Source organism: Bacteroides mediterraneensis (assembly GCF_025993685.1).
Lineage (GTDB): Bacteria > Bacteroidota > Bacteroidia > Bacteroidales > Bacteroidaceae > Phocaeicola > Phocaeicola mediterraneensis_A.
In genome coordinates this window covers 1,153,430-1,211,100 of the sequence record NZ_DAJPEN010000001.1, presented here as the reverse complement: position 1 = coordinate 1,211,100, position 57,671 = coordinate 1,153,430, and the positions used below count along the sequence as shown (strand labels likewise).

Here is a 57,671-nt window from a genome sequence, read left to right as displayed (position 1 = left end):
CCGTTGGAATCACCCCAAAAACGCTATTCGATGAGACCTCTATCGGGTCCATGAGATTGAAAAACCGATTTGTCCGTGCATCCGTAGAAGATCCCACTCCAAACGGGCAAGTGACGGAAAAGTTGCTAAACCGCTATGAAGCATTGGCCAAAGGAGGTGTAGGAACAATCCTAACCGGATATACCTTAATAGATAGGAAGGAAAAAAACAAGAATATATTGGCCATGTATGACGATACGTTCATCGAGGGATGTAAAAGACTCACCGATGTCGTACATAACCATGACTGCCACATATTGATGCAGCTGGTCAGTTTAGGCTCTGCCTATTCCTCCCCGGTCGCTTCCGATGGCGAGATTATGGGAGCAAGTGCCGTAAAGAATCTACGGACGGGTATCATCCCAAAAGAAATGACGACAACGGATATTGGCAACACAGTAGCAGCATTTGTAGCGGCTGCCCTACGGGCCAAACAAGCCGGATTTGATGGGGTGGAGATTCATGCCTGTCACGGTTTTCTACTCCATCAATTCGCCACGCCCTACTACAACAGGCGGTCGGACTACTATGGTGGAAACCGTGAAAACCGTTATCGCATCACCCTCGAAGTTTACGAAGCCATCCGCCGTGCCGTCGGCGAGGATTTCTCCGTATGGGCCAAGGTACAGAGTCAGGACAACTTTGACCAGGGAGTCACTCACGAGGATTGTCTCTATATCTGTCGCGAACTGGGAAAAAGAGGAATTGACGCTATCGAAATCAGCGGCAACTTCACTGATTTCAAAATGAACACAGCCTATTTCAAGGAAATTGCTGACAAGGTCGCTACGGAAACAGCCGTACCGGTCATTGTCACGGGTGGAAACCGAATCTATGAAGAGATGGAGAAAATGATCAATGAAACCCAAATAGATTATGTGGGAATGGCTCGTCCTCTAATCCCTCAGCCGGATTTGATTAACAGGTTTGCAGAAAAATACAAGTTTTAAAATCATATTAATCAGCCAAAGAACCAAGACAGTGCGCAAGGTACCTCAGGTGCACTGGCATTCACCTACAGCTTCCACTGCTTGGTTCAAAGAAACGTGGTACATAACCCTCATTCCTTATATAATAAAATGTTTTAGCGCATTGTAAACCCCATTATCGTCGACTGAGGATGTTATGTAATCAGCAGCCTCTTTCAACTCCTGACCAGCATTGGCCATTGCAATACCGATTCCCGCTTTTTGAATGATTGAAACATCATTTCCTCCATCGCCAAACGCCATCGTTTCTTCAGGATTAAATCCTAAATAAGATATGACATTCATTAAACCGTTTCCTTTATTGGCATCGCGTGCCGTGATATCTGCAAAGTCAGGGAACCAGCGGCTGGAAACACTTCCTTTCATGTGTGGCATGATTATTTGTTCTTCCGCTTCAGATATCACGGGGGTCAACTGCAAAATCCGTTGTTGAAGAATTGCCTCAAGCCGGTTGTCTTCTCTCAGGTTCTGCACATTCAACATCTGTCGAAATATTACGTCAGTCCTTTCGTCACTATTATACATTATAAGATCTTTTTCACCCACAATCATGCACGGGAAGCGCATCTTGTCTGAAAAAGCAATCATTGTCTGCACATCTTCTATTGGAATAGGTGTACAAGATATTATATCATTACCCGAAAAGCATAATGCCCCATTTGTTGTTATATACCCATCAATAAAATGCTGAATTTCGTTCAAATTATTTATTAAAGAGAATGGACGACCTGTAGAAATATAAATTCTGATTCCTTTCGATTTTACCTTTGCAATGGCTTTTATTGCAGAATCAGGAATGCGATGGGTATTGAAACTCACCAAGGTTCCATCAATATCGAAAAATATAGCTTTTATCATACCCCAAATAGGTCTTAAATTAATAACATCATATCTGTTAAATACCATAAAACTGTATATGCAATCTTCCTACAAAGATTCAAATAATACGGATTACCGTTACTACCAACCACAATCAAACTTATACCATCTTGATAATTAATGACAGGACAGACTATCAGTGAACTTATCGACTCTATCAGATGAATTTATCTTTTCAACCTGATTTTTTCATGATAAAAATAGTTGACTATAACAGGTTTCCCCTTTAAAGAACGCCCGTATGGTAAATCATTTATGCGATAAGGATAACTTTCCCCCTGAGCAAATGAAAAGATTTCCTGCTCTAAATCCCGCCAGTAATCCTGCTTTTTCTTGTTATATATCTCATCGTACAAGATTTCAAGTCCTGGATGTTTTTCCCGTATATACCCCATGATTTCTTTCTTAAACTGTCCGCGAAGATTCAAATCTTCCAGCCATATCAAATCGGCAAAATCTTTCACCCGGTTAACGATAGCCTTCACATCCGTGATTCCCGGGTAAAGCATACGGTACGTATGCCTGCATTATAAACCTGCTTCATGGCTTCAAGCCTGCGCTCGATGCTCACGGCACGGTCCATATCACATCTGAACTGTTCATCAAGTGTGTTGACCGACCAAGATACTGTCACTTTCGGAAAGCCTTTAAGTAAATCAAGATCACGCAAAACCAAATCTGACTTAGTACAAATCATGATTTCAGCATTCGTTCCTTTTAATTCTTCCAGCAGTTTACGGGTTCTGCAAAACTCTTCTTCATACGGATTGTATCCGTCGGTTACAGAACCGATAACAATCCGCTGTCCGTCATATTTATGCGGATTATCAATAGGTTTCCAGTGCTTTACATCTAGAAACGTACCCCAAGGCTCTGTATGCCCTGTAAAACGTTTCATGAATGAAGCATAGCAGTACTTACAAGCATGAGGACAACCCACATAAGGATTGACTGAGCCCCCCTACTGGCAATGAGGATTTAGTCATGACATTCTGTACATCTATTTCTCTGATTATTTCCTTTTCCATATTTTTTCTATAAATTGTTCTGGTAGTTCTTGAATCATTCGGTCTTCTCCCATGATAGGCAAAAAGTCTTCTTTCATAAATACCGGAATGTGATTTCTTTTCGCCTGTTCTACAATATGAAGCACCCATTCAGGATTGGCATCTACTTTCCCTTTCCTTTTGCCTGTTTCCGTTCCTATAACAATCCATTCGTAACCCTCCAAATCTAACTCACCCACATCCTCAAAGAGAGGTTCAAAAGTGGCATGATAATGTTTAGAGCGAATGTGACCTTTTAATTCCTTCAGCCGTTTCTTCTCGGAAGCCCTAGTCACAGTAACTCCCATCCATACGTTTTCATCGTCAGTTTGAAAGTCGATTCGTTCAGGACGCTTCGTCAAAAAAATATACGCATGTTGTGGATTCATCGCTATACGTTCAAATATTTCTTCTTTCCAGGCTGTTTCCCAATCAGAGAAATCACTCATACCGGTAAGTAGCCAAACGTGTGATTTAGGATTATCCATCAGATGCAATTCACGGTTCATATACTGAGGGACAGAGAAGTCATCAGTCATGTGAAACCGCTTGCAGTTATTTCTTGCATAACAATAGTTGCATCCAATTGTACAACCTATCACAAGATTCATGTTTTTTATAAGGGATTTGATACAGACGCTCATAATATTATTGTTTCTCCATCTTCAGGAATAATCAGGCGACTCATTTCTATTTCGTGATGCATGGCTTCGTTACGTAAAATTGTGCGTGTAGTCTGTCCATGATCAGTAGCTTCCATGTGGACTGCTATTAGTTTGATGTAAGCGGGAAGCTCATCAAGCATGGTCATAACTTCTTGTTCGTCAGGAATAATGGAACCTTCTGTTCGAGAAAATTCAGGGAATATGGCACCTCCACTGTTCACAATGATGTAATCGGGAGAAAATTGCTCAACGGCCTGACGGATACACTCCTCCCACTTACAGTCACTCATTATATAAATTGTAGGAAAATCGTGTGCGGTAAGCATATAGCCGGATACCGGACCCATCATTTTCCCAATCTGCCCGAAGCCATGGTGCCCTTGGATGCGATAAATGGTTAAATTTCCAATTGTTTTGTCTGCTTCGATGCTTTCTACATTTGTAAAGCCATCCTGTAAAATACATTCTTTATCCTGCGGTTGTGTCAGGAACAGGATGTTCTTCGCTAAATGCTGTTTCACTGTCGGGTCGTAATGGTCAATATGATTGTGTGTCAGCAATACCATATCCAAACCGTCCGTAATTTCATTCATCGGCATCGTAAGGTGTACTCTTGGGGTCTTATACACACCGAGGGCCGACTGCAAAGTGCCTTTTTCGGCAAGCATGGGGTCAACAAGTATCTCTTTTCCAGCATAATGAATTCGCAATGTGGCATTACGGATCAATCGAATTGTTACTTTTTCTTCCATCATAATTTGTTGTATTGATTACAGTCGCAAAGTTCAGTAAAACAAACCGGATGCATGATGCCTTAAAAACAGGAATATATGCCATTTTGATAAATAAAAAATAGTATATTTGCTCAAAAACGAAATATATGGATAAAATCGTCAACCCTGAACGTCTGGTCAGCGTCCCTTTTAGCAAGACACGTTGTGGCGTGGATTTTTATATCAACTCAGGTCACAGTAACGATATATGTGGTGTCCTGACAGAAAATCAGGTGTTTAAAACAGACTTTTTTAGCTTTTATTTTTTTCGTAAGGGCAATGGGTATCTGCTACTGAATTTCCGAAAATTTGAATTGCATGCCAATATGATACTACTCCTCTCACCGCATCAGCAGCAGGAATGGCACGTGGATGAGGCAGAACTGGATTACTCTTTTCTTATATTCCGCGAGGATTTTATGCGCACATTCATAGCGGACAAGTTTTTTGTGTATCGCTTGTTGTATTATTATCAGACCGACACTCCTCCCTATCTGTTTGCTTCACCTGAAAACATGGCGGAATATATTCGTCTTTTAGGAATCATAAAGCAGGAGCTTCTACATCCTGTATCTGATACTTATAATCTCATTGTATCTGTACTTTACTACTTATTAGTAATTATCAACCGGGCGTATGCCGCCACTTACCGTTTACCGATTGATATACCTAAAAACAATGTAAGCATTCGGTAAACCACGTTGCAAATTTTGTGAATTAGTTCCGAATCGATGTTATTTGTAGTCGATTCGGAACTAATAGTATCTATTCGGAACAAGTTTGATGGGATTTAGCCCAATTACGTGGTAGAAGTTCTTCCATATTCTTCTCATCCCTTTCATAATATGGGATTTTACTCAGGACATCTTCCATCCAGATTCTGGGGTCTACTTCTGCAGACTTGCAGGTGGCAATCAGTGAGTACACGATGGCAGCCCTGTATGCGGATGCGTCGTTGCCGCAGAACAGATAATTCTTTCTTCCCAAAGCCAAAGGTCTTATGGCATTTTCTATGCGGTTGTCATCAATTTCGATTCTTCCGTCGTTTACGTATCTGGAAAGCCTGGGAAGAAGCGTGTACGTATATTCGATGGCTTTACCCATGCGGCTTTTAGGAAGCACTCTAAGATAAGCATCCTGCAGCCACTTTTCAAATTCAAGTATCAGCGGATAGGCTTCGCTTATACGTTTTTCCTTACGCTCTTCGGCTGCGAGTCCGGCATCATTGGCTTCAGATTCTATCTTGTACAGCTTGCCGATGTAGTGTATTGCCTGTGTGGCCAGGGTCCTGTTCTCTTCCAGGGCATCCACGTACTTCCTTCTGGCATGTGCCCAGCAGCCGACCAGGGTGATTCCTTTCATCTGCTCGAACTGTTCGTAAGCTGCATAGCCGTCACATTGCACAATGCCACGGTAGCATCCCAGCAGTTCACGGGCTACCATCCCCGAACGGCTGCCACGGTCATAATGGAACATGACGTCCCCCGTGATGCCGTCGCGCACGCACCACTCATACCCTTTTTTCGCCTTATGTTTCTCATTGTCCATCACAGGAATGACACTCTCGTCCACTTGTATATACTCACTGGAGAGTATCTTCTGTTTGAGCAGGTTGTACAGCAGCTTGAGTTTCTCCACCGCCATTTCATACCATCCGCACATGGTAGATTCGCTTATGCTGATTCCTGATTCGCGATACTGCTGTATCAGACGGTAGAACGGGAGATGATACATGAACTTGCCGATGATAATGTCCGTCAGGACCGAGGCGCCTGCCATACATTTGCTGACCGGAACAAGAGGTAGCGGGTGAATCAGAATCTGCCTTTCCTCGGGGTATTTCTCCATATCGGATTTACTTATCACTTTGTGACGGACGGTCTTCAGGATATATACTTTTGCCGGAACACGTTCCAGGCGTGAACTCTCTTCCTTTCCGATTTCAATGAATTCATCCTTAAGCCTGCCTTCCTCGTCTGTTGTCCCTTCAGGGTAAAGATCAACAACCTCTACAGGCAGTGAGGAAGTGTCCAGAGACTTGCGGACCGGTTTTTCCTTGACTTTTATAGTTCTGGTGATTTCTTCTTCACTCTTGCGGACTTCCTCCTCCATCCGGGATATTTCCATGGAGGACATTTCCTCCTTTGAGAACAGAAACAGCTGGTTGGGATCAAGCGGAAGACTCTTCTCGCTCATCCGCCCAAAGACTTTTTTCCGGAGCCAGTAAAGGGATTGTTCCAGCGAGGAAACCCTGCTGATAAGCGCCGCTTTATCCTGACGGAGCTTCTCAATTTCTTCCAATAAGGCTTTTTCCTGTTCTTCTGTAAGCATCTGTATCTCATTGTTCTACAATGTAAATATACTAAAATCCAATGACATACAAAAGCGAATAGAGTAAAAATCCGATACTATTTTCGAAGTTTCTGCAGGTCTTCAAGTCTCGTGCGACGGGAGTCGCGGGCTTCCATGATACCCTCCACAATCATGACAAGTTCCCGCCATTCTATATTTGTACAGACCTCATTGTCGTTGGCAGAATCAGGCTTGCCTAAGGTACCGGCTTCCAGAAGTTTGGAATACAGCACCATGCCGCCCGGCTCCCAATGCAGGAGCTTTATGCGGTCACGGGCACGGTTTATGAAGATATATACGTTGCCGTTGCTGGGGTCCTGACCCATGGCGTCGGTAATGATACCGCTGAGAGTATGAAAGCTTTTGCGCATATCAGTCGGGCGGTTATACAACAGATAGCGCATACTGTCATTAAGGCTGAACATGGCTGCAGGCCTGGATGATTGAAAACAGTTCCTTTTCATTTAGCTCACCGCAAATGCGTATGGCAGTACCGGCCGGTGTACGTATTTCTATCTCTTTCAATCCGCTTGGCGGGATCGGTGCGTTTTTCTGTTTACGCCCGCTTGTTCCGGCAAATGAAGGAACAGGAACAAAAGATCCGCTGTGGGGAAGCTCGATAAACTCACCTTGAGCCGATTTACCCGATGATTGCTCGGCGGCATAACGGGATTTGCTGTCATAAAACCGCCATACAGGGATATTGAGCTCCTCTAATCTTGACTTATAAGTCACTTTGTGCTCTTTGCAGTAGTTCATTATCTCTACTACTTCTTCTCGTGTCATCATAACTTTGCTTTTTGGACGTAAAGTTAATGATGGAAGTTGGAGACAAAAATACGTGGTTTACCGAATGCTTACAAAACAATTACGCATTCCAGTTTAAAGACTTGCTGGAAAAGAATATCCGTACGAAGCAGCGGGTACAAGAATATGCAGATATGTTTCGCGTGAGTCGTATTACATTAAACAGTTCCGTGATGAGTCAATTCGGCGTATCTGCCAATCATCTGCTCAAGCAGCGTCTGTTGGAAGAATTGAAGAATGAGTTACTGTTTGCCAACCAAAACGTGAACCAGCTGGCCGAAGAATTTCATTTCTCTGACCCTAGTCATCTGATGCGTTTCTTCAAACGTGAAACAGGAAAGACTTTGACGCAATATTTGCGCGACTACCGGAATGGGATATACGAATGAATGAGATATCTGGGAATCATTTATGAGACAAGAACTCCATATCAGTCCTTTTATCTGTTCCATCGCTATTATTCGTCGAACAAAAAACAACTTCTCGATACAGATGGAATCCTGATTTTCCGTAAGCATCCGATAAAATACACATTGTAAAGCCTTCCACTCTTCCGTTACTTTGCCAATAAAAAAGCCATGAAACGAATAATGAGTAAAGAAGAGTTCCTGTCCGTTTATGAAAGACAACAGGCCAGTGGCCTGACTATAAAAGATTTCTGTGAGAATGAGGCGTATTCATCCTCCTGTTTCCATTATTGGAAGAAGAAATTCGGCCTGGGCCGTACTTACACCAGCCATCCGGACAAGCTTCCCGATGATACGTTCATTCCATTGGATCTGCGTCGCAGGGACAATCTCCCGTCAGGGTCGGGTGGCGACGTAACAATAGAGCTTCCTTCCGGAATCAGGATCCACCTTGACAGCCATGGAAACCCTGAACTGACATTTGGATTGATACACAAATTATGCGGCCATGTTCTGTCTGAATGATACCATGCGCTATTTCCTGTGTCCCGGAAAGACGGACATGCGCAAGGGGATCAATTCTCTGTGCGGAGTGGTTCACGACCGGATGGGACATGACGTCCGTCTGGGCGATGTCTTCATCTTCATAAACAGAAACAGGACCACCATGAAGCTCCTCCATGCTGAAGACGGCGGCATGGTATTGTATGTGAAACGTCTGGAAGAGGGCACGTTCCGGCTGCCGGCCTACGATAGCCGAAGCAGGTCTTATCCGATGGAATGGCGCGACCTGGTCATGATGGTGGAAGGAATCAGTGACAATCCGAACGAGAGGCTGAAAAGGTTGAAAGCCAGTAGAAAGGATGGCTTCTATTGAAAGTTTTTTCATGTATCCGGTTGCGTATCTTCCGAAAAATCAGTATCTTTACATTATATAAAGAGATAGAAACGGATGATTCAGCAGGATACAATGGAACAGATAATCAGGAGTCAGCAGGAGCAGATAGCCGGTCTCCTGGAGGCCAACCGTTCCCTTGTCGAATCCAACGGGAAACTGCTGGAACAGACGGATGCGCTGCAACGGAAGATACAGGAACTGCTCTCACAGATAGCATGGCTGAACCGTCAGCTTTTCGGGCGGAGAAGTGAGAAGCTGGCAGCCCTGGATCCCAACCAGCTTTCCCTGTTCGATCCCGTTCCTGTAACCGGACAGAGTGAAGACATCCGGGAAGAGGACAGCAGCGCAGCGGTTCCTTCAAAAGTAAAGCCCGATGGAAAGAAGAAGGAATCCCGGCGTAACCGCGAACTCCTGGAGGGACTGCCGGTAGTTGAAGTGGTGATTGAACCCGATCGGGTGGATTTGGACCGTTACAGACGGATCGGCGAGGAACGTACCCGTACGCTGGAATTTGAACCGGGCAGGCTGTATGTAAAGGAGACTGTCCGTCCCAAATATGGACTGAAAGACAACCTGAGTCTTCCCAAGGAAGGTGAAAGCGGCGTAATCATTGCTCCGCTTCCACCTTCTCCTGTTTACAAATGTCTGGCCGGTTCCACCATGCTGGCCGAAATGCTCCTGCAGAAATACGAATATCACGTTCCATTCTACAGGCAGGTCAAGGAGTTCCGCCATCTGGGTGTCCGTCTTTCCGAAAGCACATTGAGCGGCTGGTTCAAGCCTGTGTGTGAACTGCTGAGACCACTTTATGACGAGCTGGTCCGGCTGGTTGTCGGCTGCGGATATGTTCAGGCGGACGAGACCACTGTAAGGGTGATCAGCAAGGGAAAGGGGAAGGCCGACAAGGAGTATCTGTGGATGGTCAGGGCGGTCATGGAAAAGCTGGTCATCTTCCATTACGATGACGGCTCCCGTTCGGGACAGACGATAAGGAAACTGCTGAAGGACTTCAAGGGATATCTGCAGAGTGACGGTTACAGTGCCTACAATGTATTTGAAGGTACTGAAGGAGTGTGCCTCATAGCCTGCCTGGCCCATATCAGACGTCATTTTGAGATGGCTCTGGAGGAAAACAGAGGTCTGGCGGAGCATGCCTTGAAAATAATACAGGAGATTTATCGGACAGAGCACTTTGCCGACTCCCGGAAATATACGCCGGAAGAACGGCGTGAACTGCGGAACCGTCAGTCCGCCCCCCTGCTGGATTCCTTTGAAAAGTGGATGGAAAGCACATATATCAAGGTTCCGCCCAAAAGCCGGATGGGACAGGCCATCTCCTATGCGTATCCGTTATGGCCCAGAATGAAGGCCTGTCTCAAAGACGGCAATATAAAGATAGACAATAATCTGGCCGAAAATGCGATACGTCCTCTGACGCTCTCAAGAAAGAACTTCCTCTTTTGTGGGAATCATGGGGCTGCGGAAAATACAGCGGTCATCTGTTCATTGCTTGCCACCTGCAAGTCACAGGAAGTCAATCCAAGAGAATGGCTGAATGATGTCATTGCCAGGCTTCCATATTATCAGAAAAAAGACTCCGGCAAAGATATCCGGGAACTGCTTCCGGATGTCTGGAAGTTGAAGAAGTCCAACGAAAATCCAATTGAAGTCTAATAGAGATACAATATAGAATAGCAAACTCTTCCTGTCAACTTTATATTCGTTGATAAGAAGAGTTTGTTGTTTTATGAATCTACAATGTGTATTTTATCGGATGCTTACGATTTTCCAGCCACTCGATTTTACTCCCACCCCGGAAACGAAAAAAGCCCTGATTCTGTTGTGAATCAGAGCTTTTCCTAATTTTGCTTTGTAAGCTTGCGGTGCGTACGGGACTCGAACCCGTGACCCCATGCGTGACAGGCATGTATTCTAACCAACTGAACTAACGCACCATTAAGTTTTTCTTTCGTTGCTTTCTCTCTCGATTGCGGTTGCAAAGGTAGTACAATTTTTTGAACCTGCAATAGCTTCCTGAAAAAAAATTCCAGGGAAGCCACACAAACCAAATATGAGAATTAGGGAAAAGTCCTCTCCACTGCTCCATCTTGTCAGAAAAAGAAAGCAGACACCAAACTTTTCGTTGCGTTTATTAGGAGATTGATTATAATTCGTTACTTTTGCAAAAACAATTTTTTCCTACAAAAAAATAGTACAGAATGAAAATCGCCATCATAAAATACAATGCCGGCAACCTTTTTTCAGTAGACTGTGCCTTGAAACGTCTGGGTGTGGAACCCATCATCACCCACGACAAGGAAACGCTGCTCAGTGCCGACAAGGTCATCTTTCCGGGAGTGGGCGAAGCGCGCACTACCATGAATTACTTGAAAGGATGCGGACTGGACCTCCTCATCAAGGACCTCAAGCAACCGGTTCTGGGTATCTGCCTGGGCATGCAGCTGCTCTGCCGCCATTCCGAGGAAGGAGACGTCGACTGTCTGGGCATCTTCGACGCGGATGTGAAGAAATTCCAACCAACCCATCCGGAGGACAAAGTGCCCCACATGGGATGGAACACACTTTCGCATCTCCGCAGTCCGCTGTTCCAAGGACTCAAGGAGGAAGAATTCGTGTATTTCGTCCATAGTTTCTATGTGCCGGTCAACGAGTTTACGGCGGCTACTACGGAATATATCACTCCGTTCAGTGCAGCACTGCACAAGGACAACTTCTATGCCACCCAGTTTCATCCGGAAAAGAGTGGAAAGGTGGGCGAATGTATCCTGCGCAACTTCCTGAATCTTTAATGTCTCACTCAATTTGCATCAAAAACATCCTATGATAGAACTTATTCCTGCCATCGATGTCATCGACGGCAAATGCGTACGACTTTCACAAGGAGACTACCAGTCGAAAAAAGTATACAACGAGAATCCGGTGGAAGTGGCCAAAATGTTTGAGGCACACGGCATCCGTCGGCTACACGTGGTAGACCTGGACGGAGCGGCTTCCAAACACATCGTAAATTACAAGGTACTGGAGGCGCTGGCCGGACAGACTTCACTGGTCATCGACTTCGGTGGAGGTATCAAAAGTGATGAAGACTTGCACATTGCTTTCGAGAGCGGGGCACAGATGGTCACCCTGGGCAGCATTGCCGTAAAGGAACCGGATACGTTCGGCCGATGGATGGAGGTTTATGGCAGTGAACGGATTATCCTGGGAGCGGATGCCAAGGACGGAAAAATCGCCGTGAACGGCTGGCTGGAATGTAGCCGGATGGAACTGATGCCGTTCCTCGACGAATACATCCGAAAAGGGGTCACGAAAGTGCTCTGTACGGACATCTCCCGCGACGGCATGCTCAACGGACCGTCCATCCACTTGTACAAGGAAATTATCCAGGCTTATCCCGACCTGCACCTGATTGCCAGCGGAGGTATCAGCGGCATGAAGGACATTGAAGCACTGGAAGAGGCCGGCATCCCGGCGGTGGTATTCGGAAAGGCTTTTTACGAGGGGCGCATCACCCTGCAGGATTTAAAGGCTTTCCTTCCTTAAAACTTATTCAAAAAACAAAACTATGTTAGCAAAGAGAATCATACCTTGTCTGGACATCAAGGACGGACAGACAGTGAAGGGAACCAACTTCGTCAACCTGCGGCAGGCCGGCGACCCGGTAGAACTGGGAAAGGCATACAGCGAACAAGGGGCGGACGAGCTGGTATACCTGGACATTACGGCCAGCCACGAGGGCCGGAAAACATTTACGGAACTGGTGAAACGCATCTCGGCGGAAATCAATATCCCGTTTACGGTGGGAGGCGGCATCCATGAACTGAGCGACGTGGAACGGCTTCTGAACGCCGGAGCGGACAAGGTGTCCATCAACTCCTCTGCCCTCCGCAACCCGCAACTCATTGATGACATTGCTCTCCATTTCGGCTCACAGGTATGCGTGGTGGCCATCGATGCACGCCAGACTCCGCAGGGGTGGAAATGTTACCTCAACGGAGGACGGCTGGAGACCGACCGTTTCCTGATGGAATGGGCGGAAGAGGCCAACCGCCGGGGCGCAGGAGAAATCCTGTTCACGAGCATGGACCACGACGGAGTGAAGGAAGGCTATGCCAATGAGGCACTGGCTGAACTGGCTGAACGACTGACCATCCCGGTCATCGCTTCGGGAGGCGCCGGAAAGAAAGAACACTTCCGCGATGCGTTTACGCTGGGAAAAGCCAACGCCGCACTCGCTGCCAGCGTTTTTCACTTCGGAGAGATACGGATTCCCGAATTAAAAGGTTACCTTTGCAAAGAAGGCGTCACCGTGCGCAGATAAAAACATGTTTAACCACTTATTATATATTAAATAAAGAATTATGGAACTGGATTTCGAGAAAATGAATGGCCTGATTCCGGCCATCATCCAAGATAACTACACACAGAAAGTGTTGATGCTGGGCTTCATGAACAAGGAAGCCTACGAGAAGACCGTGGAAACGGGAAAGGTGACTTTCTTCAGCCGTACGAAAAACCACTTGTGGACCAAAGGTGAACAGAGCGGCAACTTCCTGCACGTGGTATCCATTAAGGCAGACTGCGACAACGACACCTTGCTCATCATGGTACACCCGGACGGCCCTGTCTGTCATACAGGCACCGACACTTGCTGGGGTGAAAAGAACGAGCAGGACATCATGTTCCTGAAGGAACTGCAGGATTTCATTGACCGACGCCGCCAGGAGATGCCGGATAAATCCTACACGACCAGCCTGTTCAATTCGGGCGTCAACAAGATGGCGCAGAAAGTGGGCGAAGAAGCAGTGGAAACGGTCATTGAGGCCTGCAACGGTACCGACGAACGGTTGATTTACGAGGGAGCCGACCTGCTGTACCACCTGATTGTATTGCTCACCTACAAGGGATACCGCATTGAAGACTTGGCCCGTGAACTGAAAGAACGCCACAGCGCGAACTGGAAAAAACATTAATGGAAAGAATGGAAGCACAACCGCTTATCACATATCAGCATGTCAGCATCAGCCTGCAGGGACAGGAAATTCTTTCGGATGTGAACTTCGAACTGAAGAAGGGGGAATTTGTCTACCTTATCGGAAAGGTGGGCAGCGGAAAATCAACTTTCCTGAAGACCCTCTACGGGGAAGTGGAAATCGACAACGGAGAGGCTCAGGTATTGGGATATCCTGTCCGACACATGAAAAGGAAAGACCTCCCTACCCTGCGCCGGAAACTGGGTATCGTGTTTCAGGACTTCCAGCTGCTGACCGACCGTACCGTACACGAGAACCTGAAATTCGTGCTCAAGGCTACGGGATGGAAAAACCGTGTGGAAATAGAAAAACGCATCGAAGAGGTGCTCCGACAGGTGGGCATGGAAAACAAAGGGTACAAAATGCCCAACGAACTTTCCGGAGGTGAACAGCAACGTATTGTCATCGCACGGGCCATCCTGAACCAGCCGGACATCATCCTGGCCGACGAACCGACGGGAAATCTCGATGTGGAAACCGGCCGGCACATCGTGGAACTGTTACAAGACATTTGCCGGCAAGGGTCGGCCATCATCATGACCACGCACAACCTGAACCTGCTGTCGGAATACCCAGGAAAAGTGTATAAATGTGAGCACCATCGCCTGACAGAAACCGCAAATTCATAAAAAAGACAAAGGAGTAAAAGGAATTTTGCCAAAATGAACTTAAAATAGGGTTTTTATTACTACATTTGCTCCCGAAAATAATTAATTATAAAACATTTTAAATTCGAAACGTAAAATGAAAGTTTTAAAGTTTGGAGGTACATCCGTAGGTTCCGCACAAAGAATGAAGGATGTGGCCAAATTAATCAATGACGGCGAACAGAAAATTGTAGTCCTGTCTGCCATGTCGGGTACGACGAACACATTGGTTGAAATTTCGGATTATCTGTACAAGAAAAATCCAGAAGGTGCAAATGAAATCATCAATAGACTGGAATCTAAATACAAACAGCACATTGATGAGTTGTATTCTACCGAAGAATATAAGCAGAAGACACTGGATTTTGTGAAATCGGTTTTTGATTACATTCGTTCCTACACGAAAGACATATTTACACTCTTTGAAGAAAAAGTCATCCTGGCACAGGGAGAAATCATCTCTACAAACATGGTGACAAATTATTTGTGCGAACAGGGCGTGAAGGCGGTACTGATTCCGGCACTGGAATACATGCGCACGGACAAAAACAGTGAACCGGACCTGACATACATCCGCGAGAAACTGAACGCACAGCTGGAAGCCAATCCGGGTTATGAGATTTATATCACGCAGGGATTTATCTGCCGCAACGCATACGGTGAAATCGACAACTTGCAGCGCGGAGGAAGCGACTATACGGCTTCTCTGATTGGGGCAGCCATCAACGCGTCTGAAATCCAGATTTGGACGGACATCGACGGTATGCACGACAATGATCCGCGCGTAGTGGACAAGACGTCTCCTGTCCGTCAGCTACACTTTGAAGAGGCTGCCGAACTGGCTTACTTCGGTGCCAAGATTCTGCATCCAACCTGCATCCAGCCGGCCAAATATGCCAACATTCCGGTACGTCTGCTGAACACCATGGAACCATCGGCTCCGGGTACGCTGATTTCAAACGATACAGAAAAAGGCAAAATCAAGGCAGTAGCTGCCAAAGACAACATCACAGCCATCAAAATCAAATCCAGCCGTATGCTGCTGGCTCACGGTTTCCTGCGCAAGGTGTTCGAAATCTTCGAAAGCTACCAGACGGCCATCGACATGGTTTGTACTTCAGAAGTAGGTGTATCCATGTCTATCGACAACACGAAGCACTTGAATGAGATTGTGAACGACCTGAAGAAATACGGTACTGTCACGGTAGACCATGACATGTGTATCGTTTGCGTAGTGGGCGACCTGGAATGGGAAAACGTAGGATTCGAAGCCAAGGCACTCGATGCCATGCGCGAAATCCCGGTGCGTATGATTTCATTCGGCGGAAGCAACTACAACATCTCTTTCCTGATTCGGGAGGCAGACAAGAAGAGAGCGCTTCAGTCATTGAGCGACGTGCTGTTCAACGGCAACAAGAAGTAAAAAACATTTCTATACAGCGAAAAGCGGAGGATACGGTCAGTAAAAACCGCATCGTCCGCTTTTTTATCCCCTATATCAATCAAAAACAACTAAACTCACATGAAAGCAAATTTTCCAATAACACGTTTCAGGGAACTTGAAACCCCGTTTTATTATTATGACGCGAACCTGCTGCGTGAAACCTTGGACAAAATCAAGGAAGAAGCAGGGAGATATAACAAATTCTGTGTGCATTATGCCGTAAAAGCCAATGCCAATCCCAAAATCCTGCGTATCATCCGCGAAAGCGGACTGGGAGCCGACTGTGTGAGCGGCGGAGAAATTCAGGCAGCCATCCAAGCCGGATTCCCGGCCAGCAAGATTGTCTATGCCGGCGTGGGAAAGACTGACAAGGAAATCAATCTGGGACTGGATTATGACATTTTCTGCTTCAACGTGGAGTCCATTCCGGAACTGGAGGTCATCAATGAACTGGCTGCGGCAAAGAACAAGATTGCCCGCGTAGCATTCCGTATCAATCCGGATGTAGGTGCACATACGCATGCCAACATCACTACCGGTCTGGCAGAAAACAAATTCGGCATCAGCATGCAGGACATGGACCACATCATTGACCTGGCATTGGAGATGAAAAACGTGAAGTTCGTGGGACTACATTTCCACATCGGTTCACAGATTCTCGACATGGGCGATTTCGTGGCACTCTGCAACCGCGTGAACGAACTGCAGGAAAAACTTTATGCCCGCCAGATTATCGTGGAACACATCAACGTGGGAGGCGGACTGGGCATCGACTATGCACATCCTAACCGCCAGCCGATTCCGGACTTCGCCGAGTACTTCGCTACCTATCACAAGCACCTGCGCCTGCGCCCGCAACAGACACTCCATTTTGAGCTGGGACGCTCGGTAGTGGGACAATGCGGAAGCCTCATCACCAAAGTGACTTACGTGAAACAAGGCACAAACAAGCAGTTCGCCATCGTAGACGCGGGTATGACCGACCTGATTCGTCCGGCTTTGTACCAGGCTTACCACAAGATTGAAAACCTGACCTCGGAAGAACCTGTAGAAACCTACGACGTGGTAGGGCCTATCTGTGAATCATCCGACGTGTTCGGCAAGGCCATCGACCTGAACAAGGTACACCGCGGCGACCTCATTGCCCTGCGTTCGGCCGGAGCTTACGGAGAAATCATGGCCTCAGGCTACAACTGCCGTCCGCTTCCGCAAGGCTACACATCGGACGAGCTGGTGTAAGCAGATACTTATTTATTGAATAATTCGAAGGTAAATTTACATCCCACGGAGGTAAATTTACCTTTTTCGTTTCCGATAAACACACCGGCATCGAAAAGGTGGGTGGCGAAACCATATCCAAACTCCAGATAAGGATTCAGATGAGGCATAAACAGAATGCCTGCATAAATCCGTTCTTTCTGAATGAAAGACAACAGACGGGACACCGGATACAGGAGAATAAAGGGAGCCTCAAAGGTCATGTTTCCCCGCAAATAGTGACTGGATGCATTGTACCAACGCCCATCCAGCATCTGGAAAGTACCGCCGATGTCGTCGTTCCAGCCCTGCGGCAGATTCAGATTGGCAAAATGCACGTAATCCACGAAGTACATATCCGACTGGTTTGTAAACATTCCGCCTCCAATATGATAGGCTATCGAACGAACATTTTTCAGGCGGATAACCTGCTCCACCGAACATTCGATACGCTCATACGTGCCTGAGTTTTTCAATAACCTGACTCCTCTTTCATAATCCAGCATAAAAGTCGGATAATATGAACCCACATTGATTTTTCGGTTTCCGTTCATGTAATAATACATCCCCGGCGTCCATTCCAGACGGATACGAGGGGCAAAACTGTTGTAACGGGAACGGACACGGGCTTCTACTTCCGGCGTACTCTTGGTATACCGCCAGTGCATGGCCACCCCTGTACCCAGTTTCAGTCCGTTGCACAGTTCAATGTTGTGCGACACGTCCACATACACATCCTTAAAATAATCCAATTCAAGTCCTTCAAACGAAAACGTACTGTCCGGCATTTCCTTCAGCTGGTCGAGCACCACACTACTGTAAATGCGGTTACCGTTTCCAGCATGCACTTCAATAGAACCCAACCTCCGGGGATTATAGAAATATTCCACGTCTGCCTTGGCATAGAGTTCTTTCTTGGTAAAGTTATAACCAATCTGGGGAGCGATACGCAACAAACGCCCGTCGTGAAACAGTTTGTTGTATTTGAATACCTGACGGTACGAAATCCCGTTACGATGACTGTAACTCACCAGCAACGGATTAATAATCGGAGAACAGTTGATACTTCCCACCCGCGACAGGTCGATGTCGTAACTGCTGATCAAGGCATCCCCTATCTGCCCGAGGAACACCATGTTCTTTTTGAACTTCGTAGGGGGAGGCTTCAAAGTATCTGCCTCCCGCTGACGCCTCCGTTCATCCGCCATCCGGTAAAGCGAATCTTCATACGACGACAAAGGAATCGGACGGATACGGTTGAATGAATCCCGTTCTACCACCAAGCGACTGGTATCACAGGTCAGCGTATAAGAATTAGAGAGGTTATGGTCATCCGTCTTCTTCCCAATCCATTCCTCTCCAGGCTTCCGATACGTTACCGAGGAATAGCGCATCCATCCCGTATATTTCATCTCCAGGTGATTTTTCAGGAACTTAAAATTCAAATCCAGGTTCATCAGAACCGGAAGATATTTGGTATCCTCCTCCTCTCCCATCTGCATGTCCAGATGAAACCGTATCAGGTCGTACCGTCCTTTCAGGCTCATTCTCCGGATGGTCCAGTCGGAGGAGGACAGCCACAACACTCCCTCCACCAGCTGAGTACTCCGATAACGTGGCAGCACCCGAATGCAATACAATTCTCCTTCCAGCCTGGGCTCCACACTCTCCAGCAGATAACGATAATGTACCCGTGCTTTTTCGTTCAAGGGCGACAATAACTTGTTACCCATCAAAGAAGGAGCATAAATATTAAACTTCATGTAGTCTATCACATCGAAAATCTGTCCGCTGTAGCTGGGGAAAGTAGTGGACATGGCTCTTACCTTCCGGTCGATAAGACCTGGAGCCGTATATTGAAGATCACTGATAGACTCATGTACATAATCTTTCACCCCTTTTTCCAAGCGAAACATGGAAGGTACATAGCGGATAATGCGGTTTTGCTTGTGCACAGTGAGATGTCCTTTCAAATATAAATCAGCTTTATAACTCTTCACCTCATGCGAATAGATGGAAGCAGAATGGAACATGCGTTCCAGAACGGAATCAGGCACCAAAGGTTTGAGAGGAAGAGCCGGAGCGTTATCACGCGCCATTCCCCGTTGCGGGACACCAGCCAACAGGCATACAACCCATAGTCCCCACAAAACCCCATATAAGGCTTTTCCTATTCTCATATCCAAGGCAAATATATAATAAAGCCCTGTTTTAAGGGTATTTTTTACAATGAAAAAATAATATTTTCAATTTTTCTTTCTATCTTTGTGCTAAATAACATGGTTTTGGAACATTTATGGTAAAAAAGGAATTAACAGAAGCTGAGATTGCCGAAAGTATACCAGATTTATGGCAACCATTGACCCAGCAACAACGCGAATTGCTCGCTCAAAACTTCACAATTCAAAAATACAAAAAGAACGAAACAATTTACTGTGAAGGAGAGACTCCGGAGAACTTAATGTGCCTGCTGAACGGAAAAGTCAAGATTTATAAAGACGGTGTAGGAGGAAGAAGCCAAATCATTCGCGTTATTAAAAACAAAGAATATTTTGCTTACCGTGCTTATTTTGCGGAAGAAAACTTCGTAACTGCCGCAGCCGCCTTTGAACCTTGTACCATGTGTCTGATTCCCATGCCAATCATCGTCCAGCTGATTATGGAAAATGCGGAACTGGCCATGTTCTTTATCAAACAATTATCGAAGGACTTGGGTATTTCTGATGAAAGAACAGTAAACCTCACACAGAAACACATCCGCGGACGTCTGGCTGAATCTCTGCTTTTCCTGAAAGAGACCTACGGAGTGGAAGAAGACCAGTGTACGCTGAGCATCTATCTTTCGAGAGAAGACTTGGCCAACCTTTCCAACATGACTACTTCCAATGCCATCCGTACGTTATCAAACTTTGCTGCTGAAAAACTGATTATCATCGACGGACGAAAAATAAAGCTTATCGATGAAGAAAAGCTGAAGAAAATAAGCAAAATTGGTTAACCTCATACCGCATGCCGAAAGGCCTTCCCCGCAGTTATATTGATTCCCAAGAATTATCCCATACAGAAGGAAACAATATAACTGCTTTTTTATTCCCCTGATTGCTCAACGGCCCCTCAGACTTTCCATGCTGCTTTTCCTATAAATATTTGCAAAATTCATTTCACCAACGTACTTTTGTGTCAAGATATCAGATTATTCATCTTTACCGACATGGAAAATACCACACACAATACACGGAAAGGAATGGGCTTTCTCGCCCGGATGCGACAGAAACTGACAGAAAGAAAACGCCGGATTATGCGGCTCATTGAACTGAAACGCCTCCAGAGAATCCGCAAAAAGACCGTCCCCGCATACACCTACTGCAAAAATTGCGGCACCAAACTGGAAGGAATGTACTGCCATTGCTGCGGACAATATGCTCTCGACATCTACCAGCCGTTCTGGAAATATTTCAAGCAATACTTTGAAAATGTCTACCAGTTCGACAGCAAAATCTGGCAGACCTTATGGTTCATGTTCACCCGCCCGGGCTTTCTGACCAACGAATTCAATGCCGGGAAAATCAATTCCTACGTGCATCCTTTCCGCCTTTACATGTGCATCTCCGTGGTCTTTTTCACCCTCTTTTTCATGCTGGCCTCCGACAAGGCCAATCAGGCCCTGCAAGCTGTAGACTCTCTGAGCATCAGTGACGAAGTAGTTCAACAGCTCAACTCTGAAGCTGCCCTCCCCGATACCAGCGTCTACTTGTATCAGGGGCCGGAACTCGTTCAGGCTTTGCAGGAAAGAGGGGTCACCCGAACCGACAAACTGTTTCAGGTACAACGCTTGGACGACCGTTTCTCTCTTTCCTATGTACGGATGCCAAAGCTGGTAGCCGACTCTTGTCTCCGTGAAAGCACCCTCCGGGAAAAAGACCTGAAAACCATTCTGAACCTCCAGGAAGTGAAGACCTCACAACTGGACAGTCTGCTGAAAGAAAAAGAAATCAGCTCGGAATCCATGCAAGCTGCCCTCCACTTCCAGACCGACTCCGCCGGAAACGCCCTCACACCCGTGTACGAATGGACTGCGGACAATCCCGATGAGGCAGAACAGCTCCGCCGGGAATCCTTCCTCAACCAGCTCATAGGAGGCTTGTCCAAATGGACGCCCCTCTATATGATGTTCCTTTTGCCGCTGTTCGCCTGGCTTCTGCAAGGTCTGTTCCGCAAATCACGGTATCCCTACATGTGGCATTTCGTACATGCCATTCATCTGAATACCGTGTTCCTGATACTGTTGCCCATCCCGCTGATTCCCCTGCTGACAGAGAAAAACTTTCTGGATGCCTTCAGAGGAGACATGCCCCTCTACACACTGGCTGTTTTCCTCATAGGTATGTTTATCTATACCTACATTTCACTGCACACCGTGTACCACCGTGGCTGGGTCAGAACCTTCTTCAAAACCGTGGGCTTGCTGAGCCTGTTCACGTTCCTGTCCCTCGTCATCGCCGGTATCCTGCTCATCGTGCTGCTTTCCTCACTTTCGGAGGAGATTTAAAAAAGCCTCTCAGCGTATCTCACGCAAGGCCTTGCAAAGCTGGTCGGGGCAGGAAGTGGGCTTTCCCCCGCAACGGATACCTTCCAGGCGGGCAATCACGTCGTCCACTTTCATCCCCTTTACCAGTGAAGAGATACCTTGCAGGTTGCCGTTGCATCCGCCTGTAAAATGTACGTCCTTTACAATTCCGTTTTCCACTTCCACGTCAATCTGGGAACTACAGGTCCCCGTCGTTCTGTAACTGTATTTCATACTATTGTCTTTTTTACGTATAAAAAAGAACGGAGTACCTGATGAAGCACTCCGTCCGTAATGTATGTAATGAGAAAAATTATTCTGCGTCCTCTTCCGGTTTCATGTTCGTGTAAACCGTCTGTACATCGTCGAATTCTTCCAGACGTTCTACCATCTTGTCGATTGTCTCACGCTGTTCCGGAGTCACATCCTTCAGGTCGTTCGGGATGTAAGTGAAATCACCACCGACATCTTCGAAGCCACATTCTTCCAAGTGCTTCTGGATGGCTGCATAGCTCTTCGGGTCACCGTAGATAGTGATGGTACCTTCTTCCGGATCTTCATCATATTCATCTTCTACGTTGTAGTCAATCAGGTCCAGAATCAGTTCTTCCATATCGATACCGTCTTTCTTCTTGAAAGTGAACACACACTTGTGGTCAAACAAGAAAGCCAGTGAACCGGTAGTACCCAAGTTACCGCCAAATTTGTTGAATACGGAACGTACGTCGGCTACCGTACGAGTCGTGTTGTCTGTCAAAGTGTCTACGAATACGGCAATTCCGTGAGGACCGTATCCTTCGTAAGTCATGCTCTTGTAATCGCTCTGGTCTTTACCCATTGCATTCTTGATGGCACGTTCGATGTTGTCCTTCGGCATGTTTTCACGCTTACAAGTAGCGATTACCGAACGCAAAGCCGGGTTGTTCTCCGGTTCCGGACCACCAGCTTTTACTGCAATTGCAATTTGTTTACCCAGACGAGTGAAGGTCTTCGCCATGTGACCCCATCTTTTCAATTTTGTAGCTTTTCTATATTCAAACGCTCTTCCCATTGGATGATATTTTTAAATTTATTTTTAATGAGTTCTCTTTTTATTATGCTGAATGAGCTTCCGGTATTTCCAGTACCCTATTCCGCTAATCAGTAAGCATCCCAAACCGCCCACAATGGCCAATCCATTCTTCCATGGCGCATTGAGAGAAAAATTCCAAAGGACTCTTACAGCCTGAAACGCAAGTACCAAGCCTACGGAGAATGCCGTCAGGCATCTCCGCTTAGCTTTCAGGTCATAATCTGGTTTAATATCGTAACGCATCATTCAGGGCTTTATCTTATCGAAGCACAGCTCCCAACTTGTTCTGCAGGTTGCCAATCAGCTTTTGCATGAACTTGTCAATCTGCTTGTCGTTCAGTGTGGCATTTTCGTCCTGAAGCATGAAGCTTACGGCATAGCTCTTCTTGCCGGCTTCCAGGTTCTTGCCTTCGTACACATCGAACAATTCAACAGACTTCAGCAGCTTCTTGTCGGTTTCGTAAGCAATCTTTTCGATTTCAGCAAACTGTACCTTCTTGTCAATCAGCAAAGCCAAGTCACGTTTTACAGCCGGGAACTTGGAGATTTCCTTGTAGCTTACCACATTGTTCTTGATAGCCTTCATCAGTTCCTTCCAGTTCAGGTCGGCATAATATACTTCATGGTCAATGTCGAACGCCTTCTGAATCTTCTTGCAAACCACACCGAAGGTAGCCAGCAGCTTACCGCCACGAGTGTGTACGGAAATAGCTACCGAGTAAATGTCGTCCGAAAGATTTCCGAATACCAGTCCTCCGAAGTTTACCCCCAGACGACGGAAGATATTCAGCACATAAGCCTTCAGCTCATATACAGACGCATTTTCATCGGCATGTGCCCAAGAGTTGCTTACCCGCTTTCCAGTCAGCCACAAGCCCATGTGCAATTCTTCCGAATAGGCAGCCAGTACCTTTTCCGGATTCTTCTTCTCGGCATGGAAGTGATAACAGTTACCGAACTCGAAGAACTTCAAGTCGGCATTCTTGCGGTTGGCATTGTGCTGGATGCTTTCCAGACCGCCGAAAAGCAGTGTGGCACGCATTACGTTCAAGTCGTTGCTCAACGGATTCATCACACGCACCAAGTTTTCCGGCTTGAACGTTTCCAGTCCGTCATAATAAGCCGCAGCGGTCAGTGAGTTGTTCAGAATCTCATTGAAACCACAACCCACCAGCTGTTCGCCGACCAGGTTCTGCAGTTTCACCGACTTATCTACTTCTCCCTTCACGCTCAAGCTGGACTTCAGCGTAGTGGGGATTTCCACATTATTATATCCATAAATACGAAGAATATCTTCTACCACGTCGCACGGACGCTGTACATCCACCCGATAAGGAGGAACCAGCAACGAAAGACCTTCTGCCGTTTCGTTCACAATCTTCATCTCCAGGCTGGTAACGATGCTCTTCACGGTTTCTACCGGAATCACCTTACCCACCAGTGAGTTGACATAGTCGTAAGAAAGCTCTACCGGGAAATCAGCAATCAGATGCGGATAGTTGTCCTTGATTTCAGAAGCGATTTCTCCTCCAGCCAGTTCCTTCACCAGCAGCGCAGCTTCCTTCAAGGCATAAATCGTAATATTCGGGTCGATGCCACGTTCGAAACGGAAAGAAGAATCCGTACTCAAACCGTGACGACGCGCCGTCTTGCGCACCCAAGTCGGATGGAAATAAGCACTTTCCAGGAACACGTCCGTAGTCGCTTCCGTCGTACCTGAATCCAGTCCGCCAAATACGCCCGCAATACACATCGGCTCTTCCGCGTTGCAAATCATCAGGTCCCTGTCAGACAGCTTGCGTTCCACTTCGTCCAGTGTCACGAACGGAGTTCCTTCAGCACAAGTCTTCACTACAATCTTGCCACCCTTAATCTTATCGGCATCAAAGCAGTGCATCGGCTGACCGTAGGCATGCAGAATGTAGTTGGTAATATCGACGATGTTATTAATCGGACGCACCCCAATCAGACGGAGCTTGTTCTGCAACCATTCCGGACTTTCTTTCACGGTGACGCCCTTGATGGCTACTCCTGCATAACGCGGGCAAGCCTCCGTATTTTCCACTACGATATCGATGTTCATGTCGTGGTTATCCACCTTGAAAGCATCGACCGACGGACGCTTCAATGCAGCCTTATGTCCGTTCTGGATAAGCCATGCATACAAGTCGCGCGCCACACCGTAGTGTGAGCAGGCATCGGCACGGTTCGGGGTGATGTCCACTTCGAGCACATATTCACTCTTGATGTGATAGTAATCCTTGGCAGGTGTACCCGGAACCACATCGTCCGGCAATACGATGATACCTTCGTGGCTTGTGCCCACGCCGATTTCATCTTCGGCACAAATCATACCGTTTGACTCCACACCACGGAGTTTAGACTTCTTGATGGTAAAGCACTGGTCGCCATCGTACAGCTTCGTACCCAGTGTGGCTACAATGACCTTCTGTCCGGCAGCCACGTTCGCCGCGCCGCAGACAATCTGTACAGGCTCTCCCTGCCCCAAGTTGACGGTGGTAATATGCATGTGGTCGGAATTGGGATGCGGTTCGCAAGTCAGCACCTCGCCTACCACAAGGCCTTCCAATCCCCCCTTTATGGTTTGAACTTCTTCCACTCCCCCAGTCTCCAGACCGATGGAAGTCAGTGCGGCTGCCACTTCGTCCGGAGTAAGGTCGAAGTCGACGTATTCTTTCAGCCAGTTATAAGAGATATTCATATCGTATAATTTTTTTATAATATCCTAAGAATGATGCGCAAAGTTATAAAAATTAGATGGAATATTCTAATAAAATCCGCAGATTGCATCAAATTAAGCTGAATGATAAGGTTTTAAAGAGACAAATATTCGACATTCCGCCGTCAAGGAAGCCACATTTTATTTTCATTTCGATTCCGCCCATCCATCCACTATTCTGAAAACTCCTTCATTCTCTATCGCTCGTGCTTACCTTCCTCGGATACTTTCCTAAAATCGGACAATATCCTGCTTTCTACAAAGAAATCCTTGCTCAAAAATCTTTTAATTACAGATTTATTACCGGAAATAGCTGAAAATTGAATGAGTTATATTAATTTTACGCCTAGAATATACAAGAAATGTCCTTATGAAGCATTTTCAAGGACTATTTCATTTATTTATGAAACAAAATCACAATCTGAAAACAATCTCATTATGAAAAAACTACCTCAATTTCTCGCGGCATGCGCACTGCTTTCCCTCCCCATAGGAATGCAGGCACAGCAAGACACTGCCTATTTCGTAAAGCACCTGCCTTTTTCCGGCAATGAAACCATGGAACAGAAAGTATCCATGGCGGCCCGTCTGGTTCCTACGCCTCAGCAGTTGGCCTGGCAACAGATGGAGCTGACGGCCTTCCTGCACTTCGGCATCAACACGTTTACTGACAGGGAATGGGGCGACGGCTCGGAAGATCCGGCACTGTTCAACCCCACCGACCTGGATGCCGAACAATGGGTGAAGACCCTGAAAGAAGCCGGTTTCAAGATGGTATTGCTCACCGCCAAGCACCACGACGGGTTCTGCCTGTGGCCTACCAAGACCACTACTCACTCCGTAGCGTCTTCTCCTTGGAAAAACGGGAAAGGCGATGTGGTCAAGGAACTTCGCGATGCCTGTACCAAATATGACATGAAATTTGGTGTCTACCTGTCACCATGGGACCGGAACGCCAGCTGCTATGGCGATTCTCCTGCCTACAACAAATTCTTCATCGAACAGCTGACCGAACTGCTGACCAACTATGGAGAAGTACACGAAGTATGGTTTGACGGCGCAAACGGAGAAGGTCCCAACGGGAAAAAACAAACCTACGACTGGGATGCCTTCTACAAGACCATCCAGCGCCTGCAACCCAAAGCCGTCATGGCCATCATGGGCGACGACGTACGCTGGGTAGGCAACGAAAAAGGCCTTGGACGCGAAACCGAATGGAGTGCCACGGTTCTGACCCCGGGAATTTACGCCCGCTCGGAAGCAAACAATGCCCGCCTGAAAGTGTACAGTCAGGCCAAAGACCTGGGCAGCCGCGAAATGCTGAAAGATGCCACTGAGCTTTTCTGGTATCCGTCGGAAGTCGACGTATCCATCCGTCCGGGATGGTTCTGGCATGAAGCTGAAAATGACAAGGTAAAAAGTCTGAAGCAACTGTCGGACATCTATTTCCAGTCGGTAGGCTACAACTCTGTCCTCCTGCTGAACATTCCTCCCGACCGTCGGGGACGGATTCATGAAGCCGATGTGGCCCGTCTGAAAGAATTTGCCGCTTACCGCCAAGAAACGTTCAAAGACAACAAAGTGCTCCGTGGAGACCAGCCTTGGGAAGCTCCGCAGGGAGCTGCACGCACCTATGCCGTAAAAAGCCAAAGCCCTATCAACGTGGTGATGCTGCAAGAAGACATCTCCAAAGGACAGAGAGTGGAAGACTTCACCCTCGAAGCTTGGGACAACGGCAGCTGGAAGATTCTGGGAAAAGGAACCACCGTGGGCTACAAACGCATGGTACGCTTTCCTGATACCGTGACCGACTCCTTGAAAGTCACCATCAACCAGAGCCGACTGAACGCGCACATCCAGCAAGTGGCGGCTTACTACGCCCAGCCGCTGGCTGAACAAGGAAGCGCAGCCAACTGGAACAACCTGTCCAGAGACTCCTGGAAGGAGCTGTCGGCTTCCCCGCTGACCATCGACTTGGGAAAGACTGTTACCCTCAAGGCCTTTACCTATGCACCTCTGAACGCAGAAGCCAAACCGACCATGGCCTTCCGCTATAAGTTCTATGTGAGTCAGGATGGGAAGAAATGGAAAGAACTGATCAGCCGCGGAGAGTTCAGCAACATCATGCACAATCCGCTGCCGCAGACCGTGACCCTTCCGCAGGCAGAATCTGCCCGGTTCATCAAACTGGAAGCTACGACTCCCGATGCCACTACCGCCACGGTAGAACTGGAGGAATTCGGGGTGACCGTTGCACAGTAATTCAGAAACAACCCGTATAGATACACCACAGGCGGCCCGCATCAAAGCGAGCCGCCTGTAATATTTTAATTCGGCCTTAAAACGGAACATCCGGCACCGGAGCGCCAAACGGATTATCGGGCATCGGAGGCAAATCAGTGGGTGGAGGCGGAACGAAATCCTGTCCCCCGCCGCTATTCATCTTCGAACGGAGCACCGGAGCCGGCTTTTCCTCACCCGGCATCGGTACAATCATATCGTCGTCCGGATTCTGGAAACGGGCATACTCACCACGGAAGCGCAGCAACACATCGCCTACCGCACCGTTACGATGCTTGGCAATGATGATTTCGGCCATGCCGTGCAAGTCGTTTCCCTTCTCGTCGGTATAAATCTTGTAATATTCCGGACGGTGGATGAAGCACACCATATCGGCATCCTGCTCGATGGCTCCCGACTCACGCAGGTCGCTCAACTGCGGACGCTTCCCGTCAATACCTTCACGGTTCTCCACGCCACGGTTCAACTGGCTCAGGGCCACAATCGGAATATTCAGTTCCTTGGCCAGTCCCTTCAACGAACGCGAGATAGTACTGACCTCTTCCTGACGGCTGCCGAACGACATTCCACTGGCATTCATCAGCTGAAGGTAGTCGATGATTATAATCTTCACCCCGTGCTCACGCACCAGACGGCGCGCCTTGGTTCGCAATTCGAATACAGACAATGACGGCGTATCGTCCACATACAACGGAGCATCATACAGTTCCTTGATTTTATAGTCGAGCTGTCCCCACTCGTAAGGTGCCAGCTGACCGCTCTTGATTTTCTCACCCGGAATCTCACAGACGTTCACAATCAGACGGTTCACCAGCTGCACGTTGCTCATTTCAAGCGAGAACAACGCTACCGGCACCTTGTTGTTCACCGCCATGTTCTTTGCCATGGAAAGCACGAACGCCGTCTTACCCATGGCCGGACGGGCCGCAATGATAATCAGGTCGGAATTCTGCCAGCCCGAAGTCATCTTATCCAACTGATGGAAACCACTCGAAAGTCCGCTCAGACCGTCGGTACGGGCCGCTGCCTTCTGCAACATCTCGTAGGCCTCCTGGATGACCGGATTAATCTGCGTGTAATCCTTCTTCATGTTCTGCTGGGAAATTTCGAAGAGCTTTCCTTCGGCCTCCTGCATCAGGTCGTCCACATCCTGCGTCTCATCGAACGCCTTGGTCTGTATGCTGCTTGTGAAAGAAATCAGTTCACGCGCCAGAAACTTCTGGGCAATGATGCGGGCATGATATTCAATGTGGGCCGACGAAGCCACCTTACCACTCAGCTGCGTGATATAAAACGGTCCGCCCACCTCTTCCAAATCGCCTCGCGAACGCAACTGTTCGGTCACGGTGAGGATATCAATCGGTTTCTGCTGGATGGCCAAGTCAGTAATCGCCGCATAAATCAGCTGGTGCCGGTGTTCGTAGAACGATTCCGGGCGAAGAATCTCGCTCACCAGCGAATACGCATCCTTTTCTATCATCAGTGCACCCAGCACCGCTTCCTCCAGTTCAGGAGCCTGCGGCTGCAAATGCCCATATTCATCCATCGTCTTGGTCTTGGCCGTTTTCGCCACACGTGTATTTCTTCTCGGTTCTGCCATTTGTTTTTTATTTAAGTGGGGCAAAGATACGATTTTTTCCGTGAATCCCGTTTTTCTAAAAACTTTCGTGTATATTTGAGCAACAAAAAACAAACGACACTATGATTACCTTTCCAAATGCCAAAATAAACCTTGGCCTGAATATTACTGAAAAACGCGCCGATGGTTACCACAATCTGGAAACCATTTTTTACCCCATCCACCTGCAAGACGCACTGGAGGTGACGCGAAGAGAAAAAGATGACACTCCTTATACCCTCCACGTAAAAGGAACCGCCCTTGAAGGCGCTCCGGAAGACAACCTGGTGGTGAAAGCCTACGAACTGCTGAAGAAAGACCACGAGATGCCGCCCATCGACATCCACCTGTTCAAGCACATTCCTACAGGTGCGGGACTGGGAGGCGGCTCGTCCGACTGCGCGTTCATGATCAAGCTGCTGAACGAAAAATTCCGCTTGAACCTGAGTCTGGAAGAGATGGAGACCTACGCCGCCCGTCTGGGTGCCGACTGTGCCTTCTTCATCCGCAACCAGCCGGTCTTTGCCACCGGCATCGGCAACATTTTTGAACCCATCCGTCTGTCACTTTCCGGCTACTACCTCGTGCTGGTGAAACCGGACATTTTCGTATCCACCCGCGAAGCCTTTGCCCACATCACTCCCCACAAGCCGGAGGTTTCCTTGAAGGAGATTGTCCGCCAGCCGGTAGAAACGTGGAAAGACAGCATGAAGAATGATTTTGAAGACAGCGTTTTCCTGCAACATCCGGAAATTGCCGCCATCAAGGACGAACTGTACGACCTGGGCGCCGTGTTTGCCAGCATGAGCGGTTCCGGCTCCTCGGTGTACGGCATCTTCCGCCAGCCGGTAGAAAACGTGGACGAGAAATTCGGCGGCTGCTTCTGCCGTCAGAGAGAACTGGACTAAGTGTCCGACTTTCTCCGCATAACCTATACAAATATGCCCGCAGGTTGTCAGACATGCTGAGAACCTGCGGGCATTATCATTCCAAGCCATAGCCTGCTCAGATACCTTCGTGTATCAACAGATAATACACCAGCGCCCAGTCCTGGTCGTTGGCATAGGGGTCATAAAATTGCCCCTTCACTCCATCTATCTTATAAGGATACAGATATGCACACGAAGCCCTTCCATCCTCAAAGAACAGACACAGATTGTTGCGCACAATGTTCTCCGCACGCGCCAGATAAGACTGGTCGCCCGTACAAAGCGCATAGTAATAATAAACCGCTCCCGTAACCGTGCTCCAATAATGCGGGAAGGTATCCCCGAACATTTCCCGCTTGCCAAACCAGTAGTCATCCCAATGACGTATCGCTATTTCGTTCAGATGAAAGCTCGGCTGGAAACCATTGAATGCCTCCACCACCGGCATCTGGCGTTTTACTTCATCCAGATACTTCTGTTCTTTCGTCACCAGGTAAAGCTGTGCCAGGAAATGAACAGCAGGAGCCACGATGCTCTGCTCATAATTTACTTCCGACTTGGGATAATCCAGCCCGTTCTGGATAAACACTTCACCCGTCTTTTCAAAATCCTTCAAAAGCTTCTTGTACTCTTTTTTCATACCCGCCTTTTCCAGTGATTCCAACCCGATGGTCACCGGAATGCCGATGGCATAAAAGCCGTAACCAAACTGACGGTACATGGCCTGTAAGGTCTCATACCCGTAGACCGCAAACTGCCTGTCACCTGTTGCCAGATACATCTGGAAATAAAAATCGGCCACCCACATATAATTATATCCCCGGTTACGGTTCTTCTGGTCCACGCTGGAATACGTCACAAAATCCTTCGTCTGCAACTTTTCACGCAAAAACCGGGCATATTTCAATAACGATTCCTTCAGCTTTTCATCTTTTGTCAGGCGATACTGCTTTGCCAGCAGCACCCCCATGCCCACACGTTCCGCCCCTTCATCACGGTCCACAGGATTACAGTTGGGCGTATCGTTCAGATAAATGCTGTCCCCCTCATTATCGTATACCATATAGGCTCCATACCTCGGGTCGGAAGGATTGTTCATCTGCTGATGCATACGGATAAATTCCACCCGTTTTTCCAATAATTCCCGCTCACTGTTGACCACCAGCAAACTGGCATGGGTCTGCTTTCCACCATTATAAAGGAAATCCAGACGTACCTCCCCAGCCTGAAGCAACGGCACTTCCACCAGATATTTTCCATCCTTTTCTACCACAGGAACAGGCACCCCGTTCATCTTTGCCGCATAGCTTGCCAATGGGAAACCACTCTGCACCTGCATACGGGCTGTTTCCCCTTTCTGATACACATATTTGTCGCACGACACCAACAGACTGCCTTTCTCAAGCAGCTTCCGCTTGAAGTCCTCATTGCCATTATGCGAAAAAAGTGTCCACGCCACAGAACAGCTTCTGCCTGGTCTCAAGAAAGAATCGGGCAAGTTCAAGGCCAGAATTCCCCGATAGTGCGAGTTTCCCTTCCGGTCGCCACGCTCCCAGACTTCATAACTTTTTATGGAACCTTCCGTCACAACCAGTCCCAGATGGGGAGCCGTTCCTCCCATCCGAAGCGCATTGACGTAGGCCGCATTTTCTCCGTCCCACACCTGCACATTGGTGCGACCGTTAATACACTCTTGTGCTCCGGGATAATTATCATTCAACGGTGTATAGATGCCTATGTCGTAAAGAGAGACAGCTTCCTTCCCCCGATTGGTAAAGGTATATTTTTCTGTCAGGTCACCGTCCCTGCACACACGGGTCACCCGCACCTGAATATCCCCTTCACGATAGGTCACTTCCATGCCGTCGGGACTTATCTCCACAGGTTTCTGCCATTCTTCTTTTACGCTTTCATGTCCCTTCACTATCGTGAAATATCCTAATCCCCAGGCCAGGTTTTCCTTCACCCACGGATACTGGGTCCCATCCGTCTTCACAAGCCATTCCATCTGTTGCTCATCTCCCGACAAGGTCAGCTGTTCCACGGCCCCGGTAGCAGCATGAAGGGTCACTTTCACCGGGTAGTCTGCCGCCCAAATGCATCCGGCCATCCCCCATGTACAAAGAAAAATCTTTATTCGTTGGTAAAATTGTATGTTCATAGTATAAAATATTGATGATGCAGGCAAAAGTAATGCAATTCTTCCGTTTCCAACTACCAAGAACTGGTCAAAACCGCTTTATAAGTCAGTCAAATTACCTTTTTTATTTATATGACCTACGAATCCCCTCCTTCACTTCCCCTGTTCGGGAAGCCCAAGGCATATCTAGATATATCCTCAACAGTTCTCAGTACTTCCTTGGAAGTACTTTAGTACTGACCAAGGAGTACTCCAGTACTTTCAGGGGAGTACTCCAGTACTTTCAGGGGAGTACTCCAGTACTTCTTTGGAAGTACTGAAGAAGCCATCTTTCGTTCAGTATCTTCATGTGAGACAGTCCTACACATGGATGAGTACACACCGCAATTCATGCCACGGTCGTACCGATAGTAACAGGAGAGCGAAAGAAAGCCAATGCCGTGTGCCTGTGTGCCGATGATATACTGACACGTGAAAAACTCGTTGCCTACCACGACAATTACGCAAAAGCAATGGAAAAATACGGTTTGCAACGAGGCGTACATACCTCAAAAGCACGGCATACGACAATAGCCCAATAAATGCTTACGGGCAGCAGCACCGAAAACTGTCGGAATTTACGGATTTTGTCAAACGCTACTTTCTATATGTGGAAAAGCTGATGCCGACCATCAAGTTTTTGCGTGATACTCTGAATTTTAGCGATGGGTTAATCAAAAAGCTGTGCATGTTTAAGGATGTCACCATCAAAGGAGAACTCTATACTTCTGAATTCCGACAGCACATTAAGACTGATGGTTCGGTTTGCTCACTTAAAGAAACCCCGGATGGATAATTTGACTTCAAAATAGATGGTGTTTCACATGTAAGATAGTTCAGGCGCAAGAAAGATGAGTTTATGGAAATATTAGGATTGCCGACAGAAAGGCAAAATATAGGTATTAAGTTGTAAATCAAAATAAAGTCCGCAATAGCTGGTGTCTTATCACGGACTTTTTGTACTTTTGCTGTATTATAAAAGCTATATTCATCAATGCACGGAAATTTAAATTGGGAGTCATTTAGTGAACAATATCACCTAAAAAATGATAAATACGTCCAAGATGTTGCTTTGTTACAGAGATTGCAAAAAACTGATTGCTATCCTGTGATATTATATCCTAAATCACTCTGTGAACAACTATCCAAAAAGTTTATAATTGGTTCTATTGGTGTAGGGAAAGATAAATCACATATATTCCTCCATGATTTCTTAAATGCAGTCAAATAAAGAATCATCTTTTTGAATGTGTAGATATAATTAAAGCACCTATCCATATCATCGAATGTGGAGATACATCTAAGCTAAATGAAATCGAAAGCATCATTATACAAATTCAAGAACCTCGCTGGAGCAAAGAAAAATCAAGAATGTTAGCGATAGAAAATTATCGTACACGGTAATATTGATAAGTTGTTATAATTACTGCTGAAATATAATTTTGTTATTATGGAATATCATTATGTAAAATTTAATAGCGATAAAGAAGTTACAGCATTCTTTGAGGAGCTAAATAAAAAGGCTTATTCTCCATTACATTGGAACACTCAAGATGGGTTAAAAATATATGGATGCATCTGCGCCGAAAGTGTAGGTAGCTGCTTATTTGTCTACGGTAAGACAATTCTTCGTAATGAAATTGTAGCATATTCTCCAAATAACACCATATTTAGTGGATTAAAAGTTTATGGGTCAAGCAAACAATATAAAGGCTTATTGAACTTTAAAGGCAAAGAAGTTTTACATAACATCTATGACGATATATCAATTTTCTTTCAAACAGAAGATACCCTTTTTCTTAAAACAATAAAAAATAGTCTTTACGGTTTGGTTTGTTGTAGAATCTATGGAGATGAAGTTTCCGAGATTATACCTCCAAAATACGAGGACTTATTTGATGCAGGAGAATATTCAATAGGTTTTGTATCAGACAACAAAGTGGGATTTATGTCATTGGAAGGTAAAATAATTGTGGAAGCAAAATACAGGCAAGGTGAGGAGTACAATTATTTTATTGACGGAAAAGCTTTAGTGCGTATTGACAAAGAACATACCCCGGATATGTATATTAACCATTATGGAAATTTCATAGAATACCCCGAAGCAGATAACACATCGTCATTTGGTGGACAAAGTACAAGTACATATCCTTATGGAAATTTACCAGATGCTTCTGAAGTATACGAAAATTTACCTGATGCATTTTGGAATACTGATTAAATAATTAATTTTATCTCAAATTCATACGATCGGGCTGTAAGAGTTACCTAAACAGCAAAGCGACGCAGACCGTAGTAATCGGGACGGTTGCCAAATCATTACTCCAAAACAAGGTAATTTTTCTAAATCGGTTAATTTCAAATAGCTATATTCCTTATACAGATTTACGGAAAATCTCTGGAATAAACTTGTAAAACGACAAATGAAATTAATAATAAGCACTCATATTCAACAAACTATTACGGCTTTTTTCTAACTTTGTTTCCACTATATTATGAATCATCATTACCCGCTATATTTTATCAAACAACTATGAGAATATGGAAGAGAAAAATCTAAACTACTATATCCAACTACTGGAAGCAAATAAAAATCTTATTCTGACAGGAGCACCCGGTACAGGGAAAACATATTTAGCCAAAGCAATTGCGGATGCGATGGGAGCCGAATATGAATTTGTTCAATTCCATCCGTCGTATGACTACACAGACTTTGTGGAAGGCTTACGCCCTACTCCTCCCGATAAAAACGGAAACATCGGGTTTGAAAGGAAAGATGGAGTATTTAAGGAATTTTGCAAGAAAACACTTTTAGAAACATTCACTACTTCCAATAAAGTAAACGAGCCCAATAATACACCTAAAGAAGTACCTCACATTGCCAGTTCATTTTCTAAAGAAAACTTACCTTCATTTTATGTCTTATACGACGAATTAAAGAAGAGAATACAAAATCACAGTGTCACTCTTTATACAGTCTATCCAAGGAGCCAGATGGAGCTTCAAATCTCAGGAAAAGACATAATGTATAATAAAGGTGGTTCTTTTACCTCTAACTATATAAATGAAGATTATGTCCAAAAAATCTTCAATTACTACCGCGATAGAAATGTATCAGATATTACCAAAGTCCCTTTTAAAGATTTTTGTAATATTATTGGTAACACATTAAATTATACTTATTATAGGGGTATTGTTCAGGAACTTCTGAACATGAACAAAAAATTCATCAATATCCCCCAACTAGAAAAATCTTCATCAATTCAAAGAAATGCTTTTTCGACCGAAGAAGCAAATCCCCAAAATGAGAATATTAAAAAGTCTGACCCATCCCAGCCATACCTCTTCATCATCGACGAAATCAACCGGGGTGAAATCTCCAAGATTTTCGGCGAACTGTTCTTCAGCATCGACCCAAGCTATCGCGGAGAGAAAGGGGTGGTCAAAACCCAGTATCAGAATCTGATTACCGATGAATCCGACCCGTTCTACGAAGGCTTCTACGTTCCGGAAAATGTCTATATTATCGGAACCATGAACGACATCGATCGCAGTGTGGAAAGTATGGACTTCGCCATGCGCCGCCGTTTTGCCTGGGTGGAGATAAAAGCCAATGAGAATATAGGGATGCTGGACGAAGAACTGGCGGACATGAAAGAGGAAATCGTTCAGGTCATGACGCGCCTGAATGCCGCCATCTGGGATGAAGAGAACCACACGGGCATAGAAGGATTAAGCCCCGCATATCACATCGGAGGATCCTACTTCAGCAAACTGGCACTTTATCTGGACAACGAACGAACCTACAAGGAAACAGCCTACAAGCATCTTTGGGAAAACCACCTGAAAGGTGTGCTGTTTGAATACCTGAGAGGAACGGCCAATGCCATAGAGAATCTGGAAATGCTGGAACAAGTGTATTATCAAAAAGAAGGAAAAGATGATATTGAAGGATAACTCACCCTATTCTTCCACATCGGAAAATCTTGAAGAATTCCTGTCTCTACAAAATGTTGCCAACCGTACCCTGTCGGAACTTTCAGAGGAATGTGGAAACAACTTGCTAATCTACCCTTATTCTTTCGAGGAATGTGAGGATAAAATAGGCAACCAGCCTCTCATGTCCTCACAGGCCAACTGGAAAGGGAAGCAATGCACAAAAGTCCACTTAACGACAGGCAATTTGGTGGGATTTATAGGAGTCAACGGACATTCCGTTTCCATCCAGTCTCGTTTTGTCCAGCACACCGGCGAAGATTTCTTCCTGCACTACATGCTTCAAAAGGTATTGTATATCAACCTTTTCCGGATGCCACACGTAACGAACGACGAAGCCGTCTTCGACTTTCTGCTCTATCTGTTTCCCAAGTTTCTCCACGAGGCACTGGCGCAAGGCCTCTACAAAGAATACCAACGGAATACGTACAATGACGCGAATGTGCGCGGCGTGATAGACATATCCCGACAAATAAAATACAACCTGCCGTTCAATGGCCGCATTGCCTATCGCACCCGGGAGTTCAGCCAGGACAACCAAGTGACTGAACTGATACGTCACACCCTCGAATATATTTGCACCACCCGATTCGGAAGAGCATTATTGGAAAGCGACCCTCAGACTCGAGACAATGTGAGCCAAATCAGGACCACCACCCCAAACTATCATCGGCAAGACAGAGAAAACGTAATCAGACACAACTTGAAGATTATCCCTCACCCTTACTTCACCCGTTATGCGCCTCTTCAGAAACTGTGCCTGCGGATATTACGGCACGAAAAAATCAAATACGGACAGCAAGAGAATCCGATACACGGCATTTTGTTTGATGCGGCTTATTTGTGGGAGGAATACCTCGCCACCATCCTCACAAAGCAAGGATTCACGCATCCCAACAATAAAAAAGGTACCGGACGCATCTACTTGGCCAAAGGGCACAAATTTCCCCGTTACCTGGACTTTTTCCGGGAAACCGACAGAACAATCGTAGATGCCAAATACAAGATAGCCACAGAGAAAAGGGAGGATGTACATCAGCTCATCACATACATGTATCGGTTGAAAGGGAAACAGGGTATCTTGATTCATCCCACCTTTCAAGCGCATGCCACAACCCGGCATTCCTTACGGGGATATGGAGAGAATGACAAAGCGGAACTGGAAACCTATTTGTTCCACATTCCACAACAGGCTACCGACTATCCGGATTTTGTTTCAAAAATGGCGGCATCGGAAGAATTGCTCCGGAAACATCTGCAAACAACGGATATTTCCCCATTTTCGAGGGGACAGGGCTTTTCCCCAAAAAATGAAGCCCGCCATTGATGTGATTTTTCTCAATGACGGGCTACAGACTCTTTGTATTTACACCAGACTCAAACTAACTATTTCGCATCTTTCCAACCTCCCTTCACAATTACAGGAACACGGTGTTTCTTCTTCCAAAGTTCACGGGCACTGTCTGAGGAAGGAGCTGTTAAAGCACGTGAAGTGGCGTAATTCCTGTTGACGATATCATAAGCCACGAAATCTTCATAATTATATACCCAGTCCTCACCTTCCGACAATTCCATTATAACCTGATAGATTCTCTCACGGCTTGGAGCATTAAACGGCGAATCATTATAACGCATCATACTGTTTTCTGTAGGACGGTAAGCCCCCTTCCCATACAAATAAGCACCTTCATACAAGCCTAAGCCCTCACCGGCATAACGCGAATCGTTCAAGAAATGAGCCCATCTCACCTCATTTGCATTGCTTCTCCAATCCACATTGGCACCCCATTTATAAGTGCTCCATTCCTCGTCCATAATATCACGTTCAGAAGCAGGCAATGTCAGGTTTTCATACCCACCTTCCACGTATTCATCCATCAGTCGGCCCAGTCCATGGCCACAGACTTCATGGTTCAGCACCTCGTTTACTCCCGACATCATATAACCGACATACGACCTGTCGCCATAATACATGACAGTATAACTCCGGCCATTACACCCTTTGTTGTAAATTACCGAAACCATCTGATAAGGAGCATTTTCCAGTCCTGGGACCTTGCTGGCATACTCGAAACAAACCGCATTGTCCTCGTTTATCCGATGCACTGCATTCGAAAGGAATTCCGCATTGGGCGACACAACCTTCACACAATAGGCGTTGAAACGGTCTCTAAACGATTTCAAAGGCTCATAGGCAAAGTATTGGTCTACTGCGCTTCTCATCACCTGTTCATACAATCCATTATCACCCATGTCCTTATCCACAAAGCCCTCGCCCAGGAAAACCAGATTGATACCTTTTCCTTTCGTAGCCTTCTGTAGGGTGACCACCTCCCCGTCGCGCGAATAATCAGTGGAGGTATACAGTTCAACATCACCCAAGTATGCGGACAATACGCTCTGGATGTCATTACGGTTTTGTGTCACACTCTGGAAGACCACCTCCTGATTCTGGTCAACCAGAAAAATGGCAGGAGTGAATCGGGTGAAGAAGCCCGGGACTTGATTGTCTCCTGTATATTCAAAGTTCTTCCATGGAATCTGTTTTTCATTGATATAATTTACGACTTCAGGTCTGGAGGCCACACTATATCCTATTATCTCAAAGCCTTTGGTCTTGTACATCTCATACAATGGCAATAACTGCTCTTCCATGTAGGCCGTCGAGAAAGGACAAGTCGGACTCCAATGCAGTATGGCTGTCAGCTTATTCTTCGAAAACTCCGTAGCCGAAGAGATTGACGTGCCATCCAAAGCCTGTACGTTGAAATCGGCAGCCGGCAGTCTGACTCCGGAGATATCAAAACCTCCTCCGATGCAGCCTACCCATAAGTCTTTCCATCTTTCATGATTAATGATTGCATCCGGAATTTGTCCGCTAAAATTATTGTAACTCAAATCCAACGTTTGCAGCTTGTCCATCAGTCCAGCAAAAGATTCGGGTAGTGTACCTTCAAGCTTGTTGTCAGATAAAACCAGGGAATTCAGCTGCTGAAGCTGAGAAATGGATTCAGGCAATGTGCCGGACAGGCTGTTATATTCTAAATAGAGCCACTCCAAATGACTCAGCTTCCCGATTTCAGAAGGAATGCTACCCGTCAGATTATTGTTATACAAATAAAGTCCGACTACGGTTCCATCCCACGACGTACTGACACCATACCATTCTGATACAGGTTTGTCACTACACCAGTTGGTATTATCCGTCCATTGTGACCCGCCTGTTGCCTCATAAAAAGCAATCAGTGCCTCTCTTTCCTGTTGTTCAATGTTGTCTGCATTTTCATCGACCGTCAAATCATACACATGACCGGCCAGAAAACCTCCTGCGGGAGCCGCTTTACTCATGATGAGATCTCCAACCCCATTGTTATCTTTCCGGTAGAAAGCAAGCGTATTATTCCCCGAAGTTGGAAGAACGGCCACATAACAGGTAACCACATTCTGACTCTCAATCACATCTGAAGGTATGGAATACCAAATGTAATCCAGCATGTCCGACGTGATTGTTTCTTCCTCATAATCAAAATATGGAGTGGCTCCAGACTGATTATAGGCATACATGATAGGCTCTTCCGAACGGATGAACAATCCGGTTGTACCTTTAAGAAGTTCGGATTGGATTCTTAACTTTATAAAAGCAAACAAATGCTTAAAATTCAATACCAGCTCATTGCCCGCTATCGTCCCTTTGGCGTACATCAAATCGGTTTCAGCCGATGGAAGGCCCGAGGAATATTGCTGGGTCAAATCCGGAAGCGCAATTTTAGGATAACTGATGGAGAGGTTATCATAGGGATAAAATGCATATACTTTTTTCCCGTCCTGTGCTTTCAGACGGGTACCCGCAGGAGTAAAATCCACTTGCTTTCCCCCTGAAGCCGCACTGTAGGGCAACAAAGAAGACTGTTCATCTGTAAACAAACCAATCTTGTCATTCGCCACCCATGACACGCTCACTTTATTCTCTCCTTCTTCGTAGGCAGTCCTTGAAGAGGATTCTATATTACCAATCACATTGATTTCATCCTTACCCCCAAACACATTTTCATCTGTACAGCTAAACATTGTCCATACAAACAAAAACAAACTGATATAGTTTTGTATCTTTTTCATCATATCTGTTCTTTATGGTTAATAAACTATTTCCATTCTTCCACCGGCATGTCTTCCGGACCTCCAATTTCTGGCTGAAAGATTCTTCCGCTTTGCGTGAGGGAAATTTTCTTGCTGACTTCTCCGGAACTTACCGTGACGATGCCGGTACGAGATTCCTCACCCGTATTTTCCGAAACAGAAATTGACAGTGTATGCTGGCCGGCACCACCCTTTGACGGGCTTACGCTCAACCAGGAAGAGGAAGCGGCATCCACTGATACAGACCACTCTGCGTTGCAACCAAGATTCACTTCAACCGACTGTGACTCGTAACCCAGACTCCAGGACAACTGACTGGAAGGGATAGAAAGGGTGGTTTCGAAGCCGCTTTGTGTAAGGACAATCACCTTGCTTACATCTCCAGAACTTACCGTGACGGTACCGGTACGAGATTTCCCGTTTGTATTCTCCGAAACGGAAACCGACAGTGTATGCTGGCCGGCACCACCCTTTGACGGGCTTACGCTCAACCAGGAAGAGGAAGCGGCATCCACTGATACAGACCACTCTGCGTTGCAACCAAGATTCACTTCAACCGACTGTGACTCGTAACCCAGGTTCCAGAACAACTGACTGGAAGGGATAGAAAGGGTGGTTTCGAAGCCGCTTTGCATGAAGACAATCACCTTGCTTACATCTCCGGAACTTACCGTGACAGTACCGGTACGAGGTTCCCCATTTGTATTCTCCGCGACAGAAACCGACAGTGTATGCTGGCCGGCACCACCCTTTGACGGACTTACGCTCAACCAGGAAGAGGAAGCGGCATCCACCGATACAGACCACTCTGCGTTGCAGCTGAGGTTCACTTCAACCGACTGTGTCTCGTAACCCAGGTTCCAAGACAACTGACTGGAAGGTATATCGAGTGTCGTATCAAATCCACTTTGAGTGAGGGATATTTCCTTGCTTTCTTCTCCGGCACTTACCGTGACGGTGCCGGTACGAGATTCCCCGCTTGTATTCTCCGCGACGGAAACCGACAGTGTATGCTGGCCGGCATCACCCTCTGCAGGGGTTACACTCAGCCAGGCTGAAGATGCGTCATCCACCGATACGGACCACTCTACGTTGCAGCTGAGGTTCACTTCAACCGACTGTGCCTCGTAACTCAGGTTCCAGGCCAACTGACTGGAAGGTATATCGAGTGTCGTATCGAATCCGCTTTGCGTGAGAGATATTTCCTTGCTTTCTTCTCCGGAACTTACCGTGACGGTGCCGGTACGAGATTCCCCGCTTGTATTCTCCGCAACGGAAATCGACAGTGTATGCTGGCCGGCATCACCCTCTACAGGGGTTACACTCAGCCAGGCTGAAGATGCGTCGTCCACCGATACGGACCACTCTGCGTTGCAGCTGAGGTTCACTTCAACCGACTGTGCCTCGTAACCCAGGTTCCAGGAAAGCTGGTCAGAAGGAATGGAAAGGGTGGTTTCAAACCCGCTTTGCGTAAAGGATATTTCCTTGCTCAGTTCCCTGGAACTCACCGTGACAGTACCGGTACGGGAGTCCTTGTCCGTATTCTCCGACACGGAAATCGATAGCGTATACTCGCCCGCATTACCCTTTGAAGGGGTGACGCTCAACCAGGAAGAGGATGCGTCATCCACCGATACAGACCACTCTGCATTGCAGCTGAACACCACTTCAACCGACTGTGCCTCATAACCCAGGTCCCAGAAAAGCTGGTCAGAAGGGATGGAAAGAGTTGGCTGTTCTTCTTCCGATGAAGGAGAATCTTCAGAACATGCATACAATGTGAACAACAGTAAAATCCCAACGAGGAAGATGGAAATTTCACCTCTTTTTTTTAAATAGACATTGATTGACATAGTATTAAATTTAGAGTACAACAATAATACAAACGAAAAAATCCAAGAATTTCAAAGAATATACCAACTTTAGTTTCTTCTTCCCAATAAGAACAACGACTGTACTCAAAACGCACATCGCCTATTCGTTTCCCATAAGAATGTATATAACATACAAAACTTTCAATTTACACTGCAATCCCCACTATATCCTCTTCTATTTCCATGCAATCATACATTGATGCTATCATCAAGACTGTAACACCATTTTGTTTTTCATAGGATTCCACTTTGAGTAAAAATCTCATTTTAACAAAGATACAATATTCAATAAAAACATCAAATAATTTTCACAAAATATTATTCCAAATAAAACTTCTATTTACATTTATCCTAAATCTACTCTTTTTTATTTTATTTGTACCTTTGCCCCACAATAAAAACAAACTGAATTTCTCATCATGATACATTCTTTCCACACCCCTACCGAAGGCATCGCCTTGCCGAAAGCCTTCACTTTTCCCTTCCACTACACTCCTCACCCGCTTACCCGACTGGCGGCGGAAGAGGTGCGCCAGTACCTGCTCACACGGGACGACTGGCAGGAAGAGCTCCGGCAAGGAAAGATGTTCGGGGTACTGGTCATCCGGGATGGAGAAGGAAAGCTGGGCTACCTGGCTGCTTTCTCGGGCAACCTGGCCGGCAGCAACCACCACGCGTTTTTCGTTCCGCCGGTGTACGACCTCCTGCAACCCGACGGTTTCTTCCGCATCGAGGAGGCGGAGATTTCGGGCATCAACCACCGGATTGCGGCACTGGAGACCAGTGAGGCTTACCGCTCGGCACAGGCGGCATGGAAGCAGGCAGAAGAAGAGGCTCAGGCCATACTGACCCGTGAAAAACAGAAGCTGAAAGAGGAGAAAGCCCGTCGGGAACAACGGCGGAAGGAAGGGGTTTCTTCCGAAGAGGCGGAAGCGATGTCGCGCGAGAGCCAGTTCCTGAAAGCGGAATTCAAACGGTTGGAACGACGGCTGAAAGAGAAGGTGCAGGAGGCCGGAGAGACTTTTCAGGGCCTCGAACAGGAGATTCAGGCCTTGCGCCACGAACGGAAGACGCGTTCGGCAGCTCTCCAGTTACGGCTGTTTTCCCAGTTCCGGATGCTCAACGCCCGGGGCGAGGTGAAAGATTTGTGCGAGATTTTCCAAAATACCCCGCAGAAGACGCCACCTGCCGGAGCGGGAGAATGTGCCCTGCCCAAGCTGCTCCAGTATGCGTACCTGCATCATCTTCAGCCTCTGACCATGGGCGAGTTCTGGTGGGGCATGTCGCCCAAGGACGAGATACGCCGCGAAGGGCATTTCTATCCGTCGTGCAAGGGGAAATGCGAACCGATTCTGAAACACATGCTCGTGGGGCTGGAGGTCGAACCGAATCCGCTGGAGGAAGATGTGCACCGACAGACAGCATTGGAGATTCTCTACGAAGACGAATGGCTGGTGGTGGTACACAAACCGGCGGGCATGCTTTCCGTACCGGGCAAGAACGACCTCGATTCCATCCTCCAGCGGCTGCACAACCTCTACCCCAAAGCCACCGGACCGCTTATCGTGCACCGGCTGGACATGGCGACGTCCGGACTGCTGCTGGCGGCCAAGACGAAGGAGGTGCACAAGGAGCTTCAGGCACTTTTCGAGACGCGCCTCATCCGCAAGCGGTACACGGCCATCCTGGAAGGGGAACTGGAAACGGACGAGGGTATCATCGACCTGCCTCTCTGTCCGAATCCGATGGACCGCCCGCGCCAGATGGTGAGCCGGGAATACGGGAAACGGGCGGTCACGTCCTACCGGGTACTGGAGCGCAGGGATGGGATGACAAGGGTGACGTTTTATCCGCATACGGGGCGCACGCATCAGCTCCGGGTACATGCCGCGCATCCCGAGGGACTGAATCATCCGATTGTGGGCGATGACCTCTACGGCCAGCCGTCCGACCGTCTGTATCTGCACGCTGCGGAACTGGAGTTTGTGCATCCGGTGACAGGTGAAAAGCTGCAAATTATAAAAGAAGCAGATTTCGATTCTTAACAAAATACGCCCTCAATCAGATGATGACGTAAATAGCCAGCCTTACGTCACCTTTCATTAACCATCGTAGAGATCGGCACAAGCCATTTACCACAAGGAGATTTCTCTTTACTCCTCTCTCTACGATACAACCGTCCATACCAACAGACAGCCCGCTCCTCTTCTCAGAGAAACGGGCTGCATATCATAGAAATAGTCTGGAATCAGTCGTCGATATCAATCACGCGCATCTGACTGTCGAAAGTAATTTCCCAACGGTTGGAGAGTTTTACTTCATATTCATTGCGCTTGCGTTCAATCTGGATGATGGAAGCATCCGGATAATTGGTTTTCACATACGTACGGATGGCAGCAGGGATAATCTGTGAAGGAATGGCCGACTTGCATTTCACCTCCGTCCATTCACCCGATTTATCAAATTCCACTTTTTCGCCATTGGTGAAAATCACATCGTACGATTTGCTGAACAAATCACTGTCTTGTTTGGCCAAAGCCACTTTTTTACCTTTAAAGTAAGTAGTGATGAACGTCTGGGCCTTGGTAGGCAACTGTCCCACCTGGATAGGTTTTTCGTTATCGGCCATTGCCACGGTTGATACAGTGAACACACACACGAGCAGGAAAACTAACTTTTTCATAATGTCTATTTTTTTAAGGATGAATACTTTAATGATTTATTGTACTGCAAAGATGAGAGGCAATTCTGAAAAGATTCTGAAGAATTACCTTTTTCTGACAAAAAATCAAGAAATAATCGTGAAAATGTGCATTCCGTTCTCAAACCGATAGGACAGATTGAGCCGATAAGCCTTGCAAATGGAATCGACCAACGCCAGACCAAGGCCTGTGGAACCTTCTTTCTTCCCTTCCTTATAGAAACGTTCGAAAATACGGTTTTTGTCCAAGGAAGCTTCTCCGGTATTGCGGATTTCAAAAGACGAAGCAGTGAAAGTGAGTTCGATTGTTCCACCTTCACTTGTATGCACAAAGGCATTCTTCAACAGATTGGTCAGCAAGACCGTGGCCAATGCCTCGCTCATCTCCAGTTGAAAACAATCTTCCACATGCACATTTACCTGTACACGGCGGTATGCATATACCTCCTTGTAATCGTCCAGGTAGTGCATCAGAAGTTCGTTCAGACAAATCGGCTTCACATCCGTAAACTGCCGGTTATCAATCTTGCACAAAAGCAGCAGCGACTTGTTCAGACGAGTCAGGTTCTCCAGTGTGCGGTGGGTTTTCATCAGCTCCGAAAGCTGCTTCTCGGTCAGGGTATCATCCTCCATCAGCATCTCCAGGCGGTTGCGACAGATGGCCAGCGGAGTCTGCATCTCATGGGAGGCATTCCCGATAAAGAGTTTTTGCTGCTCATAAAGCTGCTCACTGCGTTCGGAGAACAGATTGGCCGCTTCATTCAGTTTCCGGAATTCCACAATCCGCAACGACTCGTCGAGCGGTTCCCGTTTGCTTCCCAGCCGATAGTTCTCCAGCCATTTCAACAAAGTGTACAGCGGACGCATATTGCGATAGAACACCCAGGCATTGACGGCCAGAATCATCAGCAGCAAAAGTACATACAGAAAGACAATCCATCCCAGAATGGCTCGCTGAAGATCGTATTTTTCAATGGTAGGCGTGTAAACCACCAGCTCCATATAGCCCCCGTCATCCTTCTGGAAAATGGTCATCAGGATGCGGGCAGGTTCAGTCTCACCTTTTGCCGTAATGTACACCATTTCATCCCGATAGGAAATTTTCGGATACGAAGCCGCATATTCTGCACTCACGTCATAGAGGAAATACTGGTTGTTCGAACCGTTGCTCGTGTCCGGCATCTTTTCACCAGACAGTGAACGGATTATCAGCGATTCCGCATAGTCACTCAGGGAATCGTCCACCTCGTCGTTCACTTCCTCCATGACAGCCAGATAGAACAGAACAGCCCAGCACGTCAGGATAACCACCAGCATGGCGGACATACGCCACATGACCAGATGAAACAGTTTCATTCTTCTACCAGTTTATAACCTATACCATATACAGCTTTCAACTCTACCGTAGCTCCCGCATCTTTCAAATGCTTACGCAGATTCTTGATTTGGGCATAAATAAAATCAAAATTATCCACCTGATCAATATGGTCTCCCCATACCGACTCGGCCAACGTGGTCTTGTTCACCAACCGTCCGGGACGCAACATAAAGTAAAGCAGAATATCATATTCCTTACGGTTCAGGTCAATATCCTTTCCCCCCACAATGACCTTAAAATGGTCTGGAATGATTTCCACATTGCCATAAGTCACCTTCCTCTCGCCTTCACGCTGGTTACGACGGAAAAGACTTTTCAAACGGGCATGCAGTTCAGCCAGGTGATAAGGTTTTGGAAGATAGTCATCCGCTCCCAAATCCAGTCCTTTTACTTTATCTTCCAACGAATCCTTAGCCGACAGAATAATCACATTGGTGCGCTTTCCCAAAGCATGCAGTTCTTCCAGCAAATCGAGTCCGCAACCATCGGGCAACATAATGTCCAGCAGGATACAATCGTAATCATAATCTTCTATCTTACGCAAAGCGGTTTTATAATCAGGAGCCTGCGATACTACATAGCGTTCTTTCTCCAGCGACTGAGTAGTGATTTCACGGAGATCAGAATCGTCTTCTACAATCAATATTTTCATGGCATGGCATTTTTAAGAACAAAAAAGCCATTCCAGACCTTATGAGGGATTCCGGAATGGCTTATTCAATGATTATCTGAATGAACAGTTATTATTCATTAAACCAACGTACATAACAGAAGTCCTGACGGTGAGGCAGCGCATCGTTCTTCGGGAACATACGGTAAGCTACTTTGAAGCTACCGGCGTTCGACAAGCTGGCTACCATTTCAAAAGTAAACAGATTACCTTCACGTTTCACCATCTTCATCGGATTAACGGCATAGATGTATTCGCGTCCTTCCGCATTGGTGTAAGTAACGACCTGTTCTACACCGATGGCATCGTCCAGACCCTTTTCATCAATTACACAAGTAAGTTTATAGTCCTTACCGCTTTCTACGTTACCGTTGCACAAATCCTGACATTTGTTGAATGAAACCACCTGAATTTCGTCCCACTTGGCAGCCACTTCTTCCTTCCATGCAGCGATTTTCTTCACCTCTTCATAGTTGTTAGCTTCCAAGGCATGATAACGAGTAGCTTCCTTGGTATAGAACTTCGTAAAGTAATCGTCCAACTGACGTTTCATGGTATAATGAGGAGCTACCTGAGCAATAGAGTTCTTGATGGTTCTTACCCAGCCTTCAGAATAGCCTTTCTTGTTTCTAGCATAATACAACGGCAGGATTTCTGTTTCCAGGATACTGTAGATAGTAGCGGCATCCAGCTGATCCTGGTGTTCCTGATTCTGGTAAGTACGTTTTTCGGTCAATGCCCATCCGGCACCTTCACGATAGCCTTCCAGCCACCATCCATCCAATACAGAGAAGTTAACCACACCGTTCATCAAAGCTTTTTCACCAGATGTACCGGAAGCTTCCAACGGACGTGTCGGAGTATTCATCCAGATATCTACACCAGAAACCAGACGACGGGCCAGCTTCATATCGTAGTTTTCCAAGAAAATAATCTTACCCAGGAATTCCGGACGGTTAGAGATTTCTACAATCTTCTTAATCAATCCCTGACCAGCACCATCGTGCGGGTGAGCCTTACCGGCAAACAGGAACTGAACCGGATAGTCCGGGTTGTTGACAATCTTAGACAAGCGGTCCAAATCAGTGAACAGCAGGTGTGCACGTTTGTAAGTGGCAAAACGACGGGCAAAACCAATCAACAAAGCATTCGGATTAATCTTATCCATCAAAGAAACCACACGCGACGGGTCACGCTGGTTCTTCAACCATGTGTCACGGAACTGATCGCGGATATAATTGATTAATTTGTTCTTCAAAGCCACACGGGTCTTCCAGATTTCTTCATCGGGCACATTATAGATACGTTCCCAAATCTTCGGATTAGACTGGTCGTGCATGAAATTCTTGTCAAAATATTTGTTGTACAATGCTTTCCATTCAGAAGCACACCAAGTGGGGAAATGTACACCGTTAGTAACATATCCTACGTGGTTTTCTTCCGGGAAATAACCTTTCCAGATACCTGAGAACATTTCCTGAGAAACTTTTCCGTGCAACCAGCTCACACCGTTCACTTCCTGGCAAGTGTTGCAGGCAAAGGTAGACATACAGAAGCGTTCATTCGGATCACCTGGATTGATACGTCCCAAATCCATCAAATCCTGCCAGCTGATACCCATACGCTGCGGATAACCGCCCATGTATTTGCCGAACAAGCCTTCATCGAAGTAATCATGTCCAGCCGGAACCGGAGTATGTACAGTATACAGAGAAGAAGCACGAACCACTTCCAATGCTTCATCGAATGTCATGCCGCTTTCCACGTAATCACACAGACGCTGTACGTTACACAATGCAGCATGTCCTTCGTTGCAGTGGTATACATCTTTCTTGATACCCAATTTCTTCAACAGCAGCACACCACCGATACCCAGCAGAATTTCCTGTTTCAAACGGTTTTCCCAGTCACCGCCATACAACTGGTGAGTGATGGAACGGTCGAATTCGCTGTTCATTTCATTATCGGTATCCAGCAGATACAAAGGAACACGACCCACATTGACTCTCCATACGTATGCATGTACGTAATAGTTCAAATACGGTACATCCAATACCATCGGCTGGTCGTTTTCATCTTTCACACGCTCCAACGGCAGGCTGCCGAAGTTCTGTGCTTCATAATTGGCAATCTGCTGTCCGTCCATTGAAAGGCTCTGAGTGAAATAACCGTAACGATACAAGAAACCGACACCACACATGTCTACGTTGCTGTCTGAAGCCTCTTTCAAGTAGTCACCAGCCAAGATACCCAAACCACCGGAATAAATTTTCAGTACGTGAGTCAAACCATACTCCATACAGAAATAGGCAACAGACGGACGGCTTTTATCCGGTTTTGCTGACATGTATTCAGTAAATCTATCATAAATAGCATTGATCTTGCCCAGCATTTCCTTATCTACAGACAAAGCTTCCAGTTTCTCGTAGTTCAAACGTTCCAACAAAGCAACCGGATTCTGCCCTACAGTACGCCATAATTCCGGGTCCAGTTCTTTGAACATTTCGGTTGCATCATCATTCCATGACCACCAAATGTTGCGAGCCATCACTTCCAGCATCTTCAAGGATTCCGGAATACGGGATTTCACATTTATTTCCCTCCACGCAGGAGTATTAGCATAGTTTGTCTTGATTTTCATATTACTAATGTTTTATATAGTTCATTTTTTATAAGAAGTGCAACGTTCCTTAGCCTTACGCAAAGCGATATCATAAGCTTCATAATAATAGCGGATAAAATGTTTCCACAAAGCTTTCTCCGCGATATCGGAAGCATTTTCACGAATCACTTCAACTTCAGATTCCGGCAGATTGGAGAATTCCGTGATTGTATCCCGAATCACATCAGCCACTTCCGAATAATTATAATCGGTTCTATGAATCACTTTTACACCATCCTGTAAAGTTCCAGGACGTCCTTTCAAGGAATTTACCCATAGGCCAAATCCGGCCAAGTCCGTAGTGATGGTAGGAACCTTGAATGCCACACTTTCCAATGGAGTATATCCCCAAGGCTCATAATAAGAAGGATAAACGCTCATATCTGCTCCGATAACCAAATCATAATATCCTTCATTCAAAATGCCATCCTTCCCATTCAAATAGCAAGGCACAAAAATAACCTTCACCTTTGAATCGGCTGCATTGGACATGTTCAGGTATTTCAGCATATCCAACACTTGGTCATGGCTCATATTATGCAACCAATGCGTTATGAAAGGACACTCCAACGGAGTATCATAATCTTTGTCACTCTCCAGACGCTGCTTCAAGTCTTCACGCGCCTCGCCTACCCATCCCGGGACATTGACAAAGGCCAGGACCTCACGTGTCAGATTCTTCTCACGTGTCAAACGGTTCAAGGCTTCCAGATACACATTGATACCTTTATTCTTAAACTCATAGCGACCGCTGGTTGCCACAATCAGTGTGTCATCATCCAGATGTGTACCCAACAGCTTGTTAGCCAAGTTCAAGAGCAAAGCCCTTGCATATTTCCGTTTCTTCCCGAACATTTCACCTTTCGGAACGAAATCATCTTCAAAACCATTCATCAACACCACATCCGCTTCTTTCTCCAGCAATTCCTTGCATTCATTATTTGTAATATCGCTGACAGTCGTAAAACAGTCCACAAAATGCGCAGTCTGCTTCTCGATGGAATGTTTAGACTCTACATTCAGTTCACGGGCCATCTGGTCACCGTTATAAGCGAATAAATAATCATAGAGAGGTTTGTTGTTCCCGGCAATGGAACGTCCGATGGTAGTTGCGTGTGTAGTAAAGATTGTGGCTATTTCTGGTACATGTTTTTGCAGATAAAGGGCTCCCATTCCGGTCATCCACTCATGAGCTTGGTAAATTACCTTATCAGACATGGTCAGATTGTACCTGTAAAAACTTTCGACCACTTTTCCAGCTGCGTATGAAAACATGGAAGCTTCATCATAATCTCCATAAGCATGCAGGGAATCCACATGAAAGTCAAGCCATGCCTGCGTATAGATATCATTTTTGTCTTTATAAAAAGGCGTAAAATCCACTAGAATGGCAATCGGTTTTCCAGGAATGTTCCAACGTCCTACACGAATATTCAACCCGTCTTTCTTGACTGCATGTTCCTTCCACGCTTGAAGAAGCTTAGGCTCTTCGGCAAACAAAGGATTTTCCTTACCCAACCAGACATCTGGCCCTATAAAAAAGATTCGATCAGGGAAAGTATTCTGCAAGGTTTTTGCTCTTGTAGACAATACAGTGTAGATGCCACCCACTTTATTACATACTTCCCAACTAGATTCGAAAATATAATCAGGTGTTAGTAGCTGTTTCATCATCGTCTTTAATATCTTCTAAATCAATCGCGAAGATACAAAAAATATTGAAACGGAAGAAAAAAACGAATTTTTTTATGGATTCTGTCCGGACTCCTCCGGAGAAAAAGCTATAATATACTAGTTATCAAATCAATATAAAATTTGTAAATGTAACAGAGATGACAAAAAAATTTCCCCGTAATACGGTTTGAGCGTACCACGGGGAAATGTAATGATTAACTAATTTTTAAGCCAAAGCAGAACCCATCAAGAAGGTAGCAGCCAAAGCTACAATGGCATACAATTCAGGGAATACAGCCAAAATCAAAGTGTTACCAAACACGTTGTGTCCCTGACCGATGGCTGCGATACCGTTGGCACAAACCTGTCCCTGACGGATAGCAGAAAACAAGGCTACCAGTCCCAAGCCGATACCTGAACCCAATACGGCACAAGCCTGAATGGCTGTGATTTCCGGGGTCAATACCCCAAAAATACTTTGGAACATAAAGTAACCGGCAAAACCGTACAGACCCTGTGTACCTGGAAGCGCTGTCAATACCAAGAAATTACCAAAAGCACTGTCATTCTTTTTCAGCGCACCAATGGATGCATTACCTGCAATGGTTACACCATACGCACTACCGATACCTGACAAACCAACCATAATCGCGATGCCAATGTAGGCAATCAAAAGATTCATTTCCATAATAATTATTTGTTTTTTAGTTTTTAATTACTTTGTTATATTAATTCTTGAAAGGTTTATACTCCTTTCCTCCTCCTTCGTACCCGGCATTCTTGAAGAATTCCACGAAGGTCAGACGCATCGGATGCACCATGGCACCCAACACATTCATAAAGATATTGATGGCATGGCCGATGACAAATATCAATACCATGACGATAGGACCGGCAATCACATTGTCCGGACTCATTCCGACAGCCAGACTGTTGAATACACTGGCCAGAATGCCACCGGAAAGGCCCAAGGCAAACAGACGGACGTACGACAAGACATCACCCAGCAAGCCGGTAGCCATGTTGTAGCTGTCCCACAACCCTAAACCGATATTGACAAACACATTCTTATCCGGACTATTGTACAGATAAGCCATCAGTACGCCAATACCCAAAAAGACCAGATGCAGGGTACCTCCCATTGCCATTACACCCGGAGCCGCAAAAGCAACCGCCGTGCTGACCAGAATCAAAATCCAACCAATGGTAGAGATGGCATATTTCACACCAAACTGAATAGTCTGATTGACAGCTTTCAGAATCATACCGAAAATAATCTGCACTCCTCCCAGAATCAGTGAAAGATTGAACATCTGCTGGTTGTCCAGCGAAATGGATTCCTTCAAAGTTTGGAAAAGCGGCAGCTGGATATCATACAGGTTAAATCCGAAACAGGTACCCGTCAGCAAACCGCACACCATAGTCGAAGCGCCCAGAATCTGCACCAAAGTCAGAATCGGCTTCATGGATGCACTCAGTTTCTTAGCAAACAAGCGATACAATGTGACGGCCAGCAACATAAACAAACCATATCCGGAATCTCCCAGGCAGAGACCGAAGAACAGCATAAAGAACGGAGCAAAGAACGGCGTCAAGTCCAGTTCGTTGTACTTCGGCAACATATACAACCGCATAATCGGCTCAAACAACCGGAAGAAACCTTTATTCTCCAAAAGGATAGGTACATCATCCCCCGGTACAGGAGCCGCTGTCTCATAATAGACTTCCTGCGAACGGAGATACTCGGTCATTTCCGCGACACGCTCCGTTGGAATCCATCCCTCCAGCAACATCAGTTTATTGTCGGCCAAAGCATCGGTACTCAATACTACCTTCGAGAACTCAATCTGCGAATGTACCCGATACTGGGCAGCCTGCAAATCCGGAATTACAGTTCCGGCCAGTTCCTTCAATTTATTTTGAAGCGTTTCCTGCTGCGCCTTCAAATCGGTGACGGTTTGTTGCAAAACGGAAAGCGAATTTTCCGGCAACTTGGCCGTTTCCACTTCCAGTTCCGGCACAGCATCACCTTTCGTAATCGTTACAAAATAGAGTTTCGAACCAACCCGGTTGATGACCGTTGCATGATATAAATCCGTCCATTCCGGCTTGAACTGCTTTTCTGAACAGATATAAAAACCTGTCTGATAACCGGCAGCCTGTAAGCGGGAGATATTTTGAGGGTCGAAATCGCCCCACGGTTCCAAGGCGGCCACTTCTTTTTCTACCGCCTGAAGGCGATGGGCAAGTTGCTGTGACTGATGAAGCAATTCTTCCGTTTGCTGCAAAGCTTGTTCTCCGCTATCCGCGTCTCCTTGACGGACCTCCGCAGAAGGCACTCCCATTCCCTGCAACAATTTGATGGCAGAAGCATACCGGGCCGACAAGCGGATACTTTCCTGCAAGGAAGCGTTTTCGGCTCCTCCCTGCGCCTTTGTCACCACATGTACGACTCCCAGGTCACGGATACTTTTCAAAAAACAATCATACTCTTTATGGTACACCAAAAAAGTAACCTTTGTCATTTTTGCAATCATACTTCCGCCTCCTTTCTTTTCTCCTGAATAGACTTCAAAATCTTCTGAGAGGATTTTGACAAGTTCTCCTCATCTTCCATAAAGCGTTTGATTTTCCGCAGCGCATCCTGATAACCCGGTATCTGCACCTTTTCGAACAAGTTCACCTTCTGAGTGGTCTTCTTTCGTGCATGTTCCAACAAATCGAGTTTAGCAAGCGTAAACTCTCTTTCGATGGCTGTTTCGGCAAGTTTCTTCAACAGATGAATACCGTCGGCATACCACTTCGGGCTACAGAATAAACTAAATGGCCGGATATCAAACTCCACCTCATCCAGCAACGGAACACGGACGCCTGCAATCTTCCGCACACCCAGATGCACATCTTTTACCCTTACCAATGAGGCATCAAACTCATTCCAAAGGGCATGCATGTGCTCGTATGAGGAGATTTGCGCTTCCAGTCGTTCCTCCAGCCCGGCAGCTTCTTCCTTGCAGCGTTTCACTTCCATGCGCAAGGCACTCTCCTTATTCTTAATGATAGGGAGCGTACGCACACGGACCTTCAGCTGCTTTTCAAGCTGTTGCAAAGAGGTCTTGTTATACTGAAATTTTATTGCCATTTTAAAGTCTTATATTTTTATTTCTTCCAATACTGATCTACGAATTCTTTCTTGATGTTCACCTCTTCCGGCTTGAAATATTTCCGGAATAATCCCCAGGTCACATCCAACATTTCGGTCGTGTTCAGGTTCACATCGATGGCCAGCAACTGGTTGGCATAATCCTTGGCAAAAGCCAACGCACGTTCATCGTAATTGGTCAGGTCGAAACCGTTTTCCATCTTGGTCTTGGCATTGGCTGCATCGGCATACAGACGTACGGCGGCATTCATCACCTGCGGATGATCTTTACGGGTCTTCTTACCGCTTACCAGCTGTTTCAGACGTGACAATGAACGGAACGGATCGACAATTACCTTACCGATATCGCTGTCACGACGCAAGAAGAGCTGACCTTCCGTAATGTAACCTGTATTATCCGGCACTGCATGCGTAATATCTCCTCCCGAAAGGGTGGTCACCGCAATAATCGTGATAGACCCTCCACTCGGGAACTGCACAGCTTTTTCGTAAATCTTCGCCAAGTCGGAATAGAGTGAACCCGGCATAGAATCCTTCGACGGAATCTGGTCCATACGGTTGGACACGATAGCCAACGCATCGGCATACGAAGTCATATCCGTCAGCAATACCAGTACCTTTTCATTGTGCTCCACCGCAAAATATTCGGCAGCAGTCAATGCCATATCCGGAATCAGCAGACGTTCTACCGGCGGATTCTCCGTGGTATTCACAAAACTGATGATACGGTCGAGGGCACCTGCGTTCGAGAATACATTCTTAAAATAAAGGTAGTCGTCGTTTGTCATACCCATACCACCCAAAATAATCTTATCGGTCTGCGCACGCAAGGCCACATTGGCCATTACCTGATTAAAAGGCTGGTCCGGGTCGGCAAAGAACGGAATCTTCTGTCCGGACACCAGCGTATTGTTGAGGTCGATACCGGCAATACCCGTTGCTATCAGCTCTGAAGGCTGCTTACGACGGACCGGATTCACCGACGGACCACCGATTTCCACTTCCGTACCTTCCACCTCCGGTCCTCCGTCAATCGGTTCACCGAAAGCATTGAAGAAACGTCCGGCCAGCTGCTCGCTCACTTTCAGTGTAGGAGATTTGCCCAAGAAAACAACCTCTGCATTGGTCGGAATACCTTCCGTACCTTCAAAGACCTGCAGGGTCACCTCATCTCCGGCAATCTTCACCACCTGCGCCAGCTTGCCGTTCACCATAGCCAGTTCATCATAACCTACCCCCGTCGCTTTCAGCGAACAAGTGGCCTTGGTTATCTGGCTAATCTTTGTATATATTTTTTGAAAAGCTTTTGTCGCCATTTTCTACCCATTTATTGATTTCACTTATTTTACTTTTCGTTCATCCACCAAATCCTGCAACTGTTTCCGGAAGTCCGTGTACTGCGGAGAACGGAACGGTGAATAGTTCATCTGCTTGCAGATATTGATCATCTTCTTGAAGTAGTCCATCACTTCCACAAAATTGTCGAAGCTGAAATCCGTATGGCAAATATCAATCACCATATTCACGATTTCTTCCTGACGTTCCATCGGAGTCACTGCATCCACCTCATCAAACGCATCCTGCTGCAAGATCACAAAGTCAATCAGTTCCGATTTCCAGAAAATCACGTGATATTCCACCGGCACACCGTCATCACCCAAGATGTTAATCTGCTCGGCGATTTCCTTACCACGCAACAGACGCGTCTTCAGTTCTGTCACCTTGCCAATCCATTCCCCATTGATATGCTCTGTGATATAGGACTCAAATTCAGGATATTCCAGATACTTTGAATAAGAATCAATCGGGTTTACGGCCGGATAACGCTTACGGTCGGCACGTTCCTGCTCCAAAGCATAAAAACAGCGGGCTACCTTCTTCGTATTTTCCGTCACCGGTTCCTTCAAGTTACCTCCGGCCGGTGATACCGTACCGATAAAAGTAATGGAACCTGTCTGTCCATTGTTCAGGTGTACAAATCCCGCACGACCGTAGAAGTTGGAGATAATGGCAGAAAGGTCCATCGGGAACGCATCCGGTCCGGGAAGTTCCTCCATACGGTTGGACATCTCACGCAAAGCTTGTGCCCAACGAGAAGTAGAGTCGGCCATCAGCAAGACCTTCAGTCCCATGGCGCGATAAAATTCAGCCATCGTCATAGCCGTATACACAGACGCCTCACGGGCAGCTACCGGCATGTTGGAAGTATTGGCCACGATAATTGTACGCTCCATCAGCTTCCGTCCTGTATGCGGGTCTACCAGCTCCGGGAACTCTGTAAAGATTTCCACTACCTCATTGGCACGTTCACCACAAGCTGCAATAATCACGATATCCGCCTCGGCCTGTTTGGAAATCGCGTGCTGAAGCACCGTCTTTCCTGTACCAAACGGTCCCGGAATAAATCCCGTACCTCCTTCCACAATCGGGTTCATCGTATCAATGACACGCACACCCGTTTCCAGCAGTTTATAAGGACGCGGCTTCTCTTTATAATTGGTCATCGCCTTCTTCACCGGCCATTTCTGAATCATATTCACCGGAATCTCGTTGCCTTCCGCGTCCGTCAAGACTGCGACTGTATCTTCTATCGTATATTCACCTTCCGCTACAATGGATTTCACCTTATAAGTGCCCTGAAGCTGGAAAGGTACCATAATCTTCAACGGTTGATGATTTTCTTCCACTTCGCCCAACCAGGCAGAAGGGCCCACTTCATCACCGGCATTCACGATGGGTTTGAATAACCATTTCTT

At 46.4% G+C, this 57,671-nt stretch carries 43 protein-coding genes, 1 tRNA gene and 5 pseudogenes (2 of these 49 running past the window's edge); 23 read left to right on the top strand and 26 right to left on the bottom strand.

Going from position 1 to position 57,671, the window contains the following annotated elements; genetic code table 11:
• A protein-coding gene (locus OIM59_RS04800) for an NADH:flavin oxidoreductase (protein ID WP_299172029.1) crosses the window boundary here: on the top strand, positions 1-989 show its 3' portion. It extends 13 nt beyond the left edge of the window; the window shows 989 of its 1,002 coding nt (coding positions 14-1,002); its start codon lies beyond the left edge, outside the window; its stop codon occupies positions 987-989.
• A gap of 117 nt (positions 990-1,106) precedes the next feature.
• Here the strand turns inward: OIM59_RS04800 and OIM59_RS04795 are convergent, their stop codons facing one another.
• From OIM59_RS04795 to OIM59_RS04780, 4 genes and pseudogenes are all read right to left on the bottom strand, one after another.
• Positions 1,107-1,886, bottom strand: coding sequence for a Cof-type HAD-IIB family hydrolase (locus tag OIM59_RS04795; protein WP_303895436.1), 780 nt, complete (start codon positions 1,884-1,886; stop codon positions 1,107-1,109).
• A 188-nt stretch (positions 1,887-2,074) separates the two neighbouring features.
• Positions 2,075-2,935: pseudogene (locus tag OIM59_RS04790) on the bottom strand (radical SAM mobile pair protein B).
• The gene (locus OIM59_RS04785) at positions 2,920-3,597 is read right to left on the bottom strand and encodes a radical SAM mobile pair protein A (protein WP_299172025.1); all 678 of its coding nucleotides are present in this window, start codon (positions 3,595-3,597) and stop codon (positions 2,920-2,922) included. The pseudogene OIM59_RS04790 and the gene OIM59_RS04785 overlap by 16 nt, the downstream one beginning before the upstream one ends.
• Positions 3,594-4,370 (bottom strand): MBL fold metallo-hydrolase, encoded by a 777-nt coding sequence (locus tag OIM59_RS04780; protein WP_299172068.1) that lies wholly within the window; start codon positions 4,368-4,370, stop codon positions 3,594-3,596. Before OIM59_RS04780 ends, OIM59_RS04785 begins: the two co-directional genes overlap by 4 nt.
• Before the next feature lie 128 nt (positions 4,371-4,498).
• Here OIM59_RS04780 and OIM59_RS04775 point away from each other — a divergent pair.
• Positions 4,499-5,083 (top strand): annotated as a pseudogene (locus OIM59_RS04775) (AraC family ligand binding domain-containing protein); the annotation flags it as partial.
• A 73-nt stretch (positions 5,084-5,156) separates the two neighbouring features.
• Here OIM59_RS04775 and OIM59_RS04770 read toward each other — a convergent pair.
• The 3 genes from OIM59_RS04770 to OIM59_RS04760 all read right to left on the bottom strand — a co-directional run bounded on the left by OIM59_RS04770 (position 5,157) and on the right by OIM59_RS04760 (position 7,532).
• A complete protein-coding gene (locus OIM59_RS04770; protein WP_299170798.1) occupies positions 5,157-6,722 on the bottom strand; it encodes an IS66 family transposase in 1,566 nt (521 codons plus the stop codon).
• 77 nt (positions 6,723-6,799) lie between these two features.
• Complete coding sequence (tnpB, locus tag OIM59_RS04765; protein ID WP_299170796.1) at positions 6,800-7,168, bottom strand: IS66 family insertion sequence element accessory protein TnpB; 369 nt, start codon at positions 7,166-7,168, stop codon at positions 6,800-6,802.
• Positions 7,155-7,532, bottom strand: a complete 378-nt coding sequence (locus tag OIM59_RS04760) for a hypothetical protein (RefSeq protein ID WP_227195382.1) — start codon at positions 7,530-7,532, stop codon at positions 7,155-7,157. Before OIM59_RS04760 ends, tnpB (OIM59_RS04765) begins: the two co-directional genes overlap by 14 nt.
• 71 nt (positions 7,533-7,603) lie before the next feature.
• Between OIM59_RS04760 and OIM59_RS04755 the strand changes: the two are divergent.
• The 4 genes and pseudogenes from OIM59_RS04755 to OIM59_RS04740 all read left to right on the top strand — a co-directional run.
• Positions 7,604-7,939 (top strand): annotated as a pseudogene (locus OIM59_RS04755) (helix-turn-helix domain-containing protein); the annotation flags it as partial.
• A gap of 189 nt (positions 7,940-8,128) precedes the next feature.
• Entirely contained in the window at positions 8,129-8,482 is a 354-nt protein-coding gene (locus OIM59_RS04750) for an IS66 family insertion sequence element accessory protein TnpB (RefSeq protein WP_303895425.1), read from the top strand.
• The gene (tnpB, locus tag OIM59_RS04745) at positions 8,466-8,834 is read left to right on the top strand and encodes an IS66 family insertion sequence element accessory protein TnpB (protein ID WP_303895422.1); all 369 of its coding nucleotides are present in this window, start codon (positions 8,466-8,468) and stop codon (positions 8,832-8,834) included. Before OIM59_RS04750 ends, tnpB (OIM59_RS04745) begins: the two co-directional genes overlap by 17 nt.
• Before the next feature lie 75 nt (positions 8,835-8,909).
• On the top strand, positions 8,910-10,529 hold the full coding sequence (locus OIM59_RS04740; RefSeq protein WP_303895419.1) for an IS66 family transposase: 1,620 nt from the start codon (positions 8,910-8,912) through the stop codon (positions 10,527-10,529).
• 207 nt (positions 10,530-10,736) lie between these two features.
• Here the strand turns inward: OIM59_RS04740 and OIM59_RS04735 are convergent.
• Positions 10,737-10,810: transfer RNA gene (locus OIM59_RS04735), tRNA-Asp, on the bottom strand.
• Between the two features lie 264 nt (positions 10,811-11,074).
• Between OIM59_RS04735 and hisH the strand changes: the two genes are divergently transcribed.
• From hisH to lysA, 7 genes are all read left to right on the top strand, one after another.
• Positions 11,075-11,665: an imidazole glycerol phosphate synthase subunit HisH gene (gene hisH / locus OIM59_RS04730; protein ID WP_299167814.1), complete on the top strand. Its 591-nt coding sequence runs from the start codon at positions 11,075-11,077 to the stop codon at positions 11,663-11,665.
• Between the two features lie 31 nt (positions 11,666-11,696).
• The gene (hisA, locus tag OIM59_RS04725; protein ID WP_299167818.1) at positions 11,697-12,419 is read left to right on the top strand and encodes a 1-(5-phosphoribosyl)-5-[(5-phosphoribosylamino)methylideneamino]imidazole-4-carboxamide isomerase; all 723 of its coding nucleotides are present in this window, start codon (positions 11,697-11,699) and stop codon (positions 12,417-12,419) included.
• Between the two features lie 22 nt (positions 12,420-12,441).
• Positions 12,442-13,197, top strand: a complete 756-nt coding sequence (gene hisF / locus OIM59_RS04720; protein WP_299167821.1) for an imidazole glycerol phosphate synthase subunit HisF — start codon at positions 12,442-12,444, stop codon at positions 13,195-13,197.
• A 40-nt stretch (positions 13,198-13,237) separates the two neighbouring features.
• Entirely contained in the window at positions 13,238-13,849 is a 612-nt protein-coding gene (hisIE, locus tag OIM59_RS04715) for a bifunctional phosphoribosyl-AMP cyclohydrolase/phosphoribosyl-ATP diphosphatase HisIE (RefSeq protein WP_299167824.1), read from the top strand.
• Between the two features lie 8 nt (positions 13,850-13,857).
• Positions 13,858-14,538, top strand: coding sequence for a cell division ATP-binding protein FtsE (locus OIM59_RS04710; RefSeq protein WP_299167827.1), 681 nt, complete (start codon positions 13,858-13,860; stop codon positions 14,536-14,538).
• Positions 14,539-14,653: 115 nt separating this feature from the next.
• Positions 14,654-15,979, top strand: coding sequence for an aspartate kinase (locus OIM59_RS04705; protein ID WP_022353823.1), 1,326 nt, complete (start codon positions 14,654-14,656; stop codon positions 15,977-15,979).
• Between the two features lie 99 nt (positions 15,980-16,078).
• On the top strand, positions 16,079-17,239 hold the full coding sequence (lysA, locus tag OIM59_RS04700; RefSeq protein ID WP_299167831.1) for a diaminopimelate decarboxylase: 1,161 nt from the start codon (positions 16,079-16,081) through the stop codon (positions 17,237-17,239).
• An 8-nt stretch (positions 17,240-17,247) separates the two neighbouring features.
• Here lysA and OIM59_RS04695 read toward each other — a convergent pair whose 3' ends face one another.
• On the bottom strand, positions 17,248-19,437 hold the full coding sequence (locus OIM59_RS04695; RefSeq protein ID WP_299167833.1) for a DUF5686 family protein: 2,190 nt from the start codon (positions 19,435-19,437) through the stop codon (positions 17,248-17,250).
• A gap of 116 nt (positions 19,438-19,553) precedes the next feature.
• Between OIM59_RS04695 and OIM59_RS04690 the strand changes: the two genes are divergently transcribed.
• Positions 19,554-20,255 carry a Crp/Fnr family transcriptional regulator gene (locus tag OIM59_RS04690; protein WP_148327775.1) on the top strand — a complete coding sequence of 234 codons (702 nt, stop codon included), beginning with the start codon at positions 19,554-19,556 and terminating at the stop codon, positions 20,253-20,255.
• 213 nt (positions 20,256-20,468) lie between these two features.
• Positions 20,469-21,806 carry a DUF3667 domain-containing protein gene (locus OIM59_RS04685; RefSeq protein ID WP_299167837.1) on the top strand — a complete coding sequence of 446 codons (1,338 nt, stop codon included), beginning with the start codon at positions 20,469-20,471 and terminating at the stop codon, positions 21,804-21,806.
• Positions 21,807-21,815: 9 nt separating this feature from the next.
• On the opposite strand, the gene OIM59_RS04680 is transcribed toward OIM59_RS04685, so the two are convergent.
• From OIM59_RS04680 to pheT, 3 genes are all read right to left on the bottom strand, one after another.
• Positions 21,816-22,058 (bottom strand): TIGR03905 family TSCPD domain-containing protein, encoded by a 243-nt coding sequence (locus tag OIM59_RS04680; protein ID WP_022353818.1) that lies wholly within the window; start codon positions 22,056-22,058, stop codon positions 21,816-21,818.
• A gap of 79 nt (positions 22,059-22,137) precedes the next feature.
• Positions 22,138-22,875, bottom strand: a complete 738-nt coding sequence (locus tag OIM59_RS04675) for a YebC/PmpR family DNA-binding transcriptional regulator (protein ID WP_022353817.1) — start codon at positions 22,873-22,875, stop codon at positions 22,138-22,140.
• A gap of 280 nt (positions 22,876-23,155) precedes the next feature.
• On the bottom strand, positions 23,156-25,618 hold the full coding sequence (gene pheT, locus OIM59_RS04670; RefSeq protein WP_299167842.1) for a phenylalanine--tRNA ligase subunit beta: 2,463 nt from the start codon (positions 25,616-25,618) through the stop codon (positions 23,156-23,158).
• A 456-nt stretch (positions 25,619-26,074) separates the two neighbouring features.
• Between pheT and OIM59_RS04665 the strand changes: the two genes are divergently transcribed.
• The gene (locus tag OIM59_RS04665; RefSeq protein ID WP_299167844.1) at positions 26,075-27,898 is read left to right on the top strand and encodes an alpha-L-fucosidase; all 1,824 of its coding nucleotides are present in this window, start codon (positions 26,075-26,077) and stop codon (positions 27,896-27,898) included.
• A 76-nt stretch (positions 27,899-27,974) separates the two neighbouring features.
• Here OIM59_RS04665 and dnaB read toward each other — a convergent pair whose 3' ends face one another.
• Complete coding sequence (dnaB, locus tag OIM59_RS04660; protein ID WP_299167847.1) at positions 27,975-29,537, bottom strand: replicative DNA helicase; 1,563 nt, start codon at positions 29,535-29,537, stop codon at positions 27,975-27,977.
• Between the two features lie 101 nt (positions 29,538-29,638).
• Here dnaB and ispE point away from each other — a divergent pair, with 101 nt between their 5' ends.
• Positions 29,639-30,463: a 4-(cytidine 5'-diphospho)-2-C-methyl-D-erythritol kinase gene (ispE, locus tag OIM59_RS04655; RefSeq protein ID WP_299167849.1), complete on the top strand. Its 825-nt coding sequence runs from the start codon at positions 29,639-29,641 to the stop codon at positions 30,461-30,463.
• A 97-nt stretch (positions 30,464-30,560) separates the two neighbouring features.
• Here ispE and OIM59_RS04650 read toward each other — a convergent pair whose 3' ends face one another.
• Complete coding sequence (locus OIM59_RS04650; protein WP_299167851.1) at positions 30,561-32,645, bottom strand: six-hairpin glycosidase; 2,085 nt, start codon at positions 32,643-32,645, stop codon at positions 30,561-30,563.
• Positions 32,646-32,984: 339 nt separating this feature from the next.
• Between OIM59_RS04650 and OIM59_RS04645 the strand changes: the two are divergent.
• From OIM59_RS04645 to OIM59_RS04625, 5 genes and pseudogenes are all read left to right on the top strand, one after another.
• Positions 32,985-33,576: pseudogene (locus OIM59_RS04645) on the top strand (plasmid recombination protein); the annotation flags it as partial.
• Between the two features lie 537 nt (positions 33,577-34,113).
• Positions 34,114-34,884: a WG repeat-containing protein gene (locus tag OIM59_RS04640; protein WP_299167854.1), complete on the top strand. Its 771-nt coding sequence runs from the start codon at positions 34,114-34,116 to the stop codon at positions 34,882-34,884.
• A 320-nt stretch (positions 34,885-35,204) separates the two neighbouring features.
• A pseudogene (locus OIM59_RS04635) lies at positions 35,205-35,453 on the top strand (AAA family ATPase); the annotation flags it as partial.
• Between the two features lie 423 nt (positions 35,454-35,876).
• Positions 35,877-36,620, top strand: coding sequence for an AAA family ATPase (locus OIM59_RS04630; RefSeq protein ID WP_299167860.1), 744 nt, complete (start codon positions 35,877-35,879; stop codon positions 36,618-36,620).
• Complete coding sequence (locus tag OIM59_RS04625; protein ID WP_299167856.1) at positions 36,604-37,986, top strand: McrC family protein; 1,383 nt, start codon at positions 36,604-36,606, stop codon at positions 37,984-37,986. Before OIM59_RS04630 ends, OIM59_RS04625 begins: the two co-directional genes overlap by 17 nt.
• Positions 37,987-38,045: 59 nt before the next feature.
• On the opposite strand, the gene OIM59_RS04620 is transcribed toward OIM59_RS04625, so the two are convergent.
• Both OIM59_RS04620 and OIM59_RS04615 read right to left on the bottom strand, forming a co-directional pair.
• Positions 38,046-40,775 carry a M64 family metallopeptidase gene (locus OIM59_RS04620; protein WP_303895395.1) on the bottom strand — a complete coding sequence of 910 codons (2,730 nt, stop codon included), beginning with the start codon at positions 40,773-40,775 and terminating at the stop codon, positions 38,046-38,048.
• A gap of 26 nt (positions 40,776-40,801) precedes the next feature.
• Positions 40,802-42,649 carry a BACON domain-containing protein gene (locus OIM59_RS04615; protein ID WP_303895392.1) on the bottom strand — a complete coding sequence of 616 codons (1,848 nt, stop codon included), beginning with the start codon at positions 42,647-42,649 and terminating at the stop codon, positions 40,802-40,804.
• Between the two features lie 440 nt (positions 42,650-43,089).
• Between OIM59_RS04615 and OIM59_RS04610 the strand changes: the two genes are divergently transcribed.
• A complete protein-coding gene (locus OIM59_RS04610) occupies positions 43,090-44,715 on the top strand; it encodes an RluA family pseudouridine synthase (protein ID WP_299169987.1) in 1,626 nt (541 codons plus the stop codon).
• 203 nt (positions 44,716-44,918) lie between these two features.
• Here OIM59_RS04610 and OIM59_RS04605 read toward each other — a convergent pair whose 3' ends face one another.
• The 10 genes from OIM59_RS04605 to OIM59_RS04560 form a co-directional block, all read right to left on the bottom strand.
• Positions 44,919-45,353: a PepSY-like domain-containing protein gene (locus OIM59_RS04605; protein ID WP_072542923.1), complete on the bottom strand. Its 435-nt coding sequence runs from the start codon at positions 45,351-45,353 to the stop codon at positions 44,919-44,921.
• Positions 45,354-45,458: 105 nt separating this feature from the next.
• On the bottom strand, positions 45,459-46,727 hold the full coding sequence (locus OIM59_RS04600; RefSeq protein WP_299169984.1) for a HAMP domain-containing sensor histidine kinase: 1,269 nt from the start codon (positions 46,725-46,727) through the stop codon (positions 45,459-45,461).
• Entirely contained in the window at positions 46,724-47,401 is a 678-nt protein-coding gene (locus OIM59_RS04595) for a response regulator transcription factor (protein ID WP_299169983.1), read from the bottom strand. The genes OIM59_RS04600 and OIM59_RS04595 overlap by 4 nt, the downstream gene beginning before the upstream one ends.
• 91 nt (positions 47,402-47,492) lie before the next feature.
• On the bottom strand, positions 47,493-50,060 hold the full coding sequence (gene glgP, locus OIM59_RS04590) for an alpha-glucan family phosphorylase (RefSeq protein ID WP_299169981.1): 2,568 nt from the start codon (positions 50,058-50,060) through the stop codon (positions 47,493-47,495).
• A 21-nt stretch (positions 50,061-50,081) separates the two neighbouring features.
• On the bottom strand, positions 50,082-51,755 hold the full coding sequence (locus OIM59_RS04585) for a glycosyltransferase (protein WP_303895385.1): 1,674 nt from the start codon (positions 51,753-51,755) through the stop codon (positions 50,082-50,084).
• 226 nt (positions 51,756-51,981) lie between these two features.
• Complete coding sequence (locus OIM59_RS04580; RefSeq protein WP_022353285.1) at positions 51,982-52,443, bottom strand: hypothetical protein; 462 nt, start codon at positions 52,441-52,443, stop codon at positions 51,982-51,984.
• 40 nt (positions 52,444-52,483) lie between these two features.
• Positions 52,484-54,292: a V-type ATP synthase subunit I gene (locus OIM59_RS04575; RefSeq protein WP_303895380.1), complete on the bottom strand. Its 1,809-nt coding sequence runs from the start codon at positions 54,290-54,292 to the stop codon at positions 52,484-52,486.
• A complete protein-coding gene (locus OIM59_RS04570; RefSeq protein WP_072542928.1) occupies positions 54,289-54,894 on the bottom strand; it encodes a V-type ATP synthase subunit D in 606 nt (201 codons plus the stop codon). The genes OIM59_RS04575 and OIM59_RS04570 overlap by 4 nt, the downstream gene beginning before the upstream one ends.
• 17 nt (positions 54,895-54,911) lie before the next feature.
• On the bottom strand, positions 54,912-56,231 hold the full coding sequence (locus OIM59_RS04565; RefSeq protein WP_148330952.1) for a V-type ATP synthase subunit B: 1,320 nt from the start codon (positions 56,229-56,231) through the stop codon (positions 54,912-54,914).
• 24 nt (positions 56,232-56,255) lie between these two features.
• Positions 56,256-57,671 carry the 3' portion of a V-type ATP synthase subunit A gene (locus OIM59_RS04560; RefSeq protein WP_303895375.1) on the bottom strand. Its footprint extends 342 nt past the window's final position, so only the last 1,416 of its 1,758 coding nucleotides appear in the window; its start codon lies beyond the right edge, outside the window; its stop codon occupies positions 56,256-56,258.

Coding starts and splice junctions, on each gene's coding strand:
- OIM59_RS04795 (WP_303895436.1), bottom strand. CDS start 1,886: ATGATAAAAGCTATATTTTTCGATATTGATGGAACCTTGGTGAGTTTC.
- OIM59_RS04785 (WP_299172025.1), bottom strand. CDS start 3,597: ATGAGCGTCTGTATCAAATCCCTTATAAAAAACATGAATCTTGTGATA.
- OIM59_RS04780 (WP_299172068.1), bottom strand. CDS start 4,370: ATGGAAGAAAAAGTAACAATTCGATTGATCCGTAATGCCACATTGCGA.
- OIM59_RS04770 (WP_299170798.1), bottom strand. CDS start 6,722: ATGCTTACAGAAGAACAGGAAAAAGCCTTATTGGAAGAAATTGAGAAG.
- tnpB (WP_299170796.1), bottom strand. CDS start 7,168: ATGTTCAGCCTTAATGACAGTATGCGCTATCTGTTGTATAACCGCCCG.
- OIM59_RS04760 (WP_227195382.1), bottom strand. CDS start 7,532: ATGATGACACGAGAAGAAGTAGTAGAGATAATGAACTACTGCAAAGAG.
- OIM59_RS04750 (WP_303895425.1), top strand. CDS start 8,129: ATGAAACGAATAATGAGTAAAGAAGAGTTCCTGTCCGTTTATGAAAGA.
- tnpB (WP_303895422.1), top strand. CDS start 8,466: ATGTTCTGTCTGAATGATACCATGCGCTATTTCCTGTGTCCCGGAAAG.
- OIM59_RS04740 (WP_303895419.1), top strand. CDS start 8,910: ATGATTCAGCAGGATACAATGGAACAGATAATCAGGAGTCAGCAGGAG.
- hisH (WP_299167814.1), top strand. CDS start 11,075: ATGAAAATCGCCATCATAAAATACAATGCCGGCAACCTTTTTTCAGTA.
- hisA (WP_299167818.1), top strand. CDS start 11,697: ATGATAGAACTTATTCCTGCCATCGATGTCATCGACGGCAAATGCGTA.
- hisF (WP_299167821.1), top strand. CDS start 12,442: ATGTTAGCAAAGAGAATCATACCTTGTCTGGACATCAAGGACGGACAG.
- hisIE (WP_299167824.1), top strand. CDS start 13,238: ATGGAACTGGATTTCGAGAAAATGAATGGCCTGATTCCGGCCATCATC.
- OIM59_RS04710 (WP_299167827.1), top strand. CDS start 13,858: ATGGAAGCACAACCGCTTATCACATATCAGCATGTCAGCATCAGCCTG.
- OIM59_RS04705 (WP_022353823.1), top strand. CDS start 14,654: ATGAAAGTTTTAAAGTTTGGAGGTACATCCGTAGGTTCCGCACAAAGA.
- lysA (WP_299167831.1), top strand. CDS start 16,079: ATGAAAGCAAATTTTCCAATAACACGTTTCAGGGAACTTGAAACCCCG.
- OIM59_RS04695 (WP_299167833.1), bottom strand. CDS start 19,437: ATGAGAATAGGAAAAGCCTTATATGGGGTTTTGTGGGGACTATGGGTT.
- OIM59_RS04690 (WP_148327775.1), top strand. CDS start 19,554: ATGGTAAAAAAGGAATTAACAGAAGCTGAGATTGCCGAAAGTATACCA.
- OIM59_RS04685 (WP_299167837.1), top strand. CDS start 20,469: ATGGAAAATACCACACACAATACACGGAAAGGAATGGGCTTTCTCGCC.
- OIM59_RS04680 (WP_022353818.1), bottom strand. CDS start 22,058: ATGAAATACAGTTACAGAACGACGGGGACCTGTAGTTCCCAGATTGAC.
- OIM59_RS04675 (WP_022353817.1), bottom strand. CDS start 22,875: ATGGGAAGAGCGTTTGAATATAGAAAAGCTACAAAATTGAAAAGATGG.
- pheT (WP_299167842.1), bottom strand. CDS start 25,618: ATGAATATCTCTTATAACTGGCTGAAAGAATACGTCGACTTCGACCTT.
- OIM59_RS04665 (WP_299167844.1), top strand. CDS start 26,075: ATGAAAAAACTACCTCAATTTCTCGCGGCATGCGCACTGCTTTCCCTC.
- dnaB (WP_299167847.1), bottom strand. CDS start 29,537: ATGGCAGAACCGAGAAGAAATACACGTGTGGCGAAAACGGCCAAGACC.
- ispE (WP_299167849.1), top strand. CDS start 29,639: ATGATTACCTTTCCAAATGCCAAAATAAACCTTGGCCTGAATATTACT.
- OIM59_RS04650 (WP_299167851.1), bottom strand. CDS start 32,645: ATGAACATACAATTTTACCAACGAATAAAGATTTTTCTTTGTACATGG.
- OIM59_RS04640 (WP_299167854.1), top strand. CDS start 34,114: ATGGAATATCATTATGTAAAATTTAATAGCGATAAAGAAGTTACAGCA.
- OIM59_RS04630 (WP_299167860.1), top strand. CDS start 35,877: ATGAACAAAAAATTCATCAATATCCCCCAACTAGAAAAATCTTCATCA.
- OIM59_RS04625 (WP_299167856.1), top strand. CDS start 36,604: ATGATATTGAAGGATAACTCACCCTATTCTTCCACATCGGAAAATCTT.
- OIM59_RS04620 (WP_303895395.1), bottom strand. CDS start 40,775: ATGAAAAAGATACAAAACTATATCAGTTTGTTTTTGTTTGTATGGACA.
- OIM59_RS04615 (WP_303895392.1), bottom strand. CDS start 42,649: ATGTCAATCAATGTCTATTTAAAAAAAAGAGGTGAAATTTCCATCTTC.
- OIM59_RS04610 (WP_299169987.1), top strand. CDS start 43,090: ATGATACATTCTTTCCACACCCCTACCGAAGGCATCGCCTTGCCGAAA.
- OIM59_RS04605 (WP_072542923.1), bottom strand. CDS start 45,353: ATGAAAAAGTTAGTTTTCCTGCTCGTGTGTGTGTTCACTGTATCAACC.
- OIM59_RS04600 (WP_299169984.1), bottom strand. CDS start 46,727: ATGAAACTGTTTCATCTGGTCATGTGGCGTATGTCCGCCATGCTGGTG.
- OIM59_RS04595 (WP_299169983.1), bottom strand. CDS start 47,401: ATGAAAATATTGATTGTAGAAGACGATTCTGATCTCCGTGAAATCACT.
- glgP (WP_299169981.1), bottom strand. CDS start 50,060: ATGAAAATCAAGACAAACTATGCTAATACTCCTGCGTGGAGGGAAATA.
- OIM59_RS04585 (WP_303895385.1), bottom strand. CDS start 51,755: ATGATGAAACAGCTACTAACACCTGATTATATTTTCGAATCTAGTTGG.
- OIM59_RS04580 (WP_022353285.1), bottom strand. CDS start 52,443: ATGGAAATGAATCTTTTGATTGCCTACATTGGCATCGCGATTATGGTT.
- OIM59_RS04575 (WP_303895380.1), bottom strand. CDS start 54,292: ATGATTGCAAAAATGACAAAGGTTACTTTTTTGGTGTACCATAAAGAG.
- OIM59_RS04570 (WP_072542928.1), bottom strand. CDS start 54,894: ATGGCAATAAAATTTCAGTATAACAAGACCTCTTTGCAACAGCTTGAA.
- OIM59_RS04565 (WP_148330952.1), bottom strand. CDS start 56,231: ATGGCGACAAAAGCTTTTCAAAAAATATATACAAAGATTAGCCAGATA.